The sequence below is a fragment of the Saccharothrix xinjiangensis genome (genome assembly GCF_039527585.1).
In the GTDB taxonomy this organism is placed as follows: Bacteria; Actinomycetota; Actinomycetes; order Mycobacteriales; family Pseudonocardiaceae; genus Actinosynnema; species Actinosynnema xinjiangensis.
On record NZ_BAAAKE010000022.1, the window covers coordinates 1 to 55,489 of the forward strand.

Consider the following 55,489-nt stretch of genomic DNA (forward strand, 5'->3'; position numbering starts at 1 on the left):
GCCACCTGGTCGCCGCCGCCACCGACCACTGGGCGCACGGCGCGCCCCGCCGGTCCAGCGACGCGCCGCGCACCGCCGTCCGCCTCACCGACGACGCCGACCTGCGCGCCCGCGCCGAACTGCTGCGCGGCGGCCTCGACCTCGGCCACGGCCTGCCGGACGTGGCCGCCCGCCGCCTGCTGCACGCGGCCGGCGAGCTGGTCGGCACGCACCGCGCGCTCGCCATCACCGCGCTGGGCTTCGCGGGCGAGGCGGCCAGCATCGCGAGCGACCACCGCCGGTACGCCGAGACCGCCGCGTTCGCCGACCGCCTCCGCCTGCCCGACGAGCCGGACGTCACGCGCGTCACCCTCGACCACCTCACCGGCATGGCCGCCACGTTCGCGGGCCGCCACCAGGAGGCCCTGCCCGCCCTGCGCTCGGTGGTGGAGCTGGCGGAGCGCCTGCCGCACCCGCAGGCCAAGATCTGGGGCGGTCAGGCCGCCTACACCCTCGGCGACGCCACCAAGGCGCACGAGCTGGCCACCAGCGCGGTCACCGCCGCGCACGAGCACGGCCTGACCGGGCTCGTGCCGTGGGCGCTGGTCTACCGGGCGCTGTCGGCGCTGCTGCTCGACCAGCACTCGGTCGCGCTGTCGGCGGCCTACGAGGGCGTGCACGCGGCCACCTCCATGGGCCAGCACAACGCCGTGGTGGACCACCTGACGATCCTCGCGCTGCTCGCCGCCCTGCGCGGCGACACCGAGACCGCCGTGCACCGCATCGACGCCGCCGCCGAGCAGATCGCGCAGCGCGGCCTCGGCCGGTCCGGCGCGTTCGGCGCGTGGGCGTTCGCCTGCGTCGACCTCGCCCTGGACCGCCCGGCCGACGCGCTGGACCGGCTGCGCCTGATGGCGCCCGGCGGTGGCGGCGTGCACGCGGGCATCAAGGTGCTGGCCGCGCCGCACGTGGTGGAGGCGGCGGTCGGCTGCGGCAGGCCCGCCGCCGGGGACCGCGCGCTGCGCCGCTACGAGAAGTGGGTCGGCGCCACGGGCTGCGCCGCCAGGCTCGCGCTGTCGCACCGCTGCCGCGGGATGCTGTCCGACGGCTCCCGCGCCGACGAGCACTTCCGCGAGGCCATCCGGCTGCACCGGGTCAGCGGCACCGCCATGGAGCTGGCCAAGACCGAGCTGTTCTACGGCCACCGGCTGCGGCGCGGGCGCCGCCCCCGGGCCGCCCGGGAGCTGCTGCGCGACGCGGTGAAGATCTTCGAGGGCTACGAGGCCGACCGCTGGACCGCGCGGGCCCGCGCCGAGCTGCGCGCGGCGGGCGACACCGTGGCCGGCGCGCCCGGCGGTCAGGCCGGCGGCCCACCCGGCGCCGACCCCGCCGCCGAGCTGACCGCGCAGCAGGTGCGGATCGCCCGCCTGGTCGCCGAGGGCGCGACCAACCGCGAGGTCGCCGCCCGCCTGTTCCTGAGCCACCGCACCGTCGAGCACCACCTGCGCAACATCTTCGCCAAGCTCGGCGTGCGGTCCCGCGTCGAACTGAGCAGGGTGCTCGACTGAGGGACCGGCCCGACCGGACGACCCGGCGGACAGGCCGCCCGAGCAGGGACAGGCCGAGCAGGACAGCCCCAACAGGAACAGCTCGAACAGGAGCAGGAGGTCGCGTGCGCGAGGACTACCGCCACTGGCAGCGGATCCCGACCCGGTGGCACGACAACGACGTGTACGGGCACGTCAACAACGTCGTGCACTACGCGTTCATGGACACGGTGATCAACACGTGGCTCATCGGCGCGGCCGGGTTGGACATCCACCGCGGGCAGGCGATCGGGCTGTGCGTGGAGTCCCACTGCAACTACCGCGCGTCCATCGCGTTCCCCGAGGCCGTCGACGCGGGCCTGCGCATCGGCCACCTGGGCCGCTCCAGCGTCCGCTACGAGGTCGGCTTCTACCCCGAGGGCCGCGACGACGTGGTGGCCGAGGGCCACTTCGTGCACGTGTTCGTCGACCGGGCGACGCGCAAGCCGGTGGAGATCCCGGTGGACCTGCGCGGCGCGATGGCCGGGCTGGTGGTCGCATGAGGACGCGCGGCGCGGTGCTGACCGAGGTCGGCGGACCGCTGGAGGTGGTCGACCTCGAACTCGACCCGCCCGGCCCCGGCGAGCTGCTGGTGCGGGTGCGCGCCACCGGCCTGTGCCACTCGGACCTGTCGGTCATCGACGGCTCCCGCGTCCGGCCGCTGCCCATGGTGCTCGGCCACGAGGCCGCCGGCGAGGTCGTGGGCACCGGGCCCGGCGCGTCGGAGTTCGCGGTGGGCGACCGGGTCGTGCTGTCCTTCGTGCCCGCGTGCGGCGCGTGCCGGTGGTGCGTGGCGGGCAGGCAGGCGCTGTGCGAGCCCGGCGCCGCGGCCAACCGGGCGGGCACCCTGCTCGGCGGCGAACGGCGGCTGCGGCTGCCCGATGGCACCCGCCCGCACCACCACCTGGGCGTGTCCGGGTTCGCCGAGCACGCCGTGGTGTCGGAGAAGTCCGCCACGCGCGTGCCCGACGACCTGCCCTTCGACGTGGCCGCCCTGTTCGGCTGCGCGGTGCTCACCGGCGCGGGCGCGGCGTTCTACAGCGCGGGCGTCGCGCCGGGCGACCGGGTCGCGGTGTTCGGGCTCGGCGGCGTCGGCCTGGCCGCGCTGCTGGCCGCGCGGGCGGCGGGCGCGACGCAGCTCGTCGCCGTGGACGTGGTGCCGGCCAAGCGGGAACTCGCGCTCGCGCTCGGCGCGACGGACCAGGTGGAGGGCGGCCCGGACGCGGTCGAGGCGGTGCGGTCGCTCACCGGCGGCGGCGCGGACAAGGTCATCGACACGACCGGCGTGGCCGCCGTGCTGGAGCAGGCGTACCTGGCCACCGGAGCGGGCGGCACCACGGTCACGGTCGGCCTGCCGCACCCCGACCGCACGGTGTCGCTGCCCGCGCTGAGCCTCGTCGCCGAGGAGCGCACGCTCAAGGGCAGCTACCTCGGGTCGTGCGTGCCGCGGCGGGACGTGCCGAGGTTCGTGGCGCTGCACCGGGCGGGGCTGCTGCCCGTGCACGAGCTGCTGTCGGGCCGGCTGTCACTGGAAGAGGTGAACGTCGGGTTCACCCGTTTGGCCTCTGGAGAAGCCGTCCGGCAGGTCGTCGTGCCGTGATCACCAAGCCGGTACGGTTGCCCGGATCGGGTGACAGCTGAACAGAGGAGTGGTCGTCGGTGCGCAGGCGGTCGATGCTCGCGGGTGTGGTTTCGGCAGTGGGCGGCACGATGGCCGCGGGCGGCGGGTCGGCGCAGGCGTCGGGCGGGCTCGGCCTGAACGACTACCGGCTGGTCAACCTGGCGCACGTCAACGACCCGGACCGGACCAACGTCTACCCGGGCGACCCCGCCTTCACGCTGACCACGGTCACCACCGTGCCCGAGCACGGCTTCTACCTCCAGTACGTCGAGCAGGGCGAGCACACCGGCACGCACTGGGGCGCGCCCGCGCACTTCAACGACGACCAGCCCCACGCCGACGAGCTGGACGCGGAGGACCTGTTCCTGCCCGCGGTCAAGGTCGACGTGCGCGAGCGGGCGGCGCGCGACGCCGACTACGAGGTGACCGTCGAGGACCTCCGGCGCTGGGAGAAGCGGCACGGCCGCATCCCGCGCGAGGCGGCCGTGGTGCTGTGGACCGGTTGGCAGGACCGCTGGGGCACCCCGGCGTTCTACAACTTCGACGGCGACGGGCAGATGCACCAGCCCGGGTTCTCGCTCGCGGCGGTGGAGTGGCTGGTCGGCACCGGCCGGCTGGGCAGGCGCGGCGCGCTCGGCACGGACACGTTCAGCCCCGAGCGGGCGCTGGACGTGGACTACCGGGTGTCCAAGCTGCTCTACCGGGAGCGCCGGATCAGCCTGGAAATCCTGGCCAACCTCGAACAGCTGCCCGAGCAGGGCGCGCACGTCCTCGTCGGCGGCGTGATCAACCGGCGCGGGTCCGGGTCGCCGGCGAGCGTGTACGCGTTCGTGCCCAAGCGCTGACGGCCGCCCGGTCCCATGCGACGGTGGCGGGTCGGCGGGGCCGCTCGTCGGCCGGCCGGGGCCACACGCGGCGCGACCCGGCGCCGCGCCCCCACCGGTTCACCGGCGCGGGGCCGGCGCGCGGGTCGGGTCGGCCGCGGCGGGGTGCGCACCGCGTCACTCGTGGATGACCAGCCCTCGCCCACCGTCGCGCTTGGCCTCGTACATGGCCTTGTCCGCGCGCTTGAGCACGGACGCCGCGGTGGCCTCCGGGTCCCGGTCCGCGCAGACCACCACCCCCACCGACGCGCTGATCTCCTCGCCGAGGCTGTCCAGCACCCGGAAGGCGACCTGCTCCGGCTCGCCGACCCCCTCGACCAGCACGCCGAACTCGTCGCCGCCCAGCCGGGCCACCACGTCGGTGTCGCGGACGCACCCGCGCAGCCGCTGGGCCACCCGCTCCAGCAGCGCGTCGCCGTGCGCGTGGCCCGACACGTCGTTGACCGCCTTGAAGTCGTCCAGGTCCACGAACAGCAGCCCGAACGGCGAGCCGTCGCGGTGGTGGCGGGCCAGCGCCTCGTCCAGCCTGCTCTCGAACAGCGCCCGGTTGGCCAGGCCGGTCAACGGGTCGTGGTGCGCCTGGTGGACCAGGGTGCGCTCGGACTCCCGCAGCATCAGGACCAGCTTCTCGTTGTCCACGATGGTCACCAGCTGACGCAGGATCACCGCGACGGACACGGTGAACCCGCACCCGATCTCCACCCCGTCCAGCGGCCCCACCTCGCCGATCGCGGTGCGCCGCAGCACCAGCACGACGCAGACCAGCAGCGGCACGTACGGCATGAGCAGGTAGCCCCACTGCCACGACCTCCGGCTGCGCGCCGGGCCGCCGACCGGGTTCGGCGCCGGCGCGAGGGCCGCCAGGGCGATCAGCGCGGGACCGAGCACGAACCCCGCGTTGGCCGACGGCGGCACCTCCGGCGCCTGGACGCTGACCAGGTAGGCGAACGCCAGGTCGGACGCCGACAGGGCCGCCAGCCCCAGGCCGAGCAGCCGCAGTTGCGGTCGCAGCACGACCGTGCGGTCGGCGCTGAGCACCACCACGACGACCAGCAGCACCAGGTCCGTGACCGGGTAGGCGACGGCCACCAGGAACGCCGCCGTGCTCGGGTTGCCCACCGCGACGAGCCCGCCCAGCGCCGTGGTCCAGGTGAGCGCGAACAGCGAGCCGACCACGATCACGCCGTCCAGCAGCAGCACCAGGCGCGCGCTGCCCGAGCGGCGGTCCAGCAGCGCGTCCGGGTTGTCCGACCGCCGGTGGTTGCCGATGACCAGCAGCGCGGCGAACGCGAACGGCACGATGCTCAGGTAGCCCGCGTCGGCGGGCGACGGCGAGGGCACGGCGCGCTCCTCGACCAGCTGGTACCAGGTCCACAGCGCCATGCCGACCGTCCAGCCGAACGCGCCGCAGCCCATCGCGACGCGCCACCGGCGGTCCGGACCGCTCCGCCGGCGCGCCGTCCACCAGCAGCAACCGGTGGCGAGCAGGCCCGCGACGAGCTGGGCGAGGTCGTCGAGCACCACCGCGGCGCGGCCCTCGACGAGGTCGAAACCGGCGGCCGCGGACGCGGCCGTGGCGAGCGCCAGCACCACCGCGGCGGTGATGGCGAACCGCCTCGTCCCGATCACCCCGGTAAGTGTGCCCGATTCCCGCCCCATCGGCCGGGTTGCCCTGCGAGGATCGGCGGGTGGCAGAGCAGGAGGTCCCCGCCGCGGCCGACGTGGTGGCGGAGCAGGACTACGAGCGCTTCGCGCGGCGCCGGATCGCCGAGATGGGCGGGGACGCCGTGGCGTTCAGCCTGTCGTACAACGTGCTGCACCTGGCGTACATGATGATCACCGACTACGAGGCGCTCGTGCACCGCGAGCAGGGCTGGACGATGCCGGGGTTCCGGTTGATGTTCAAGCTGTGGATCCTCGGGCCGACGCAGCCCGCGCGGCTGGCCGAGCTGTCCGGCACCACCAGGTCGGCGATGTCGAACCTGATCAACACGCTGGAGCGGACCGGGCTGGTCGAGCGCGCCAGGGACGGCCAGGACCGGCGCGTGGTGTTCGTGGCGCTGACCGAGGAGGGGCGCGCGGCCGTGGCCCGGGTCTTCCCCGTGCAGAACGCGCGCGAGTCGCGGTGGTTCGACGTGCTGGACGAGGACGAGTGCGCGCACGTGGTCCAGCTGATCCGACGGGTGGTCACGGCGCGCCCGCAGTAGCGCGATATTCCGCGCGGACGTCGCCGGCGCGGTCCGAACGACATGTGGCCGCAATCGACCACCGGCCCCTTCAGCGACGACTGGCAGGCCACGGACACCACCGAACCGGCCGCCATCGTGCACCACCCGTGCGGCGAACAGCGGTTGTTCAACATCAACACCGAGCCGCGGGTGAGCGCGGGCTCCCCGGACCCGGCGACCACGACCGGCTCGGCACGAGCGCGCCCCCGGCGCCCGGACGACGTTGTCCGAGCGCCGGGGGCGCTGTCCCGGGACGTCCCCGGTGGCCGGACCACGCTGTCCGGCCACCGGGGACGGGTCAGGTGAGCGGCCGGTCGGTCGGCTCGATCGGCCGCGGCAGGACGTTCCGCCCCACCAGGTACGCGTCGACGCCCGCGGCGGCCGAGCGGCCCTCCGCGATCGCCCACACGATCAGCGACTGGCCGCGGCCCATGTCGCCCGCCACGAACACGCCGTCCACGGAGGTGGCGAACGACCGGTCGCGGGCGACGTTGCCGCGCGCGTCCAGGTCCACGCCCAGCTCGGTGAGCAGCCCCTCCTTCTCCGGGCCGACGAAACCCATGGCCAGCGTCACCAGTTGGGCCGGGATCTCGCGCTCGCTGCCGGGCACCGGCTCGAAGCGCCCGCCGGACGCCTGCACCTCGACCAGGCGCAGCGCCCGCACCGCGCCGTCGTCGTCGCCCAGGAACTCCGCCGTGGACACCGCGTACAGGCGCTCGCCGCCCTCCTCGTGCGCCGACGTCACCCGGTACAGCATCGGGTAGGTCGGCCACGGGTGGGCCTCCGACCGCAGCTCCGGCGGCCTGGGCATGATCTCCAGCTGCGTCACCGACAGCGCGCCCTGGCGGTGGGCCGTGCCCACGCAGTCCGCGCCCGTGTCACCGCCGCCGATGACGACCACGTGCTTGCCCGCCGCCGAGATGGGCGGCTCCTCCAGCTCGCCGCGCGCCACCCGGTTCGCGCCCGGCAGGTACTCCATCGCCTGGTGCACGCCGCTCAGCGACCGGCCCGGCACCGGCAGGTCGCGCCACGCCGTCGCGCCGCCGGCCAGCACCACCGCGTCGTACGACTCCCGCAGCTCGGCGACCGTGACGTCCACGCCGACGTCCACGCCCGTCCGGAACTCGGTGCCCTCGGCGCGCATCTGCTCCAGCCGCCGGTCCAGGCGCCACTTCTCCATCTTGAACTCGGGGATCCCGTACCGCAGCAGGCCGCCGATCGCGTCGGCCCGCTCCAGCACCACCACGGAGTGCCCGGCCCGGGTCAGCTGCTGCGCCGCGGCCAGCCCGGCGGGGCCGGAGCCGACGACCGCGACCTTCTTCCCGGTCAGCGCGGTGGGGACCTGCGGGGTCACCCAGCCCTCGTCCCACGCCCGGTCGATGATGGAGATCTCCACCCGCTTGATGGTCACCGGATCGCCGTTGATCCCGACCACGCACGCGGCCTCGCACGGGGCGGGGCACAGCGTCCCGGTGAACTCCGGGAAGTTGTTGGTGGCGTGCAGCCGCTCCGACGCCTTGAGCCAGTCCTCCCGCCACACCAGGTTGTTCCACTCGGGGATCAGGTTCCCCAGCGGGCAGCCCTGGTGGCAGAACGGGATGCCGCAGTCCATGCACCGCCCGGCCTGCTTCTCCAGCTTGGGCCGCTCGAACTCCTCGTACACCTCGCGCCAGTCGCGCAGCCGCAGGAACACCGGCCTGCTGCGCGGCACCTCCCGCTCGGTGGTGAGGAAGCCTCGGGGGTCAGCCATGGGACGCCTCCATGATCGCTTCGTTGACGTCCCGGCCTTCCTGCTCGGCGCGGGCGCGGGCGGCCAGCACCCGCTTGTAGTCCTTGGGCATGACCTTGGTGAACCGGTCGACCGCGAGGTCCCAGTCCGCCAGCAGCGCGTGCGCCACCGCCGACTCGGTCTCCGCGTAGTGCTTCTCCACCGCGGACCGCAGGAATTCCCGGTCGGCGGCGTCCAGCGGGTCCAGGTCGACCATCTCGGGGTTCACCCGGCCGACCACCGCGTCGAGCACGTAGGCGACACCGCCCGACATGCCCGCCGCGAAGTTGCGCCCGGTCGACCCGAGCACGACCACCCGGCCGCCGGTCATGTACTCGCAGCCGTGGTCGCCGACGCCCTCGACGACGGCCAGCGCGCCGGAGTTGCGCACGCAGAACCGCTCGCCGACGCGCCCGCGCAGGAAGACCTCGCCGGACGTGGCGCCGTAGCCGATCACGTTGCCCGCGACCACCTGGTGCTCGGCGGCGAACTGCGCGCCCGGCACCGGCCGCACGGTGATCCGGCCGCCGGACAGGCCCTTGCCGAGGTAGTCGTTCGCGTCGCCGACGAGCCGCAGCGTGATGCCGCGCGGCACGAACGCGCCGAACGACTGCCCGGCGGTGCCGGTGAACGTGATGTCGATCGTGTCGTCCGGCAGGCCGCCGCCGCCCCACTTCCGGGTCACCTCGGACCCGAGCATGGTGCCCACGGTGCGGTTGACGTTGCGCACCGGCAGCTCCAGTCGCACCCGGTCGCCCGAGTCGATGGCGCCCTCGGCCAGCTGGATCAGCGTGTTGTCCAGCGCCTTGTCCAGCCCGTGGTCCTGCGCCACGACCCGGTGCCGCGCCGAGCCCTCCGGCAGCTCGGGCACGTGGAAGATCGGCGACAGGTCGAGCCCGGCCGCCTTCCAGTGGTCCACCGCCTTGCGCGTGTCGAGCAGGTCGGCGTGGCCCACGGCCTCCGCCAGCGTGCGGAAACCGAGGCGCGCCAACAGCTCCCGCACCTCCTGCGCGACGAACTCGAAGAAGTTCACCACGTGCTCGGCCTTGCCCGCGAACTTCGCGCGCAGCACCGGGTTCTGCGTGGCCACGCCCACCGGGCAGGTGTCCAGGTGGCACACCCGCATCATGATGCAGCCCGACACCACCAGGGGAGCGGTGGCGAAGCCGAACTCCTCCGCGCCCAGCAGCGCCGCGATCACCACGTCCCGGCCGGTCTTGAGCTGGCCGTCGGTCTGCACCACGATCCGGTCGCGCAGCCGGTTGGCCAGCAGCGTCTGCTGCGTCTCGGCCAGGCCCAGCTCCCACGGGCCGCCCGCGTGCTTGATGGACGACAGGGGGGAGGCCCCGGTGCCGCCGTCGTGGCCGGAGATCAGCACGACGTCCGCGTGCGCCTTGGACACGCCCGCCGCGACCGTGCCGACGCCGACCTCGGAGACGAGCTTCACGTGGATGCGCGCCGCCGGGTTGGCGTTCTTCAGGTCGTGGATGAGCTGCGCCAGGTCCTCGATCGAGTAGATGTCGTGGTGCGGCGGCGGCGAGATCAGGCCCACGCCCGGCGTGGAGTGCCGGGTCTTGGCGATCCACGGGTACACCTTCGCGCCGGGCAGCTGGCCGCCCTCGCCGGGCTTCGCGCCCTGCGCCATCTTGATCTGGATGTCGTCGGCGTTGACCAGGTACTCGCTCGTCACGCCGAACCGGCCGGACGCGACCTGCTTGATCGCGCTGCGCCGCGAGTCGCCGTTGGCGTCGGGCACGAACCGCTCCGGGTCCTCGCCGCCCTCGCCGGTGTTGGACTTCGCGCCCAGCCGGTTCATCGCGACGGCCAGCACCTCGTGCATCTCCTGCGAGATGGACCCGTAGGAGATGGCGCCGGTGGCGAACCGCTTGACGATCGACGAGACCGGCTCGACCTCGTCGATCGGCACCGGCGGGCGCACGCCCTCCCGGAACTCGAACAGCCCGCGCAGCGTCATCAGCCGCTCGGCCTGCTCGTCGACCGCCCGCGTGTACTCCTTGAAGACGTCGTAGCGCCCGGAGCGGGTGGAGTGCTGGAGCTTGAACACCGTCTGCGGGTTGAACAGGTGCGCCTCGCCCTCGCGGCGCCACTGGTAGTCGCCGCCGGTCTCCAGCTCCCGGTGGTGCGGCCGGACGTCGTCGGCCGGGAACGCGGTGCGGTGCCGCCGCGCGACCTCCTCGGCGACGACGTCGAACCCGATGCCGCCCAGCCGCGAGGTGGTGCCGGTGAAGCAGGACTCCACGACCTCGTCGCCCAGACCGATGGCCTCGAAGATCTGCGCGCCCGTGTAGGAGGCGACGGTCGACACGCCCATCTTGGACATGGTCTTGCGCACGCCCTTGCCCAGCGCCTTGATCAGGTTGCGGGCGGCGACCTTCGGCTCGACGTCCGGCAGCTCCTCCACCGACGCCATCGCCAGGTACGGGTTGACCGCCTTGGCGCCGTAGCCGACGAGCAGCGCGATGTGGTGCACCTCGCGCGCGTCGCCCGCCTCCACGATCAGGTCCACCTGGGTGCGGGTCTTCTCCCGGACCAGGTGGTGGTGCACCGCGCCGGTCAGCAGCAGCGACGGGATCGGCGCGTGCTCGGCGTCGACGCCCCGGTCGGACAGCACGACCAGCCGCGCGCCGTCCCGGATGGCCGCCGACACCTCGGCGCGGATCTCGTCCAGCCGCCGCACCAGGGCCTCGCCGCCGCCCGCCACCTCGTACAGGCCGCGCACGGTGAAGGTCCGGAACTCCGGCAGGGTGCCGTCGTCGTCGACGTGCACCAGCTTGGCCAGCTCGTCGTTGTCCAGCACCGGGAACGGCAGCGAGATGCGCCGGCAGGAGCTCTCGTCCGCCGACAGCAGGTTGGGCTCCGCGCCGAGGGTGGCGTGCAGCGAGGTCACCAGCTCCTCGCGGATCGCGTCCAGCGGCGGGTTGGTCACCTGGGCGAACAGCTGGGTGAAGTAGTCGAACAGCTGTCGGGGCCGGTTCGACAGCGGCGCGAACGGGGCGTCGTTGCCCATCGAGCCGATCGGCTCCGCGCCGGTGCGGGCCATCGGGCCCAGCAGCAGCGCCAGCTCCTCCTCGGTGTAGCCGAACGCCTGCTGGCGGCGCACCAGCGACGAGTGCGTCGGCACCTCGCGGGCCCGCACCGGCAGGTCGGCCAGGCGCAGGACGCCCTTCTCGACCCACTCCTGGTACGGGTGCTCGGCGGCGAGCTGCCCCTTGATCTCCTCGTCGTCGATGATCCGCCCCTGGGCGGTGTCGACCAGGAACATCCGGCCCGGCTCCAGCCGGCCCTTGCGCACGATGGTCGCCGGGTCGAGGTCGAGCACGCCCGCCTCGCTGCCGAGCACCACCAGGCCGTCCTCGGTGACCCAGTACCGGGCCGGGCGCAGGCCGTTGCGGTCGAGCACCGCGCCGATCAGCGTGCCGTCGGTGAACGACACCAGCGCCGGGCCGTCCCACGGCTCCATGAGCGTGGAGTGGAACTCGTAGAACGCCCGCCGCGCGGGGTCCATCTCGGTGTGGTTCTCCCACGCCTCGGGGATCATCATCAGCACCGCGTGGGGCAGGCTGCGGCCGCCCAGGTGCAGCAGCTCCAGCACCTCGTCGAAGGTGGCCGAGTCGCTGGCGTCGCGCGTGATGACCGGGAACACCCGGGACAGGTCGCCGGGGATCAGGTCGGTGGCCAGCACCGACTCCCGGGCGTCCATCCAGTTGCGGTTGCCGCGCAGGGTGTTGATCTCGCCGTTGTGCGCCACGTACCGGTACGGGTGGGCCAGCGGCCACGACGGGAACGTGTTGGTGGAGAAGCGCGAGTGCACCAGGCCGATGGAGCTGGTCACCCGCTCGTCGGTGAGGTCCCGGAAGAACCTCTCCACCTGGGGCTCGGTGAGCATGCCCTTGTAGACGACCGTGCGGCCCGACAGGCTCGGGAAGTACGCGTCGGTGGCGTGCTCCACGCGCTTGCGCACCACGAACGCCAGTCGCTCCAGCTCCAGGCCGCCGGTCCCCTCCGGGCCGGCGAGGAAGAGCTGGCTGAACGCCGGCATGGTCGTCCTCGCGGTGGGCCCGACGTGGTCGGCGTCCACGGGCAGCTCGCGCCAGCCGAGGACGGTGGCGCCCTCCTCGGCGGCGATGCGCTCGACCTCGGCCTTGACGCCGTCCTGCCCGTCGTTCGGCAGGAACGCCGTGCCGACGGCGTAGTGGCCCGGCTCGGGCAGCGCGAAGTCGACGACCTCGCGGTAGAAGGCGTCGGGCACCTGGATCAGGATTCCCGCGCCGTCACCGGTTTCGGGTTCCGCGCCGCGGGCACCCCGGTGTTCGAGGTTGCGCAGCGCTACCAGGGCCTGGCGCACGATCGCGTGGTTTCTGCGCCCCGCGAGGTCGGCCACGAACGCGACGCCACAGGCGTCGTGCTCGTACCGCGGGTCGTAGAGGCCGCCTTGCGGCTGGTTGTGGTGGTGGGTCACAACGGGCCCTCCCGTGGCGTCGTCAGTTCGCCTGTTTTCGGGCAAACGGATGCGGCCGAGCGACCGCGCGCGGCTTTACGCGGACAGGTCGGCCTGCGGGTGCTGGCTGTGGAACCACGCCGGGAGATCGTCAGCGTGGGGACCGCACTCCGTTGTGCGGGAGAACTGCACTTCCTGGTGCGTGCGTTCCGTGACCGGATGTGGCCGGGGGAGCACGCTTGGCGGTGCACCGGGGTTGCCGGGGTCTTGTGACGATAGTGTGAATTCGGGGTTATGGCGCTAGTCCGAGAGGGCGTCGTGGCGAAGACCACCCCTACTTGACGCCGTTTCGACCAATCGGGTACACCCGATCGGGCCAGTGTTTCGAAATATTCAGCCGCGGTTGAAGTCAGCCCCTGGCGCCCAGGGCCGCTCTCACGCACGCGCCGGCGGCGCTCAGGAGCAGGATCGCCACGGCGGCCTGCCACCACGCGGCCTCGCTCGCGGCCAGGAGCACGTTGATGCCCGCCACCAGTGCGAACAGGGCGGCGAGGAGCGTCCACACCCGGCGCTCGCCCCTCTCCGAACGGGGCACCAGGACCAGGGTCGGCGGGTGGGTCATCGCGGGCACCTCCAGTCGGGGGCTCGCCACCACGGGCAGCGACGAGGCGATCCGGAGTACCCGCACTTTGCGTAGATCACACCTTCGCGGGACGCCTTCTTTCGCCGGGGGACGAACGTCCTGCGCTCTCCGTGATCGGGTTACCCCACCGTTACGCCGAACAGGACACCCACGTAGTACGTCACGATCATCGTCAGCGACCCGACCACCACGTTCCGGCGCACCGCCCGCCCGACCGGGCTCGCGCCGAGCCGGGCGCCGACCACCCCGGTGAGCACCAACCCGACCACCACCGCCGCCGCGCACGCCCACACCCGCCACGCCGTGGGCGGCAGCACGATCGCCACCAGCGGCACCACCGCGCCCACCGCGAACGCCACCAGCGACGCCAGCGCCGCGTGCCACGGGTTGGTCAGGTTGTCCGGGTCGATCTGGAGCTCGGCCTCGGCGTGGGCGCGCAGGGCGTCCTTCTCGGTCAGCTCGTGCGCGACCCGGGCGGCCAGGTCCTCGGACAGGCCCTTGTCCTGGTAGATGCCCGCCAGCTCGCGCTCCTCCTCCTCGGGCATCTCGCGCAGCTCCCACGCCTCCAGCCGCAACGCGGCCCGCTCGGTGTCCCGCTGCGCGCTGACCGAGGCGTACTCGCCACCCGCCATCGACAGCGAGCCCGCCACCAGGCCGGCCACTCCCGCGGCGAGGATCGCGGTGCGGTCCGCCGTGGCGCCCGCGACGCCCACCACCAGCCCCGCGGTGGACACGATCCCGTCATTCGCCCCGAGCACACCCGCCCGGAGCCAGTTCAGCCTGCCGGCGAGGTCGTCGTGGTGCGGTTCACCCGGGTGCGTCATGAGGGGAATCGAACCACCAGGCACACCACCGAGTGGTGTGGACGACGCGAACGGGTGACGGACTGGACAACCCGCCCCCGCGCCCGCGAGCAACGCCCACGATCAACCCCGCTGTGACGAATGGGGGAAGCGGCAATCACCCGGACTCGACGATCCGCCACTGCGGCCCGTCGACCCAGGTGGCCTCCAACCGCGAGCGGTGCCCGGCCCCGCTGAACTCGACCACGACCGCGTCGGCGGGCTGCTCGACGGTGGCCGAGAACCCCTGGTGCGGGCTGGCCGAGATCGGCTGCAAGTCCCGCGGCGCGAAGCGAACGGCCGCCACCCCACCCCGGAGGCGGAAGCTGCGCAGGTAGACCGGCTGACCACCCTGCTCGGTCCAGGTGCCCTCCTCGGAGGGCAACGGCGGCGGCGCAACGGTGGTCGTGGTGGTCGTGGTCACGGGCACAGCGGTGGTCAACACCGGCGACGACGTGACGGCAACGGCGGTGGTGATGGTGGTCGTGACGACGAGGGTGGTCGTGGTCACGGGCACCGCAGACGACTGCTGGACCGGCCCGGCGACGAAGCGCGGCGGTTCCGGCACACCCGCGTCGAGCACGGAGCGGATGCCCAACCAGGACAACGCCACCGCAGCGGCAGTAGAAGCCGACCACGCCGCGAGGTACCGAAGGCCCCTGGTCACCCCACCATCCTCCCAGCGAGCACATCCCCGCCGCCCCCACCCCAACCCAGCCCCCGCTCAGCCCCCACCACCCCACCCACCCGCCTCCCCGCGCGCCAGCGCAAAGCAGCCCCCGCTCGTGGTTTCCCCGTATGGCCTGGGCGCAGCCCAACCGTGCTCGTCAAGGGGTCCGCACGCCCTTCGCGGACCCCTTGACGAGTGTGGTTGCCTCAGGCAGGCCATACGGGGAAACCACGAGCCCACGCCCTTCCCCCGGCGGCCTGCCCAGCGGCGAGCGCCGCTTTCAAGCCCTTCAAGCCCTTCAAGCCCGTGAACCCCGCCCATGGCAGGGCACCGAAGGAGCGCCGACGCCAACCGGTTCATCATCCCCTGGGGATCACCGCTCACCCCTTCGGGCTACCGTGCCCGCCATGGTCTCCGTGCTCCTGGTCGAGGACGACGCCGTCGTCCGGTCGGCGGTCGCCCGCGCGCTGTCCGGGCTGGGGCACGCCGTGCTGCCCGTCGGCACCGCGCTGGAGGCGTTGCGCGAGATCACGAACTCCACCTTCGACCTCGTGGTGCTGGACCTGGGCCTCCCGGACATGGACGGCGGGGACGTGTTGCGGATGATGCGCGGCGTGTGCGACGTGCCGGTGATCGTGGCCACCGCCCGCGACGACGAGGCCGAGATCGTCCGCCTCCTGAACGCGGGCGCCGACGACTACCTGGTCAAGCCGTTCTCCAGCGAGCACCTCGCCGCCCGGCTGGCCGCGGTGCTGCGCCGGGCCCGCAAGCAGGCCCCCGCGGAAGCGCTGCGGATCGGCCGGCTGACCGTGGACCTCGACCGGCGCGAGGCGCGGCTGGACGGGCGGGAGCTGAACCTGACCCGCAAGGAGTTCGACCTCCTGGCCTACCTCGCCGCCCGGGAGGGCAAGGTGGTGCCGCGCGCCGAGCTGCTGGCCAACCTGTGGAACCTGCCGGGCCGCCACGACGACCAGACGCTCGACGTCCACCTGTCCTGGCTGCGCCGCAAGCTCGGCGAGCGCGCCGCCCAACCCCGCTACCTGCACACCGTGCGCGGCGTGGGGTTCAAGCTCACGGCGGCCGAGTGAGGAGGTCCCTCGCCCTGGTCTCGCTCGCGGTCACCTCGATGGTGGCGCTGGCGTTCCTGATCCCGCTCGCCCTGGTGGTGCGCCAGCTCGCCGAGGACCGGGCGCTCACCGACGCCGAGCGCCGGGCGGGCGCCCTCGCGCCGGTGCTGGTGATCACCGACGACCCGGCCGCGATCGGCCAGGCCCTGGCCTCCGGCGCGGGCGGGGTGGCGGTGCACCTGGCGGGCGGCGAGGTCGTCGGCGTGCCCAGGGCGACCGACGACCAGCTCGACACCGCCCGCGACCAGGTGCGCGCGTCCACCGAGGTCGTCCCGGCGGGCCTCGTCCACCTCCAGCCCGTGCTGCTGGACCAGGGCCGCGTCGCCGTGGTCGAGGCGTTCGTGCCCGAGGCCGCGCTGTCCCGGGGCGTCACGCAGGCGTGGCTGGCGCTCAGCGGCGTGGCGGTGGCCCTGGTGCTGGCCTCGGTGCTGGTCGCCGACCGGCTCGGTGCGCGCGTGGTCCGGGCGGCCACCGCCCTGGCCGACGGCGCCCGCCGCATGGGGCAGGGCGACCTGGAGGCCCGCGTCGCGCCCAGCGGCCCGCCCGAGCTGGTCGACGCGGGCGGCGCGTTCAACCGCATGGCCGACCGGATCGGCCAGCTCGTGGCGGGGGAGCGCGAGCTGCTGGCGGACCTGTCGCACCGCCTGCGCACGCCCCTGACCGCGCTGCGCCTGGACTCCGAGACCCTGGGCGCGGATCCCGGCGCCAACCGCGTCCGCCAGGCCGTGCACGCCCTGGAGCGCGAGGTCAACGAGCTGATCCGGGCGGCCCGGCGCGAGCTGGACGACCCCGGCGGCGGCCGGTGCGACGCCGCGCGGGTGGTGCACGACCGGCTGGTGTTCTGGTCGGCGCTGGCCGACGACCAGCAACGCCTGTGGAACCTGCGCGGCACCGAGCGCAGCGCGGTCGTCCCGCTCAGCCGCAGCGACCTGGCCGCCGCCATGGACGCCGTGCTGGGCAACGTCTTCCGGCACACCCCGGAGGGCACGGGGTTCGTGGTGGCGCTGTTCCACCAGCCCGACCGGGTGGTGGTGGTCGTCGAGGACGCCGGTCCGGGCATCCAGGACCTGGAGGCCGCGCTGAGGCGGGGGAGCAGCGGCGCGGGCTCGACCGGCCTGGGGCTCGACATCGCCCGCCGCGCCGCGGAATCCACCGGCGGCTCGCTCGTGGTGGACCGGGGCCCGCTGGGCGGCACCCGCGTGCAGCTGCGGCTCCTGCTGGTGGCCGGGACCTGAGCCCCCCGCGCCCGCCCACAACCGAGCCCGGCGCCCTCCGCGCCCGCTCGCACCAGGACCCGAGCCCCCTGCGCCCGCCCACACCCGGGGCCCGACCCGCCCACCCTTGATCAAGTCACCTTTCCCGCACCTGATGGAACCTTTAAATCTTTCTTAAAAAATTGCCCGGTTGACATTGTTCGAATGCCGGATAGGCTCATTCAAGGAATTGCGGTCGGCCGCAGCGCTCCCACGCTTGCCCGGCCACCCGATTCCCCCTTCGGTGCGGCGGCCGCAGCGCTGACCCTGCATGAAGCGCCTATCCGGCCGCCGCACCGAAAACACCGCCGAACGCAAACGAGGTTTTCCGAGTGTCGCGCAAGAGCCGTGTGCTGCCCCTCGCCGCCGCCCTGACCGGCCTGGCCTGCCTGGCCCTCACCGGGTGCGAGCACCCCGATGGAACCGCCCTGGTCACCGTGAACGCGACGGCGGAGCTGAAGGCGGCGATCGGCGCCCCTTCGCCAGCGCCCCGGACCACGCCGACCGCCTCCTCGGCACCCCAACCGTCAGCACCTCAAGCCTCGACGCCCCCAACCTCGCCGACCGGGACCACGACCGAGGTCCCACCCCCCACGCCCACCACCGAACCCGCCCCCCGCCCGACCACCCAACCCCAGCCCCAGCCCCAGAACCAGCCGAAGCCCCAACCCCAACCCCAACCCGACACCCCCGCCAAGACCGAGGTGGACATCGCCGAAGCCCGCGTCTTCGAGCTGACCAACGCCGAACGCGCCGCCCAGGGCTGCCCCGCCCTCGCCTCCGACGACAAGCTCGCCACGGCCGCCCGCGCGCACAGCGCCGACATGGCCGCCCGGAACTACTTCGACCACGTCTCCCAGGACGGCCGCTCCTTCGTCGACCGGGTCAAGGCCGCCGGCTACCCCAGCCCCGGCGCGGAGAACATCGCCGCCGGCCAGCGCACCGCCGAGTCCGTGGTCAAGGGGTGGATGGACTCGCCCGGCCACCGCGCCAACATCCTCAACTGCAAGCTCAAGGCGCTGGGCGTCGGCATGGCCCGCGGCGGCTCCTACGGCATCTACTGGACTCAGAACTTCGGCTGGTAGCCACCGGCGGGCAGCTCGGCTGGCAGCTCGTCGAGGATCAGCACGGTGTGGCTCGACGTCACGTCCGGCATCGTCTGCAACCGCGACAGCACCAGGTCGCGCAGGCTGTGCGCGTCCGGCGCGCGCACCAGCAGCACCAGGTCGTAGTCGCCGGACACCAGGGCGCCGTGCCACACCTCGGGGATCTCCAGCACCCGCTGCCGCACCGCCTTCCACGAGTGCTGGCTGATCTTGAGGTAGACGTAGGCGGAGATGCCGAAGCCGTAGCGCTCCGGGTCGACCACCGCCGTGTACCCGGTCACGACGCCGTCCCGGTGCAGCCGCTCCACCCGCGAGTACGCGCTGGCGCGGGAGATGTGGAGCCTCTCGGCGAGCGCCCGCATCGACAGCCGCCCGTCCGCGCGCAGCTCCTCCACGATGCGCCGGTCCAGTTCGTCGAGCGGTGCCGAACGTCCAACCTTCCCCGTCATGCGGCCGACGATAACCCGTTCGCGCGGCCGTTCGTCCAGGAAAACCACCCGCACCTGGATCTTTGGCCGGTGTGACGCGGACCATGCCCCCAACTCGTCGCATGAGACCCATGCGAGGTCACCGGAGACTGGGAGGCGCCCATGGCCCGCACCCGCGCACCCGAGCGGACGTTGCTGCCCAGCGATGAACCCCTGTCGCTGCTGCGCAAGGACGGCACGCCGGTCGAGGACTCGCCCCTGGTGATGCCCGGCGACGACGTGCTGGTGGAGCTGCACCGCCGGATGGTGGTCGGCCGCCGCTTCGACGCGCAGGCCACGGCGCTGACCAAGCAGGGCAGGCTGGCCGTCTACCCGTCCTCCCGCGGGCAGGAGGCGTGCGAGGTCGGCGCGGTGCTGGCGCTGCGCGAGCAGGACTGGCTGTTCCCCACCTACCGCGACTCGGTCGCGCTGGTGACCAGGGGCGTCGACCCGGCGGAGACGCTGACCCTGCTCCAGGGCGGCTGGCACCTGGGCTACGACCCCTACGCGCACCGCGTCGGCCCGCAGTGCACGCCGCTGGCCACCAACAGCCTGCACGCGGTCGGCTTCGCGCACGCGGCCCGGCTCAAGGGCGAGGACACCGCGGCGCTGGTGCTGCTCGGCGACGGCGCCACCTCCGAGGGCGACACGCACGAGGCGCTGAACTTCGCGGGCGTCTGGCGCGCTCCCACCGTCTTCCTGGTGCAGAACAACGGCTACGCCATCAGCGTGCCCATGTCCAAGCAGAACGCCGCGCCGTCGCTGGCCCACAAGGGCATCGGGTACGGCGTGCCCTCGGTGCTGGTGGACGGCAACGACGTGGCCGCCGTGTACGCGGTGGTGCGCGAGGCGCTGCACGCGGGCGGTCCCACGCTGATCGAGGCGATCACCTACCGCATCGAGGCGCACACCAACGCCGACGACGCCAACCGCTACCGGGACGCCGCCGAGGTCGCCTCCTGGCTCGACCGCGACCCGGTGGACCGGATCGAGTCCTACCTGACCGCGCGCGGTCTGCTGGACAACGCGCGCCGCGAGGCCGTGGCGGCGGAGGCCGAGGAGTTCGCGGCACGGGTGCGCGCGCGGCTCAACACCGACGTCGAACCCACGCCCGCCGAGCTGTTCGAGCACGTCTACGCGGCCAAGACCGCGAACCTGCGGGCCCAGGCCGCCGCACTGCGGGAGGAGCTGGCATGAGCACGCCCACCAAGGGTTCGTCCGGCGCGCTCTCCACGACCGGGCCGCTCTCCACAGCAGGCGCGCCTTCCACGACCGGCGCGCCTTCCACCGCCGGCACGCCTTCCACGACCGGCGCGCCTTCTACGACCGGGCCGCTCTCCATGGCCGCCGCGCTGAACAAGGCGCTGGCCGACGCGCTGGAGGCCGACCCGAGCGTGCTGGTGTTCGGCGAGGACGTCGGTCCGCTGGGCGGCGTGTTCCGGGTGACCGACGGGCTGGCCGCGCGGTTCGGCGACGCGCGGGTGTTCGACACGCCGCTGGCGGAGTCCGGCATCGTCGGCACCGCCATCGGCATGGCGATGAACGGCCTGCGGCCCGTGGTGGAGATGCAGTTCGACGCGTTCGCCTACCCGGCGTTCGAGCAGATCACCAGCCACCTGGCCAAGATGCGCAACCGCACGAGGGGCCGCGTCGGCCTGCCCGTCGTGATCCGCGTGCCCTACGGCGGCGGCATCGGCGGCGTGGAGCACCACTGCGACTCCTCCGAGGCCTACTACGCGCACACGCCCGGTCTGCGGGTCGTCACGCCGGGCACCCCGGACGACGCCTACCGGCTGCTGCGCGACGCGATCGACTCGCCGGACCCGGTGATCTTCCTGGAGCCCAAGCGCCGGTACTGGGCGAAGGGCGAGCTGAGCGCCGACCGGGTCGGCTTCGAGCGGGCGCTGGTGCGGCGAACCGGCCGGGACGTGACGCTGATCGCCTACGGCCCGATGGTCGCCACCGCGCTGGAGACCGCCGAGGCGGCGCGGGAGGAGGGCTGGGACGTCGAGGTGGTCGACCTGCGGTCGCTGTCCCCGTTCGACGACGAGACCGTGTGCGCGTCGGTGGTGAAGACGGGCCGGGCCGTGGTGGTGCACGAGGCGTCCGGGTTCGGCGGGTACGGCGCGGAGGTCGTCGCCCGGGTCACCGAGCGGTGCTTCCACCACCTGCACGCGCCCGTGCTGCGGGTGACCGGGTTCGACATCCCCTACCCGCCGCCGAAGCTGGAGCACCACCACCTGCCGTCGGTGGACCGGGTCCTGGACGCGATCGCCCGGTTGCAGTGGGACGACGAGGTCGTGGGGGGCCACCGTGCCTGACTTCCGGCTGCCGGACCTCGGCGAGGGCCTGACCGAGGGCGAGATCGTCAACTGGCTGGTGTCCGTGGGCGACCACGTGTCGATCGACCAGCCGGTCGTCGAGGTGGAGACGGCGAAGGCCCTGGTCGAGGTGCCGTGCCCGTTCGAGGGCGTGGTGAGCGCCCGGCACGGCGAGCCGGGCGAGAAGCTGGCCGTCGGCTCGGTCCTGCTCTCCGTGGGTTCCCCCGCCCCGGAGTCCTCCGAGTACTCCGGCAACGTCCTCATCGGCTACGGCACCACCCACACCCCGCGCCGCCGCCGCCCCCGCCGCACACCCCCACCGCGCGAGTCGAACGTCCAGGACCACCGTGTCGAACGCTCAGGACTCCCGAGTTCCACGTTCGCGACCTCGGCGCCCGCCGTCATCTCGCCGATCGTGCGGCAGTTGGCCCGGGAGCACGGCCTGGCCCTGGACCGGATCGAGGGCAGCGGCCCCGGCGGCGTGATCCGCCGCGCGGACGTCGAGCGCGAACTCACCCGCGCGCCCCGCACCTCCGAACTGCGGACCTCCGAACCGCGAACCGCGGAACCGCGCCCCTCCGGCCCCGGCCGCCGGATCCCGCTGCGCGGCCTGCGCGGCGCGGTCGCCGAGAAGCTGGCCACCTCGCGGCGCGAGATCCCCGAGGCGACCGTGTGGGTCGACGTCGACGCCACCGACTTCCTCGCCGCCCGCGCCGCCATGCCGTCGGTGTCGCTGCTCGCGCTGCTGGCCCGGTTCACGGTGCTGGGCCTGAGGAAGTTCCCCGAGCTGAACTCCCGGGTCGAGGGCGACGAGGTCGTGGTCCTCGACGAGGTCCACCTCGGCTTCGCCGCCCAGACCGACCGCGGCCTGGTCGTGCCCGTGGTCCGCGACGCGCACGCGGCGACCACCGCCGAGCTGGCCGCGACGATCGCCGCCCACACCTCGGCCGCCCGCGAGGGCAAGCTGCCGCCCGCCGCGCTCACCGGGGGCACCTTCACGGTCAACAACTACGGCGTGTTCGGCGTCGACGGCTCGGCCGCGATCATCAACCACCCGGAGGCGGCGATCCTCGGCCTCGGCCGCATCATCGACCGGCCCTGGGCGGTGGACGGGCAGCTGGCCGTCCGCAAGGTCACCCAGCTGACGCTCGCCTTCGACCACCGCGTGTGCGACGGCGGCACGGCGGGCGGGTTCCTGCGGTTCGTCGCCGACTGCGTCGAATCGCCCGTCACCGCCCTGGCCGACCTGTAGGCGGGCCGGGGTGGAGTCCGCCCGAGGAGGGGTCCGACCCGGTGGACACCCGGGAAACCGCGCGACGGCGGGCCGCGGCCGCCGTAGGTTGGCCGGCGTGAGCAAGCCCGACTACCCCGTTCGAACGGGCCGCTTGGCCCTCCGCCCGTTCACCTTCGCCGACCACGCCGCCCTGCACTCGTGGCAGTCCCGCGCCGACGTCAACCGCCACCTGTACCACGAGGCCCGCACGCCCGAGGAGACCGCCGAGAGCCTGGTCAAGAAGGTCTCCCTGACGTGGCCCGAGCGCGAGGGCGACGTCCTCTCGCTCGCGATCGAGAAAGACGGCGAGGTGATCGGCGAGGCGGTGCTCAAATACTTGAGCGAATACCACCGCCAGGGCGAGGTCGGCTACATCCTGCACCCCGACCACCACGGCCGCGGCTACGCCACCGAGGCCGCCGTCGCGGTGCTCGGCCTCGGCTTCGACCACCTGGGGCTGCACCGGATCGTGGCGTCGTGCGACGCGTTCAACGAACCGTCGTGGCGGGTCATGGAGCGGTTGGGGATGCGCCGGGAAGCGCATTTCCGCCACAACGAGATATTCAAGGGAGCGTGGGGCGAGGAGTTCGTCTACGCGATTCTCGCGGAGGAGTGGCACCGAATGGCGGACAGCCGACCGGGGGCGAACGGCGCATGATGTCCCGATGATCGAAAGGCTCATCGTGGACAGCGGCGCCTACGACACCTGGTTGGCCGACCACCAGGACCAGTACGTGATCAACGCCGAGCGCAGCCTCAACCCGGACAACCTCGTCCTGCACCGGGCGACCTGCCGCACCATCAACGGCACGCCGGCGCGCGGCGCCACCTGGGTGGGCAGCTACGTCAAGCTCGTCGGCACCAGGGAGGAGCTGGAGACCGCCCACCCCGCGGCCCGCCCGTGCCGGCTGTGCCTGTGACCGCTCGCCGGGTCTGGTACGTCAGCTACGGGTCCAACATGCGCGCCGACCGCTTCACCCGCTACCTCGTCGGCGGCACGCCGGTGGGCGCGCGGCGCGGCTACCCCGGCTGCCGCGACACCAGCCCGCCGACGGCCACCCGCGCGCTGACCGTCCCCGGCGGCGTCTACTTCGCCACGGAGTCGCGGGTCTGGCTGGGCGGCCGGGCGTTCTACGACCCGGACCTGCCCGGGACGGCCGCCGCCCGCGCCTACCTGATCACGTCCGGGCAGTTCGGCGACGTGGCCGCCCAGGAGATGTACCGCGAGCCCGGCGCGGACCTCGACCTGACCGAGGTGGTCGCGAGCGGGCGGCACGCGGTGGGGGAGGGCCGCTACGAGACCTTGCTCCACCTCGGCGAGCACGACGGGCACCCCGCGCTGACCTTCACCGCGCCGTGGCGCGCCGACGAGGTGGAGCACACCAAGCCCTCGGGCCCCTACCTGGAGGTGATCGGCGGCGGCGTGGCCGAGTCGCACGGCTGGGGCGTCGACCGGATCGCCGCCTACCTGGCGGGCGCCACGCCGTTCTGGACCGCGGCGGAGGTGGCCGACCTGCTGCGGGGCCTCAGGGGCTGAGCCGGTCGAGGACCCCCTCCACGCCCCCCGCCGGCGACGCGCCGGTGTCGAACGCGTGGGTGACCTCGTGCCACGGGCCCAGCCGGTGCCAGACCAGCGCCCGCTCCCGCTGCTCGCCGGTCACGCCGAAGGATTCCGCCACGGCGTCGGCGAACGGGCGGGCCGCGCCGTGCAGCGCCCAGGCCAGGTCGATGGCCGGGTCGCCGAGGTGGGTGTCGCCGAAGTCGATGACCCCGGTCAGGCCGGTGCCGTCGGCCAGCACGTGCTCCGGGCCGATGTCGCCGTGCACCACGGTGTCGGCGGGCAGGCCGCGGGCGGCGTCGAGCAGGGCCAGGGCAGCACCGCGCCGCGACGCGGGCAGCAGCGGCACGACCTCCGCGCCGAACCGGTCCAGCGCGCCGTCGTGGTCGGCCCGCGCCACGCCCAGGTCCGCGGCCCCGGCGGTCGGTGTCGCGTGCAGCGCCCGCAGGAACCCGCCGAGCGCCCGGCCGTGCGCGGGGTCGGCGCCGGCCGTCGGCTCACCGGGCACGAGCGGGTGCCGCACCACCAGCGGGTCGTCGGACACCAGCTCCGGCACCGGGACGGCCAGCGGCAGGCGCGGCGCGAGCCACGGCATCAGCCGGACCTCGCGCCGCAGCTGCGCCTCGACGTCAGGTCGCCGGGGACGGCGCTCCACCCAACGCCCGACCAGCACGGCCACGCTGTCCCACCCACCCGCGAACTCCACGCGGCCAGTCTGCCGGCGCGGTGATCGCCGCCCGGTGGTCGGTCCCGGCCGGGCGGCGGGTCTTGTCCCGGCGCTCAGCCCGATCCGGTGGTCAGTCCCGGTCCGGCACCGCGGCGAGGTCGCCGTCGTCGTCCGCCACGCACGACGCCGACCGCGCGGAGGTCGCCAGGAACTGGCCCATGCACCGGCCGAACTGCCGGTAGCCGCGCGCGTTGGGGTGGAACGACTCCTGCAACGCGTGCTTGGCCCGCTCGGCGTCGCGCAGGCCCTCGAAGTCCACCGTCAGGCGGGTGAACCACTCCTGCTCCGGCCGCGAGCCGCCCACGCACGCCTCGCGCCGGTCACCGGCCCGGGACAGGTCCAGGAACCTGGCCTCGACCTCGACGGCGGTCCGGCGCAGGGCCGCGGACAGCTCGGCCACCGCCTGGTCGCGCACCCACTCCAGGTCGCCGGTGCGCAGCGGGCAGCCCGCGAGGTTCTGGAGGTCGACCGGCAGGCCGGGCGCCACCGGCGCGGCGTAGGACTGGAGCACCAGGGTGTAGGAGCGGGGCGTGTAGCCCTCGTCCTGCAACACCTGCCGGATGTCGCGCAACGCCTCCTCGACCTTCGGCGCCATCCGCTCCACGCGGGCCTTCCACTCCTCGGTCAGGGCGCGCGCGCAGTCCGTGCGGCGCTCGACCCACGCCCGCAGGCACGCGCCCAGCACGTCGGCGAACCGGGGGTCGTCGTTCGCGCCGACGGCCACCACCACGACCGACACCCGGTACTGGCGGGCGATCTCGGCCAGCCGCAGCGCCTGCGAGCCCTCGGTGTTGCGGACCTGGTCGGTGATGCCGACCTGCTCGGCGTTCGCGCCCGAGCAGGCCAGGTTGAACACCCGGTCCACGCCGTCGACGGCGGTGTGGTGGACCGAGGCCTCGGTCGACCGGTGGCACCAGTTGCCGTTCTCGCCGTTGGTGCCCGGCTCGTAGGACCCCGCGCCCTCGCCGGACATGGTGCTGTCGCCCATGGCCACGATGGCCCTGGGGGCGTCGCGCGGCGGGCCGGGCAGGGGAGGGTAGGGGGAGTCGCTGACCACCAGCAGCAGGGCCATCAGCGGGAACACCAGGGTGACGGCCACGAGTCGACGCAACATCGACTCCCATCCTACCGGGGCGGTCCCCGCCCGCCGGGGGCGGTGGACCGGTGTTCCGCCGCCCGGCGCGGAACACCGCCGCCCGACGCGCCTGCCCTGCTCAAGCAGGGTCGAGCCGGGTGGGCGCTCGCCCGCCCGGCTCAAGCCGGGGAAGCCGCTCCTGCCTCAAGTCGGGAAGGCCCCGCCTCAAGTCGGGGAAGCCGCTCCTGCCTCAAGCCGGGAAACCCCCTCGGCTCAATCCGGGTAAGCCACCCGCCCGCCCACGAGCGTGATCGTGCGATCCGCGGCCCGGTGCACCTCGTCGTGGTGCGTGGCGACCAGCACGGCCGCGCCCTCGTCCGCGGCCCGGCGCAGCACCCGCACGGCCGCCGGCGCGCTGTTCCGGTCGAGGTGCGCCGTGGGCTCGTCGGCCAGCAGCACGGCGGGGGAGCAGACCACGGCCCGCGCCAGGGCGGCGCGCTGCTGCTGCCCGAACGACACCTCGCCCGGGTAGCGGTCGGCCGGCTCCGCGATGCCCAGCTCCGCCAGCAGCCCGGTCACCCGGCCGAGGTCGCCCCCGGCGCGGCCGAGCCGGATGGGCAGGGCGACGTTCTCGGCCAGGGTCAGCTCACCCGCCAGGCCCATCGCCTGCGGCAGCAGGGCGCAGGTCTTCCACGACGGCGGCGAGGTCGGCACCTCGCCGCACAGCTCGACCACCCCCGCGTCGGGCCGGTCGAACCCGGCCAGCACGCTCAGCAGCGCGCTCTTGCCCGAACCGGACGGCCCGGACAGCGTCACCAGCTCACCGGCCGCCACCGCCAGGTCGACACCGCGCAGCACCCGCACCGGGCCGCCGGCGTGCACGAACGTCCGCTCGACGCCCACCGCTCGCAACACCGTCACGTCGCCAGCACCCCGTTCCTCAGCTCGAACCCGGTGTGCGCCAACTCGATCAGCCGGGGGTCGTGCGAGGCGACCACCACCGGGACCCCGCGCGCGGCCAGGTCGGTCAACGTCTCCAGCACCAGGTCCGCGGAGGCGGAGTCCAGCTGCGAGGTCGGCTCGTCGGCCAGCACCACCGACGCCCCCCGCGCCAGCGCGCACCCGAACGCCAGCCGCTGCTGCTGACCGCCGGACAGGGACGGGACCTTCCAGGAGGCCGTGCCGGGCAGGCCCAGCCGGGTCAGCAGCCCGTCCACCTCGACGTCCCGGCCCGCCGCCTGCGCCGCGGCCCGCAGGTTGTCGCGCACGTCCAGGTGCCCGACGAGGTTGTCGGCGGGGTTCTGGAACACCAGGGCGACCTCGCGCCGCCGCAACGCCCGCCTCGCCCGGTCGGACAGCCGCGCGGTGCCCGCGCCGCGCAGCTCCACCCCGCCGGAGGTGGGCCGCTCCACCAGGCTCAGCACCCGCAGCAGCGTCGACTTGCCGGACCCGGACGGCCCGGCCAGCACGGTGATGCCGGAGGGTGGCACCTCCAGGGACACGTCCGACACGGCGGTCACCTCGCCCGCGGGCGTGCGGTAGCGCACGCCGACCCCGGTCAGCCGCAACACGTGTTCAGCCACGGATCAACTCCCCGATCTTCGCCGAGCGCACCGAGCGCACCGCGACCCACGCCGCCACCAGCACCACCAGCGCGCTGCCCCCGACCGTGACGACGATCAGCGGCACGGGGTCGGGCACCTCGGGCACGGGGGTGAGCCGCGGCGCGGGGTCCAGCCTGGGCACGGTGAAGCCGCTGCCGGCCGCGCCGGCGGACAGCCCGATCGCGACCGCGGCCGCGGCCAGCGAGCCCAGTTCCAGCAGGTGGCTGCGCAGCAGCGCCGCCGGGCGCAGGCCCATCCGGGTGCTGAACGCGCCGGACACCGCGTTCTGCCGCCGCCGCACCTCCACCGCCATCAGCAGCGCGATCGAGGCCACCAAGGCGAGCACCACGCCGATGGCGGTGACGAACCCGAACGTCCACCGGATGGTGAGGAACGGCAGGCCCTGCACCGCCCTGGCCTTCTCGGTGCCGTGGCGGTAAGGCACCTCCGCCGTCGCCAGCGCCCCGGTCAGCTCGCCCAGCGGCCTGCTCGACCACACGTACCAGGAGCCGACGTCCTCGCGGTCCTCGACCCGGTCGACGGGCACCACCCAGCCGGACTCGCCGAGCTTCGGGAACGACGGCACGCGCGCGTCCGGGTCGAGCGGCGGCAACCCCGGCAGGGTCACCTCGCGGTCGGGCGCGTCGCCGACCCGCAGCGGCTCGGTCAGCAGCGCCGGGTCGAGGTCGAACGGGACCGGGTGCGCGCCGTCGCGGAACGTCCGCGGGTCCACCACCAGCGCGGTCCGCTCCTGGAGCTTGACGAAGCCGACGATCGTGGCCGTGCCGCGCAGCGACTCGGGCAGCTCGGTCAGGTCCGGGCGGACCTGGACGACGCTGTTCGCGCCGGTGAACATGCCGGACTTGTCCTCCAGCGCGGTGCGCTGCGAGTCGGCGATGGCGGTGCCGACCGCGATGGTGCCGACGGCCAGCACGCCGACCAGCAGCACGCCCGTCACCGGCCCGGCCGCGGCGGCGAGCCGGCGGATCGCCAGCTGCGCGGCGGGCTTGGACCACAGCGAGGCGCGGTGCGACGCGGCCAGCGCCCAGCGCGCCAGGCGGGTCGTCAGCAGCGCCGCGGTGAGCACGACGAGCAGCGGGAACGCCAGGGCGGCCGCGTCGATGCGCGGCAGGCCGCCGACCCGTTCGGTGGTGGCCAGGCCGCTGTTCTGCACCCGGTCCCACGCCCGCACCGCGAGCCCCGCGGTGACCAGCTCCCACGGCAGCGCGACCAGCACCCGGCGCACCCGGTGGCCGCGCGCCGCGGCCTGGAACGACCGGTGCGCCCGGAACGCGGCGGTGACCGCGGTGACGGCCAGGCCCAGCGCGACGACCGCCAGCACGGCCAGCGCCGCGCCGGTCCCGGTGCCGGGCGGCAGCACCACCGAGGGCGCGTAGACGGGCAGCAGCAGCCGCGCCACGCCCAGGCCGGCCGTGCCGCCGACCACCAGCGGCAGGCCCAGCTCCAGCACCGCGCGCCCGCCCAGGGCGGCCGGTCCGGCGCCGCGCACCCACAGCAGGCGCAGCTCCTGGTGCCGCCGCTGCGCCCACTGCACGGTGACCGTGGCGACGCCCGCCAGGCCGATGAGCACGCTGATCAGCACCAGGCCCAGGATCGCCGAGCGCACGTTGACCGCGGTCTGCGCGGCGTTCTCCACGGGCAGCACGAGGGGCGAGGTGACGCGGCCGAAGTCCCTGATCGGTTCGATCCGCGCGGTGCCCTCGGTGAGCAGGGCTCGCGCCTCGTCGACGGTGCGCGGTTGGGCGGCGGGGAAGCGGACGGTGAGGTCGGTGGGCCCGCCGACCTCCTCCGGCAGCGCGGCGAACGACTCGAAGCTCGGCATCCACACCACGGTGGTGGCCAGCTCGTCGCGGTCGAGCACGTTGGGCACGACGAAGTGGCGCTCGGAGCACCACCACTCGGGCAGCGGGTCGCGCACGTCCTCGTAGATGGCGGTCACCGGGGGCAGCCGCCCGCCCATGCCGCGCCCGCCCACCTGGACCCCGACGGTGTCGGCGATGCTCTTCGGCACCCACAGGCCGTCCTTGGCGCCGCCCTGGAGGACCTCCAGGTGGTCGGTGGCGCCCTCGCGGTAGCCGAACTTGGCGAGGGTCGGCGCGCCGCCGAAGTCGGTCCGCCGCTCCCTGGTGTAGGAGCCGATCAGGGTGGGGTGGTCCGGGACGAGCCCGTTGACCGCGTCGACCGCGTCGGCGACCTGCCGGTGGTCGACGGCGCTCTCGACCGAGGGGTGCAGGGCCTCCGCGCACAACCGGTCCTGCTGGTAGTCGACGGCCGCGCTGCCGGAGGCCGCCGAGTGCATGACGGCCGCCGCGACCACGAAGCCGAGCAGCAGCGCTGTCACGAGGCTGACCAGCAGCGTCAGCGGGCTCGACAGGGCGGCGCGGGGGGCGGATCTCCACGGTACCTGCACGAGCAGGACGGTAACCGGAGGGTGGTGGGCGCACCGTGGACTTCCCGAAGGCCGGTCACGATCCGGACAACCCCCGGACAACCGTCCGTGTTGTCGGCGTCACCGTTCGTGCACCGGACAACGGTTCGTCCCCGGCCGATTGGGTAAAGGCAAGGTCATGAGACTGAACGCGGTGAAGAAGTCGCTGGCCGTGCTGGCGAGCGGGGCGGCCCTGTTCCTGACGCTGGGCGCCGGGTGCCAGAACAGCGGCGACGGCGACGGCGACGACAACCCCGGTGTCGAGAACACCCAGCAGGACGACGGCGACCAGGACGGCGGCGACCAGGGGGACGACCAGGAGGGCGACGACGGGAACTGACGTCCCCGCGCCGCCCGCCCGGCCGCGGTCACCGACCGCGGCCGGTCTCGTCCTGCAACCGGTCGATGAGCTGGGACGCCTCGACCTTCGTCAAGCCCTCGGGCACCTCCTGGCCGGCTTCCTGCGCCAGCGTGCCCAGGTAGGACTCCTGCGGGCCGGTCATCGGCTCGTCGCCCGTGGTCCAGTCACTGGGGTCCTTCTCCGGCGTGCGGTTCACGTCGATTCTCCCTTCGTTCGAACGCGAGTTCGAGGTACCCGCTGAGCGGACGGCCCAACCGTCACCCCTCCGTTGGAGGGAACTGTTGACATCACCCGGCATGGTCTAGTCCAATTTCGGGACCTGGAGGCCGCCACCGCTGGGAGGGACGACGACGATGTCGCGCAGGGTCTTGTTCGCCAGGGTGGCGGCGGTGGCCGCACTGGTGGTGGGTGCGGCGGCGGTGAGCTTCGTCCCCGCCTACGCCGCCTCGGTCACCGCCACGTTCACCAAGACCGCGAGCTGGGACACCGGTTACACCGCGCAGTTCTCCGTCAAGAACGGGACGAGCGCCGCGGTGACGGGGTGGCGGGTCGAGTTCGACCTGCCGGCCGGCACGTCGGTCGGCGCCTACTGGGACGCGTTGCAGACCGGCTCGGGCGGGCGCTACGCGTTCACCAACCGCGAGTACAACGGCTCCATCGCGCCCGGCGCCACGGTGACGTTCGGGTTCAACGCCTCGGGCACCGCGGTCCCGGCCAACTGCAAGATCAACGGCGCTTCGTGCGCCGGGGCCCCGACCACGACCACGACGACCACCACTACCACCACAACGACCACGAGCACGACGACGACCACGACAGGTCCGACGACCACCACCACTGCGCCGCCGCAGGGCGGCCTGCCCCAGCGCGTCCTGGTCGGCTACCTGCACGCCAGCTTCGCCAACGGCTCCGGCTACATCCGGATGAAGGACGTCTCCGACGACTGGGACATCATCAACCTGTCCTTCGCCGAGCCGACCTCCGCCACCTCCGGCGACCTGCGCTTCGCCCAGTGCCCGGTGGCCGAGTGCCCCAACGTCGAGTCCGAGGCCGAGTTCATCGCGGGCATCCGGGAGAAGCAGGCCAAGGGCAAGAAGGTGCTGATCTCCATCGGCGGCGCGAACGGGCAGGTGCAGCTGGCCACCGCGGCGGCGCGCGACGCGTTCGTCCGCTCGGCCTCGGCCATCATCGACAAGTACGGCCTGGACGGCCTGGACGTCGACTTCGAGGGCCACTCGCTGTCGCTCAACGCGGGTGACGCGGACTTCCGCGCGCCCACCACCCCGGTGATCGTCAACCTGATCCAGGCGCTGAAGACCCTCAAGGCCCGCTACGGCAGCCGGTTCGTGCTCACCATGGCCCCGGAGACGTTCTTCGTCCAGGTGGGCTACCAGCACTACGGCGGCGGCAGCGGCGCGGACCCGCGGGCGGGCGCGTACCTGCCGGTGATCCACGCGCTGCGCGACGACCTGACGCTGCTGCACGTCCAGCACTACAACTCCGGGCCGATCATGGGACTGGACGGCCAGTACCACTTCATGGGCGGCCACGACTTCCACGTCAGCATGGCCGACATGGTGCTGGCCGGGTTCCCGGTGCGCGGTGACGCGACGAAGGTCTTCCCCGGCCTCCGGCAGGACCAGGTCGCCATCGGACTGCCCGCGAGCGTCAACGCGGGCAACGGGTTCACCTCCGTGGCCGAGGTGCACCGCACGCTCGACTGCCTGACCAAGGGCTCGAACTGCGGCACGTACAAGCCCAAGGCGGTCTACCCGGACCTGCGCGGGCTGATGACGTGGTCGATCAACTGGGACCGGCACAACGGGTTCGAGTTCTCCCGGTCGCACCGGGCGCGCCTGCCCCGGTGACCGGTCGGCGCGGCCCCGCCCCGGCGGGCGGGGCCGCGTCACCTCCGGCGGTGCGGCCACACCGCCGCGACCGCCACCGCGCCCGCGACCGGCGGCGCCACCTCGCCGGGAAGACCACCCCGAGCACGGTGGACGCCTCCGGGGCGGGCAGCGGGAACGCCAGGGCGGGCACCGGGACCGGCGGCAGGTCGCGGAGCGCGTCGAGGACCGCGCGCCCGATCCTCCGCAGGTCCACAGTGGACGGCAAGCTAACGCGCCGGGCCCGCCGGCGATCCCCAGGGCGAGGGGGTGGACCGATGACCACCGCTATCCGCATTTCGGCGGGCCCGGCGCGCCTGTTGCCGCCGGTCCTGCCGGTCCTGCTCCTGCTGCTGGCCGTCCTGCTCGCACCGGTCGCGCCCGGGAAGGAGACCGGCGTCCTCTACCGGGTCGACACCCCGGAGTTCGCCATCGTCGACGGCTTCTCCTGCGCGGGGTCGATGTGCTCGGTCGACGTGGCCGGCCGGGTGCTGTCCATCCGGGCGGGGGTGTTCGAACCGTGCCTGGCCACCTACGACGGCCGTCCCGTCGGCTGCCGTCCCGCCACCGAGTACGGACCGGCCGAGCCGTGGGTCCTGCTCGACTCGCTGGGCGTGCCGCCGGACCAGGCGCCGAGCGCGCCGTGGTGGCGGGACGCCATCGACCGGCAGTGGGCGCTCTGGTGGATCGGCGGCGCGCTGGTCCTGGCGCTGGTGATGGGGCTCGTGACCGCGTCGCTGTACCGGGGGCCGCGGCTGCCGCACGGAGACCACCTGCGGCACACGATCCTGACCGGGGTGGTGGCCTGGCTGGCGCCCGCCGCCGCGGTGCTGGTCGCGGAACCGGAGGGCAGGGCGAGCATGGTGGGGTTCGTGCTGCTGGCCCCGCACGTGGTGCTGCTGCCGGCCGCCCTGGTGATGTGGTGGCAGCACCTGGCCTCCGGTCCGCAGAGCGGTCGGCTGCGCGGCCGGCTCGGCCAGGCGGCGGTGGCCTCGCTGGCCACCGCCCTCTACGTCCTCGGCGGGGTCCTGTGCCTCGCGATGGCGGCGGGGCTGCCGGACTAGCCGACCGGTCCGGCGCCTAGCAGCCGATCCGCTCGGCCCCCAGCGCGATGTCGTCGAACCAGAGGTCGTAGCTGCCCTCGTTCGGCTGGTACAGCTGCCAGCCGATCTTGACCGTGTCGAACCGGGGGAACAGGAAGTCGACCTGGTTGCCGCCGTGGTCGCGGGTGGACACGGTCAGGTCCGGTCGGGCCCTGCCGTCGAACCACAGCTCGACCCGGTTGTCGGTGGCGTCCATCCGCCACTCGACGCACTGCCACCGGCCCGCCTCGGAGGGCGCCGACTCGCGCCAGTTGGTCCAGTCGCCGGTCGGCCCGCCGTCCGCGCCGACGCCCCACAGGGTCTTGTCCAGCGTGGGCACGTACTGGCCGCCCAGCGGGCGGACGACCTCCGGGCCGTCGCCGGTGGCCTCGACCAGCGTGTAGTGCGCCCAGTCCGGTGCGGTGGGGAACGCGGCGACCTTCACCCGCACCCGGCCGTAGAAGCTGTTGCCGGGCGCGGCGAAGTCGTCGACCTTGAGGAACGCCCGGCCGTTGCGCTCGGTGCGCACGTGCAGCACCTTCTGGCCGCGGCGGTCGCGCTCGACCTCCAGCGAGCCGTTCCTGGTGTCCACGCCCCACTTCAGGCTGGTGCCCGCGCCGGTGGGCACGTGCTGGAAGTCCTCGCAGAACAGCAGGTCCGCCTTGGCGCACGTGGTGAGCCGGTGGTGGGCCGGGCCGGAGGCGGCGGCGACCGGCAGGGCGATGACCGACAGCAGGGCGGCGAGGACCGCCGAGGACAACCGTTTCCGCACGTCTGGCTCCTTCTGCGCTGAGGGGGCAGGAGAGGAAGTTAGCCGTTCTGGGAACGCTCCCATACCTCCGGGCGGCGGAACCGCGATCGGTGGGTGGACGTGCGGGCAGCGCTCGTCGCGCGCGGGGAGCGGCGGCTCGTGGGTGCGGCCTGCCCGGAGCGCGCTCTACTCGAAGCGCGAGGGGTCGCCCGCCCCGCGCCGGACGACCTCCGGCTCGCCCTGCGAGAAGTCGACGACGGTCGTGGGCTCGGTGCCGCAGTCGCCGGAGTCCAGCACCGCGTCCACCACGTGGTCCAGGCGCTCCTTGATCTCCCAGCCCTGCACCAGCGGCTCGTCCTGGTCCGGCAGCAGCAGCGTGCTGGACAGCAGCGGCTCGCCCAGCTCGGCCAGCAGCGCCTGCGCCACCGGGTGGCTCGGGATGCGCGCGCCCACCGTCTTCTTCTTCGGGTGCAGCAGGCGGCGCGGCACCTCGGTGGTGGCCGGGAGGATGAACGTGTAGCTGCCCGGCGTGGCCGCCTTGATCGCCCGGAACACCGCGTTGTCCACGTGCACGAACTGGCCGAGCTGGGCGAAGTCCCGGCACATCAGGGTGAAGTGGTGCTTGTCGTCGAGGTGGCGGATCTTCCGGATGCGGTCCAGGCCGTCCTTGTTGCCCAACCGGCAGCCCAGCGCGTAGCAGGAGTCGGTGGGGTAGGCGACGAGCCCGTCGTCCTTGATCAGCGCGACCACCTGGTCGACGGCCCTGCGCTGCGGGTTGACCGGGTGCACGTCGAAGTACCTCGCCATGCCGGGAGCCTAGTCCCCCGAACGGTCGAGCGCGGAGAGGCCCGGTGTGGTGGCCCACCCCGGCCGGCCGGCTCTGGAGCGTGACCGGTCCCGCCTGCGCCCGTCAAACCCGACCGCCACCTTCGCGCGAAACAAGTGCCCGCGGAGGTGACCTCACCCTTTCTCACGCAGCGATATCGAGCGCTAGGCCGTTAGTGTCACCAATTGGGCTTTATCGGTGAAGCTCGCCGAGAGGACGCGACATGTTTTCGCAGATGGGCGTAATGCCTTTCTACTCAAAGTTGACCAGCCGCCGTTTCAGGGCTGCTCTTGTCACCTGGACAGGTGTTGTCGTGTTGCTGCTGGCGTCGCTCGCGAGGCCGGCGTCGGCGGCGGAGGACCGATGGCCGTCCCGCATCAAGGTGTTCGTCGCCAACAGCGGTTCGAACACCGTCACCGTCTACGACACCCGGCTCGGCCAGGTGGTGGCGACGGTGCCGGTGGGGAAGGGCCCGGTGGGCGTGGGCGCGGCGCCCGGCGGCGACCTGGTGTACGTCACCAACGAGCAGGCCGCCTCCGTCTCCGTGATCAACGCGCGGACCCACGAGGTGGTCGCGACCGTCCCGGTCGGGCGGAACCCGTTCGGCGTGGCGGTCACCCAGACCCGCGCGTACGTGACCAACTTCGGCTCCAACACGGTCACCGTGATCGACGTCGCCACCAACAAGCCGATCCGGGACGTGCCGGTCGGCCGCTTCCCGCACACGCCGGCCGTGAGCCCGGACGGCAAACTGGTCTACGTCACCAACAACGGCGGTCAGAGCGTGACCGTGATCAGCACCGGCAACGACCAGCCGGTCGACACCATCCCGGTCGGCCGCTTCCCCGCGGGCGTCGCGTTCAGCCCGGACGGCGAGCGGGCGTACGTGGCGAACACCGGCTCGAACACCGTGACCGTCATCAACGTCCGCCGCGGCAGGCCGATCGCCACCACCCCGGTCGGCCGCGCGCCGGTGGGCGTCTCGGTCACCCCGGGCGGCCGGGTGCACGTGGCCAACTCGGCCGAGGACACCGTGTCGATCCTCAACCGGTCCGGTGACCCGGTCGGCCCCGCCGTGCCGGTCGGGAAGCGGCCCGAGGGTTCCGCCGCCAGCCCCGACGACAGCTTCGTCTTCATCACCAACTCCGGGTCGAACTCGATGTCGGTCCTCGACGCGCAGACCGGGGCGGTGGTGGCGACCGTGCCCACGGGCGTGGAGCCGGAAGGCGTCGCCGTCACGTCGTGAGGTGCGCGCGGGAACTCCGGGGACGCACTTAGGGTCGCCTAACGTACGGTGGTGGTGACTGCGCTGATCGAGTGACCTAGGAGTGCGCGAATGGCCCATTACGGTCGGGTGGTGCGAACCGAGCGGATCGCGCCCCACATGATCCGGGTCGTGTTCGGCGGTGACGGGCTCGCGGACTTCGCGCCCGGCCCGTACACCGACAGCTACGTCAAGCTGCTCTTCCCGCAGGAGGGCGTGGCCTACCCGGAGCCGTTCGACCTCGCCGTGGCCCGGGAGACCCTGCCGCGCGACCAGTGGCCCCGCACGCGCACGTACACGGTCCGCGGGTGGGACCCCGGCGCCCGCGAGCTGTGGATCGACTTCGTGGTGCACGGCGACTCGGGCGTCGCCGGACCGTGGGCGGCCGGGGCCCGGCCCGGCGACGTGCTGCACTTCGCCGGCCCCGGCGGCGCCTACGCGCCCGACCCCGACGCCGGGTGGCACCTGATGGCCGGTGACGAGAGCGCCTGGCCCGCCATCGCGGCCGCCGTGGAGGCCCTGCCCTCGGGCGCTCGGGCCACGGTGCTCGTCGAGGTCGACGGGCCCGACGACGAGCAGGCCGTGAGCACCGCGGGCGACGTGGACCTGCGGTGGCTGCACCGGCTCGGCAGGCCTCGCGGTCAGGCGGTCGTCGAGGCGGTGGCCAAGCTGGACTTCCCGGGCGGGACCGCGCACGCGTTCGTCCACGGGGAGGCGACCATGGTCAAGGAGCTGCGCGGTCACCTGCGGCTGGACCGCGGCGTGCCGCGCGACCGGATGTCGATCTCCGGCTACTGGCGGCTGGGCGCGGACGAGGACGGGTGGCAGTCGTCCAAGCGGGAGTGGAACCAGCAGGTCGAGCGGGAGCAGGAGCGGGCGTAGGTCAGCGCAGCGCGTCCGCCAGGCCCAGGGGCGTGGCGGGCGGCAGCGGCCCGTCGGCCTGGAACGCCTGGAGGAAGTAGGCCACCAGCCGGCGGGAGGCGGCCAGGGCGGCCTCGGCCGACCCGGCGACGATGCCGCCGTTGGCCATCAGCAGCAGGACGAGGTCGTCGACCACGAAGTCGGCGCGCAGCCGCCCGGTGGCCTTGGCGCGCCGCGCCAGCTCGGTGAGCGCCTCCTCGGCCCGCGCCTGCTCCCGCGCCACCGGGAGGGCGTCGGGGAACGCGGCCAGGAACGCCGCGCTGAACCCGCGGTCCGCCGCCTGCATCGCGCAGACCCGGCTGACCACGACGCAGAACCCGCGCCACGGGTCGGGGTCGTCCAAGGCGTCGTGCACCACCGAGGTGCACGAGGCGAACTGCTCCGCGAACACTGCGGTGACCAGCGCGTCCTTGGTCGGGAAGCGGCGGTAGAGGGTCGCGACGCCCACGCCGGCGCGCCGCGCGATGGCGGTCATCGGCACGTCCAGCCCCTCGGTCGCGAAGACCTCGCGCGCCACGGCGAGCACGCGGTTCCGGTTGGCCAGCGCGTCCACGCGCAACTGAGTCGGTTCACCGGCCACGGCTCTCACTTTAGCCGAAGTGGAAGACGCCTTCCGGTTCCCGGTGTTAGAAGTGGAAAGTAGGTTCCACTTACTGCGGAGGATGACGATGCGCGCGGCGCTGTTCGACCGTTACGGCCCACCCGAGGTGCTCTACGAGGGCACCGTGCCGGAACCGGACGTCCCCCCGGGTCACGTGCTGGTCCGGGTGCACGGGGCCAGCGTGAACGGGGGCGAGGTGATGTTCCGGTCCGGCGGGCTCGGCGTGCTGGCCGGTCGGCGCTTCCCGAAGCGCGTGGGCATCGACTTCGCGGGCGAGGTCGTCCGCGGTCCCGGCCACGAGCCCGGCGCCCTCGTGTGGGGCGGCTTGCCGCGCCTGTCGTTCGGCAGCGCCGCCGAGTACGTCGCCGTCCACCCGCGACAGCTCGCGCCCGCACCGGCCGGGCTCGACCCGGTGCTCGCCGCCGCGCTGCCGGGGGTCGGCACCACCGCGATCACGGCCCTGCGCGACAAGGCGCGCCTGCGCGCGGGGGAGCGGCTGCTGGTGCGCGGCGCGAGCGGCGGCGTGGGCAGCGTCGCGGTCCAGCTCGGCAAGGCGTACGGCGCGCACGTCACGGCGCTCGCGAGCGCGCGCAACCTCGACTTCGTGCGCGAGCTGGGCGCGGACGAGGCGGTGGACTACGCGGCGGCCCCGGCGACCCTGGGCCGGTTCGACGTCGTCCTGGACACCCACGGCAGCTCGCCGCGCGCCTACCGCCGGCTGCTCGCGCCCGGCGGGCGCATGGTGGGCATCGCCTTCCGCTCCGCGGGCGACATCGCCTACCTGCTGGGGTCGGTGGTGCTCGGGTCGCGGCGGGTGCGGTTCTTCAGCGGCAACCCGCGGCACGAGCTGTTCGCCGACCTGACCGCGCTGGTCGAGCGCGGCGCGCTGCGGCCCGTGGTCGAGGCGGTGCACCCGCTGGCGCGCATCGCCGACGCCCACCGCGCGCTGGAGGCCGGCGGCGGGCGCGGCAAGCAGGTCGTCCGCGTGATCGGCTGAACACGTTGCGCTGTCGGGCGTAACGCCGCTCACACCGGGCCGATGGTCAGGCATACACCCGTTCGGCACCTGGAGTGGGCAGTGATCGAGAACTCGACGGCAGGCCTGGTGATGTTCCCCGGCGAGGTCACCGTGACGGTGACCCAGGAGGAGCACCACCAGGACTCATTAGCGCGGTACGACGTCGTGCCCGGCGCGCACCGCCGCGTCGCGGTCGAACTGGGCTGGTGCACGATCGGCTCGGGCAAGCACCGCGGCCGGCGGGCGGTGGAGATCCTGCTCGACGGTCGGCGGGTCGGCGAGCTGACCCACCTGATGTCCCAGCGCTACGCCGCGCTGGTGAGCCAGGTCGCCGACCGGGGCGGGCGGCCAGGGTGCGAGGCGGTGGTGCAGCGGGGGCCGCGCGGGCTGGAGGTCCTGCTGCGCCTGCCCCGCGACGCGGAGGCCGCGGTCCCGGTGGCGCCGCCGACCGCCGTGTTCGGCGCGGTGCCGCCGCCGCAGCACACCGCCGTGTTCGGCGCGGTGCCGCCACCGCCGGCCGCACCGGTCAAGTCGCGCCGTCCGATGTGGATCGCGGCGGGGGTCGTGGTCCTGCTGTTCGCCTTCATCGGCTCCCTGACCGACGACGAGGAACCGGCGAACACGGCCGCCGACCTGAGCACCGCGGCGACCACCACGACGACCCGGACGACCACCGCGCCGCCGACGACCACCACGACCACCACGACCGTGACGACCACGACCACGACGACCACCACGACTACGACGACGCCGCCCCCGCAGCCGAAGCCGCAGCCCGAGCCGCAACCACAGCCCAAGCCGCAGCCGCAGCCGCAACCTCAGCCCAACCCGCAGCCGCCGGCGCAGCAGCCCGCGCCCAAGCCCACCTGCGACCCCAACTACAGCGGCTGCGTGCCGGTCGCGAGCGACGTCGACTGCGCGGGTGGCAGCGGTGACGGCCCGGCTTACGTGACCGGACCGGTCAACGTCGTCGGCACCGACGTCTACCGCCTCGACCACGACAAGGACGGCGTCGGCTGCGAGTGAGTCAGCCGACGGGCTCCTCGGTCCGGTCCGGCCGAGGAGCCAGCACGTCCGCGAACACCGCCGCCAGCACGCACAGCACCACCGGCACGACGAACGCGGCGTTCAGCGGGATCCAGTGGGCCAGGCCGCCGATCAGCGCCGGACCGGCCAGCAGACCCACGTAGCCGAGGCCGACGACCCGCGCCATCAGCGCCCCGGACGCCCGGGGGTCGAGGTTGCCCGCCGCGCTGAACAGCTGCGGCACGCTGCCCGACAGGCCCAGGCCGAACAGCGCCCAGCCCGCCAGCGCCAGCGGCAGCCACGGCGTGAGCACCACGAGGGTCAGGCCGAACGCGGCCAGCGCCGACCCGTACCGGACGATGGCCACCGGGCCGATCAGCGCGGCGACCCGGTCGGTGGCGAAGCGACCCGCGGTCATCGCGACCGCGAACGAGCCGTAGGCGAACGCGGCGGTGCTCGTGGACGTGCCGAGGACGTCCTCGGAGTGCAGCGCCGCCCAGTCGTTGGCCACGCCCTCGGCGAGCATCATCGCGAAGGCGATGGCGCCCAGCAGCCAGACGAGCTTGCGCGACGGCTTGGCCGACGGGGCGGCCTCGGCGTTGCCCGGCTCCTCGGGTTCGGGCGTCGCGTCGATCACGAACCGGGCGGCCACCAGCGAGGCGACCACGCAGGCCGCGCCGACCACCCCGAGCGTCACCGCGGTCGGCACGCCGGCGGCCAGCGTGCCCGCGCCGACCAGGGCGGCGAGCGCGCCGCCGATCGACCACATCGCGTGGAACGACGCCATGATCGGCCGCGGGTAGGCGCGTTCCACCACCACGGCGTGGGAGTTCATCGCCACGTCGATGGTGCCGTTGCCGAAGCCCAGGCAGAACAGCGCGAGGCCCAGGGTCCACCACGAGTCGGCCAAGCCGGGGCCGACCAGCACGGCGCCCAGCAGCACGCCGGCCGCGGGCAGCAGGCGGCGCTGGCCGAAGCGGTCGGCCAGGGGACCGGCGACCTGCATGCCGAGGAACGCCGCGGCGCCCAGCACGAGCAGCAGGCCGCCCAGCGCGCTGTGGGAGATGCCGGTGGCGCGCTCCACGTTCGGGATGTGCACCACCCACATCCCGACGGCGAACCCGTTGAGGGTGAAGTAGGCCCAGGTCGCGATGCGCGCGGCACGTGGCAGGGGGTGGGTCACGGGTTCTCCTGTGCGGGTTGGGCGACGTGCACCAGCACGCCGAGGGCGGCGAGCGCGGCGCGCTGGTCCTCCGGCGCGGTGGGGTCGGTGACGAGCACGTCGGGCCGGTCGGCCGGGCAGACGTGCGCCATGGCGGTGCGGTCCCACTTGCTGCCGTCGGCCAGCGCGATGGTGCGGGCGGACACCGCGAGGGCCTGCTGCTTGACCTCGGCGTCGGCCAGGTCGTGGGCGGTGAGCCCGCCGGTCGTGCTCAGCGCGCAGGGGCTGAGCACGGCGACGTCGAAGCGCAGCGCCCGCAGCGACGCCAGGGTCAGGGGTCCGACCAGGGCCAGCTCGCCGGGCCGAGGCTCGCCGCCGGGCAGCAGCAGCCGCACCTTGGGCGCGTCCAGCAGCTCGCGGACCGCGTGCAGCGACAGCGGCATGACCGCGACCGACCGCTCGCGCAGCAGCCGGGCCACCTCCAGGGCCGTGGTGCCGCTGTCGAGCAGGACGGTCTCGCCGTCCCGGATCAGCTCGACCGCGGCGGCGGCGATCGCGCGCTTGGCGTCGGCCGACGAGGTGGCGCGCGCGGCGAACGGCGGCTCGACGCCCGCCGGCGTGGCCGGCACCGCGCCGCCGTGCACCCGGCGCAGCACACCGCTCGCGGCGAGCAGGTCGAGGTCGCGGCGGATGGTCATCTCCGACGCCCCGGTCGCCGCCGCCAGCTCCGCCACGGCGACCTGGGCCGAGGTGCTGAGCCGTTCCACGATCACCCGGTGTCGCTCGGCGCTCTTCACCCCACGATCGTGCCAAGGAGATGTTCGTTCGAACAAGCTGATTGTTAGAACGCTCATAATTGCTGGGTGCTGGGTGCTGGGTGCTGGGTGCTGGGTGCTGGGTGCTGGGTGCTGGGTGCTGGGTGCCAGGTGGTGGCAGGTGGCGGGTGGCGGTGGGTGGTGGCTGTGGCGGCCGTGGCCGCGGGCGCGCGGGTGTGTGGCGGGGTGGTCGTGACGGATCTGGCGCGGAGTGGGAACTGCGCGCGTACGTCACAGGTGGTTGTGAAGTTGCCTCGCTTTCGGGGCAACATCAAGTAGTGCTCACGGCCTTTGAAGGGCGTGAACCGCACGAGAAGCAGGCTCCTGCGGAAGGTGCTGCTGCGCACGGCGATCGACCAGGGGCGGCGATCGTCCCGCAGGCGCGAGACCTTGATGGGTGAGCCGCCGTCGACGCCGGTCGCGCCGGTTCGGGTGGAGGACGTGCTCGACGTGCGCACCGCGTTGGTGCGGCTGCCGCCGGGGCAGCGGGCGGTGGTGGTGCTGCGCTCCTGCGAGGACCTGGGCCTGGCCGGGACCGCGCGGCGGCTGGGGTGCGCGGAGGGCACGGTGAAGAGCCAGGCGGCCAAGGGGTTGGCCGCGCTGCGAGGACTGCTGGAGGGCGGGAGCGAGGGCAGGGACGAGGGCAGGGACGAGGGCGGGGCTGAGCGGGCGGCCGCGTGAGGCTGGGGTGGCCAGGGCCAGGGCCAGGGCCAGGGCCGTGGGTCAAGCCTTGTGGGCCAAACCTGTGGCTCAGGGGTGGCCCGAGGTCGCGAGCGGGTGGTTGGTCTGAACGGGGCCTGGCCGGCGGTTGATCGCCTGCCTATCGTTCAGGCTGGTCTGGGAGCGCTCCCAGCCGGTTCACGGGAGAGGGATTCTCGATGAGGAGAGTTCTCGCCGGTGCGCTCGCCACCTCCGTCGTCGCCGCGTTGGTCGCGGTCGCGCAGGTCGGTTCGGGCGCCGCCGCGGCGGATGACCCGGTGGTGGTCGTCAACAGCACGTTCGAGGACGCCACGGCCCAGGGGTGGGCGCCGCGCGGCGGTCCCGCGGTCGAGGTGAGCACGGCCGTCGCCCACGGGGGCGCGCACAGCCTCGCCGCCACCGGCCGCACGCAGAACTGGGAGGGCCCGACGCTCGACCTGCTCGACGAGGTCGACGAGGGCACCAGGTACGAGCTGTCGGTCTGGGTCCGGCTCGCGGCGGGCGAGGCGGCCACGCAGGCGCGGTTGTCCGTCGAGCGCCGCACCGCGGGCACCCCGTCCTACGACCAGGTGGTCGGCGGCACCGCCGTCACCGCGGACGGCTGGGTCAACCTCAAGGGCAGCTACACCCTGGCCGCCGACGTCGACTTCCTCGCCGCCTACGTCGAGCTGACCAGCGCCACCGCGTCGCTGCACATCGACGACTTCACCCTCTCCTACACGCCGCTGCCGCCGATCCAGACCGACATCCCCTCGGTCAAGGACGCGCTGGCCGAGCACTTCGACGCCGTCGGCGCGGCGGTCGAGCCCGCTCAGCTCCTGGGCAACCACGGGCAGCTGCTCGCCAAGCACTTCAACTCCATCACGCCGGGCAACCAGCTCAAGTGGGACGCGACCGAGCCCACCGAGGGGGCGTTCCGGTTCGGCGACGCCGACTCGCTGGTCGCCTACGCCAAGGCCAACGGCATGGCCGTGCGCGGCCACACCCTCGTGTGGCACCAGCAGACGCCCGCGTGGGTGTTCCGGGACGCGGCCGGCGCGGACATGACCGCCACCCCGGAGAACAAGGCGCTGCTGCTGGCCCGCCTGGAGGCGCACATCCGCGGCGTGGTCGGCCACTACGGCGACGACATCGGCGTGTGGGACGTGGTCAACGAGGTCATCGACGAGAACCAGGCCGACGGCCTGCGCCGCAGCCGGTGGTTCGAGATCACGGGGCTGGACTACATCCGCACGGCGTTCCGCGTGGCCCGCGAGGTCGCGCCCGGCGCGGTGCTGGTGATCAACGACTACAACACCAACGTCCCCGCCAAGCGCGACGCGCTGCACGACCTGGTGGCGCAGCTGCGGGCCGAGGGCGTGCCGGTGGACGCGGTCGGGCACCAGATGCACGTCAACGTGCAGTGGCCGTCGGTCGCCGAGACCGAGGCGATGATCACCAAGTTCGCGCCGCTGGGCGTCGACCAGCAGATCACCGAGATGGACATCTCCATCTACACGGACAACAGCCAGTCCTACCCGACCCCGCCCGCCGAGGTGCTGCTGGCGCAGGCGCACCGGTACCGCGACCTGTTCGAGGTCTTCAAGCGGCACTCCGACGAGATCAGCTCGGTGACCCTGTGGGGCCTGGCCGACGACGGCACGTGGCTCGACAGCTTCCCGGTGACCCGCAAGGACCACCCGCTGCTGTTCGACACCCGGCTCCAGGCCAAGGACGCCTACTGGGGCGTGGTCGACCCGAGCCAGATCGGCGGCCCGACCACCACCACGACCACCACGACCACGACGACCACCGACTCGCCGCCGCCCGCGAGCTGCGCCGTGTCCTACGACGTCGCGGGCCAGTGGCAGAACGGGTTCCAGGGCTCGGTCCGCATCACCAACCGCAGCACCGCGCCCATCAACAAGTGGACGCTGACCTGGCACTACGCCAACGGCCAGCGGGTCACCCAGCTCTGGAACGGGGCCTTCCGCCAGTCCGGCGGCCAGGTCACCGTCGACCACCTCGCGTGGAACCACCTGATCCCGGCGGGCGGCTCGACGTCGATCGGCTTCATCGGCACCTGGTCGGGCGTCAACACCAAGCCGACCGCGTTCACCCTCAACGGCCTGGCCTGCCGGCTCGGCTAGCGCGACCGCCTCGGTGGGACCGGGTCCCACCGGTCCCACCGAGGCGATTTGCCTAAATGCTTTAGGCAAGTTCATAATCTCTTCTGGCCACGGAAGGGATGGTTATGGCGCGCGTGGGACTGACTTCGGAACGCCTGACCCGGGCGGGCGCCGAGCTGGCCGACGAGGTCGGCTTCGACCAGGTGACCGTCGCCGAGCTGGCCAGGCGGTTCGACGTCAAGGTCGCGAGCCTGTACTCGCACGTGAAGAGCTCGCAGGACCTCAAGACCCGGATCGCCCTGCTCGCCCTGGAGGAGCTGGCCGACCTGGGCGCCGCCGCGCTGGCCGGCCGGGCGGGCCGGGACGCCCTGATCGCGCTGGGCGACGTCTACCGCGACTACGCCCGCGAGCACCCCGGCCGCTACGCCGCGACCCGCCTCAGGCTCGACCCGGCCACGGCCGCCGCGAGCGCGGGCGGCAAGCACGCGCAGATGACCCGGGCGATCCTGCGCGGCTACGACCTGGCCGAACCGGACCAGACGCACGCGGTCCGGCTGCTGGGCAGCGTCTTCCACGGCTTCGTCAGCCTGGAGCTGGACGGGGGGTTCAGCCACAGCGAGCCCGACTCGCAGGAGACCTGGACGCGCGTCCTGGACGCCCTCGACGCCCTGCTGCGGAACTGGCCCGCACCGTGACCGGGGCCCGCGCCGACCACCCGAACACCCCGACCGAGCAGGCGACGGAGATGCGCACCCACATGATCACCACCCCGGTCACCGCCGACCTCCTGCGCGGCGCCGTCGAGGTCGAGCGCACCGAGCACGGCGTGCTGCCGCACCGGCTGCCCGCCCGGGCCCGCGCCCAGTGCGCGGACGGGCAGCTCGCCATGGCCGAGGCCCAGCCCTCCGGCGTCCGGCTGGTCTTCCGCACCCGGGCCACCGCGGTCGAGCTGGACACCCTGCCCACCAAGCGGGTCTACCCCGGTACCCCGCCCCGCCCGGACGGCGTCTACGACCTGGTCGTCGACGGCCGCCTGGCCGGCCGGGCGAGCGTGCCCGGCGGCAACACCCTCACCGTCGACCTGGCCACCGGCGCCGCCGAGAGGACTCCCGGGCAGCCGGGCACCGCCCGCTTCACCGGGCTGCCGGACGGCCCCAAGGAGGTCGAGATCTGGTTGCCGCACAACGAGGTGGCCGAACTCATCGCGTTGCGCACCGACGCGCCCGTCGAGCCCGCGCCCGACCGGGGCCGCCGGGTGTGGCTGCACCACGGCAGCTCGATCAGCCACGGCTCCAACGCCGCGAGCCCCAGCACGACGTGGCCCGCGCTCGCCGCGTCCCTCGGCGGCGTGGAGCTGGTCAACCTGGGCCTGGGCGGCAGCGCCCTGCTCGACCCGTTCACCGCCCGCACCCTGCGGGACGCGCCCGCCGACCTGATCAGCCTCAAGATCGGCATCAACCTGGTCAACGCCGACCTGATGCGCCTGCGCGCCTTCACCCCGGCCGTGCACGGCTTCCTCGACACCATCCGCGAGGGCCACCCCACCACGCCGCTGCTGGTCATCTCGCCCATCCTGTGCCCGATCCACGAGGACACGCCCGGTCCCGTCGCGCCGGACCTCGCGGAGCTGCGCCGGGGTCGGCTGCTGTTCCGGGCCACGGGCGACCCGGCGGAGCGCGCGAGCGGGAAGCTGACCCTGGGCGTCATCCGGGCGGAGCTGGCCCGGGTCGTGGCGCAGCGGGCCGCCGACGACCCCAACCTGCACCACCTCGACGGCCGCGCCCTCTACGGCGAGGCGGACGCCGCCGAGCTGCCGCTGCCCGACCGGCTCCACCCGGACGCCGCCGGCCACCGGCTCATGGGCGAGCGCTTCGCCGAGCTGGTCTTCGCCGGCGGCGCGTTCGCGGAGCGCGGCGCGGCGTGACCGGCCACCGGGCGTGGCCGCCCACCTGATCCGGTCCGACCCCGGTCACCGGGCGCGCCACCCGAACCTGGTGGTGGTCGCCACCGGTGCACCATGGGTGCCACCACGGATGGACGTGCCGGAGCGCTCCCGGGCAGCCTGGTGGACCGGAGGCGGTGCGCGTTCCTGTTCTGGCGGATCTTCCTGCTCAACGCGGCGGTGCTGGTGGTGGCCACCGGCGTGCTGACGCTCGGCCCCGTCACCGTGTCCACGCCCGTGCTGCTGACCGAGGCGCTGGTGGTGAGCGCGGGCCTGGCCGCGATGCTCGTCATCGACGCCGTGCTGCTGCGCGTCGGCCTCGCCCCGCTGGACCGGCTGACCCACGCCATGTCGACCACCGACCTGCTCAAACCGCACCCGAGGCCCGCGGTGGCCGGTCGCGGCCACATCCCGGAGCTGATCCGGGCGTTCAACCGGATGCTCGACCGGCTGGAGGCCGAGCGCGGCCTGAGCGCCGCGCGGGCGCTGTCCGCGCAGGAGGCCGAGCGCAGCCGCACCGCCCGGGAGCTGCACGACGAGGTCGGCCAGACGCTCACTGCGGTGCTGCTGGACCTCAAGCGGGTCGCCGAGTCGCCCAGGAGTGCCTGACCAACACCGCGCGCCACGCCCGCGCCACGCACGTCGACCTGTCGCTGCGGTGCGCGGGACCGGGGGTCGAGCTGCTGGTTCGCGACAACGGCCGCGGCCTGCGCGGCGCGGAGGAGGGATCGGGCATCACCGGCATGAGGGAACGCGCGCTGCTCATCCTGGACGGCGAACCGGACCTGGAGGTGGTCGCCGAGGCGGGCGACGGCGCGGAGGCCGTCGCCGCTGCCCGGCGCGAGGAACCCGACCTCGCCATCCTCGACATCGCGATGCCCCGGATGACCGGCCTCCAGGCGGCGCGCGAGCTGTCCCGGCTGCAACCGGGGCTGCGCACCCTCATCCTGACCATGTACGACAACGAGCAGTACTTCTTCGAGTCGCTCAAGGTCGGCGCGTCCGGCTACGTGCTGAAGTCCGTGGCCGACCGCGACCTGGTGGAGGCGTGCCGGGCCACCATGCGCGGCGAGCCGTTCCTGTACCCGGGCGCGGTGACCGCGCTGATCCGCGACTACCTCGACCCCTGACCGCGTGGCGGGTCAGCTCCGCGAACGGGTCCTCAGAAGTACCTCAGCCACACGTACGCCCACGCCATCAGGATGCTCAGCACCGTGACCGGCGCGCCGTACTTGGTGAACTGCCGGAACGAGATGCGGTGCCCGGCCCGCGCGGCGATGCCGATGGCCACCACGTTCGCGCCGGCCGCCACCGCGGTGCCGTTGCCGCCGAAGTCCGCGCCCAGCACGCCCGAGCCGAACAGCAGCGCGGTGGCCGCCATGAAGTAGTCGTCGCCGACCGCGTCGAGCAGGGCCACCACCGCCAGCACGGCCAGGCAGCGCACCACCAGCCGGTACGGCCTGCCGCGCGACCGCTTGGCCGCCCAGATGCCGAGGTAGTCGAACACGCCGGTCTGCTTGATCACGCCGACGATCACCACCATGCCGAACAGCAGGAAGATGACGTTCCAGTCGATGCCCTCGTGCCCGGAGAAGAACACCTCGCTGCCCGGCGCGATCCCGAGCAGGGCCATCACGCCGGAGGCGATGAGCACGACCTTGACCTTGTCGGCCTTCTCGGTCGCGATGAAGAAGAAGGCGACGGCGAAGACGCCGATGGCCGGGAACGGGCTCATGTCTGCGACCCGGGGAAGGGCAACCCGGGGAAGGGCGAAGGACGACCTCCGGACACGGTGAACCACCGGTGGCCGCGCGAAGGCGGCCACCGGGGCGGGGGACGGGCGGCGGGCGCCGGCGGCCGCGCGTGGCGACCGCCGGCGAGGGGCGTCAGGCCTCGGGGCGCGACACCGCGAGGCTGGTGAGCAGCCGCTCCAGGGTGATGGCCCCGGCGACCGGCCTCGTCCACCACGACGAGGCCCGGCAACCGGTTCACCGCCATCACCCGCCATGCGCACGACACGGAGTCGTCGACGGTCACCGTCGGCACGTCGGCGGCGATGTCGGACGCTCGCATGGCTCCGTTCCGCGGGGCTCGGTGGTGGACCGGTCGGAGCACGGCGAAGGCGTTCACGGCTCCCCCTCCCACTGCGCTCTGGGCTTTCGGACACCGACAGTGTGGTCGGCGCCCGCGGCCGTCACCATCGGGTGCGACACCCATCCGGGGTGGGGGAGACCGTGCACGTCGTCAGCCGGCGGTCTCCGACCGGCGGTAGACGACGTCGGCGTACTCGGGGTGGCGGGCGATGTAGCTCGCGATGAACGGGCACTGCGGCAGCACCGGCAGCTGCCACTCGCGGGCCTGGTCCAGCACGGCCTTGGCGAGGGCGCTGCCCACGCCCTTGCCCTCGAACGCCGGGTCGACCTCGGTGTGGGTGTACGCGATCAGCCCCGCGGTCCGCAGGTACTCGACCCGTCCGGCCGGCACCCCGTCCACGAGGGCGGCGAAGTGCTTCTCTTCGGGTACGTCGTGCACCTCGATGGCCATGCGTTCCTCCTGGTCGGCGAACCCGGAACGTAGCACCGCTCCTCTTCGCCGAACGACGACCCGCCCGGTCGGAGGCCCCGGGGAACCGCGGGCGCCGGAGAACAGCCGGGGAACCCGCGGGCGCCGGCTCCCTCGCCGCAGGGCGCGACGACGTTTTCACGGGGAGTGACGAGGGTAGCCGACCGGTGACCACAACGGCGCAGTCGAAGGGGAACCGTCATGCGCATGGGCATCGTCCTGGTGGCCGCGCTCTGCACCACCGTGGGCTGCGGCGGGTCGGGCACCGACGCCGCCGGGCCGGAATCGACCGCCACCTCGGAGTCCGCGGTCACCAACCGGCAGGTGGGGGTGCTCGCCGAGGTCTCCGAGGCCGACACCGCCTTCACCTACGACACCACCGCCGCGCCGCCCGGCGCCCAGCTGGAGCTGGAGGTGTTCGAGGGCGACGGCACGACGACCGTGCGCCTGACCGCCTCGCAGCTCCAGCCCGACCGCGGTTACGCCGCGCACGCCCACACCGACCCGTGCGGCAAGACCGGCGCGGACGCCGGACCGCACTACCAGCACGAGCAGGACCCCGGCGCGACGCCGGACCAGCCGTCGACCGACCCGGCCTACGCCAACCCGCAGAACGAGGTCTGGCTCGACCTGGCCACCGACGGCGAGGGCAACGGCACGGCGGAGACCACGGTGCCGTTCGACTTCGGCGACCGCGTGCCCGCCTCGGTCGTGCTGCACGAGATGCCGACCACGGCCACCGAACCGGGCAAGGCCGGCACCGCGGGCGGCCGGGTCGCCTGCTTCACCGCCCCGTTCCGCGGATGAGGTGGCTGCCCCTCCTCGTGCTGGTCCTGGTGGTGTCGGGCTGCGGGTTGCCGCGTGACGTGGACGGCTCCCTGGAGCGCGTCCGGGGCGGTGCGCTGCGCGCCGGCGTCACCGACAACCCGCCGTGGACCGAGGTCGGGGACGGCGAGCCGGCGGGGGCGGAGGTGGAGCTGGTGGAGCGGTTCGCGGCCGGCCTGGGCACCCGCGTCGAGTGGCGGCGGGGCTCGGAGTCGGCGCTGGTGACCGCGCTGGGCAACGGCGAGTTGGACCTCGTGGTCGGTGGTTTCGAGGAGCAGTCGCCCTGGATCGAGCAGGCGTCGCTGACCCACCCGTACGCGGACGGGCACGTGTGGGCGTTGCCGCTGGGGGAGAACGCGTGGCAGGTCGAGGTGGAGCGGTTCCTGCTGGCCCTGCCGGAGGGCGAGGTCGACCGGCTGACGGGCCGCCCGTGAGGGTGCGGGACAGGTTCGAGCTGCCGCCGGACAAGGCGGCGCTGCACCGGCGGGCGGTGCGGCTGGAGTGGTGGACGATCGCGTTCTTCGCGGCGGCCGTCGCGTTGCTGGCGGTCACCCTGGGCCAGTCGCAGGCGATGAAGGCCGCCTGGATCGAGGACATGCTGGGGCTGGTGCCGCCCGCCGCGTTCCTGATCGCCGCCCGGTACCGCGACCGGCCGCCCGACGCGCGGTTCCCCTACGGCTACCACCGGTCGGTGAGCGTGGCGTTCCTGGCGGGCTCGGTGGCGCTGCTGGGCCTGGGCGGCTACGTCGTGCACGACTCGCTGACGCGGCTGCTGGCGGGCGAGCGGGCGCCGATCGGCCTGGTCGAGGTGCTCGGCGTCCAGGTGTGGCTGGGCTGGGTGATGATCGCGGTGCTGCTGGTCACCATGGCGCCCGCGATCCTGCTGGGCCGGATCAAGCTGAAGATCGCCCGGCAGCTGCACGACAAGGTGCTGTACGCGGACGCGGAGATGAACCGCGCCGACTGGCTCACGGCCGGGGCCGCGGTGCTGGGCGTGCTCGGCATCGGGTTCGGCCTGTGGTGGGCCGACGCGGCGGCCGCGCTGGTCATCGGCGGCGACATCGTCCGCGACGGGGTGAAGACCACGCGGAGCGCGGTGGCGAACCTGATGGACAGCCGCCCCCAGGTGGTCGGCGGCCGCGAGCCGCACCCGCTGCCGGGCCGGCTGCTGGCCGCCGTGCTCGACCACGACTGGGTGGCCGACGCGTGGCTGCGCGTCCGCGAGGAGGGCCACGTGTTCGTCGGCGAGCTGCTGGTCGTGCCGACGGGCGAGGACGGCCTCCTGGAGCGCCTGGAGGACCTGGGCAGGTGGGCCCGGGACTTCGACTGGCGCGTGCACGACCTGGTCGTCGTGCCGGTCACCCGCATCGAGCGCGGTCCCGCCGAGGGCTGAGCGCCCGCCCGCGCGGGTCTTTCGGGACTTTTCGGACATCAGTCGGTGTGATCTGCATCACCCTTACCTTCGGTAGTCCGCAACCGGTCCGGGTTCACCTGTTCGCCGCGTTTCAGCGTCCCTTCGTCACCCAGCGCGCAGGCGTGTGGTCCCGCATCCGTGCGGTCATTCGCCGCAACGTGCGACAACGGTTCGACCTGCCGGGCGGATGCGAGCCCCGCTCTGCATCGCGCATCACCCTTCCGGTCGCGTTTGAACACAACGCGGTGGAGACGTCCGTGAAGAGCATAGGTGAGCCATGAAAAGTTCCGAGCGATAGTCGTGTGTGAATGGGTCCGACGAAAGGAGCAATTCACCGGACTCTTTTCGGCTGGTCACCCGAAAGGACGCGTGCGCACCTTTTCCCGGCTCTGCTTACATTTGGTCAGCGCCGATCGGCGCAGCCAGGAACTGCGAAACTAGGAGCCCAAGTTGTTGAAGCGTCTCGTCTCGGGTGCCGCTCTCACCGCTCTCACCGGCGCCCTGCTCTTCGGAGGTTCGGGCGCGGCCCAGGCGACCACCACGCCTGACGTGGAGTGCCTGAACAACCCGATCGGCCTGATCAACCTCGTTGTGTGCGACGTGGACGTCAACCTGGACCTGCTGCCGGACGCCATCATCACCTTCGGCGACATCCTGAGCGGCAACAAGGTGCTCAACGGGGCTGAGCTGACCCTGCTGGAGGCCGAGCTCGAGAACATCCTGAAGGACGTCGACATCGCGAACAACCTGGTCTTCAAGGAGGCCCTGGTCGAGGCCCTCAACAACCTGGACCTGATCGACGACATCGACGTCTCCAAGATCCTGGTCAACATCCTCGGCTGATGACCGGTCTCCGGTAAACGGCCGATCCGGCCGCGTGGGCAAACCCTGCGGGGCATCTGCGATCCAGGTGCCCCGCAGGGTTTCACCCATTTCTCTAAAAGGCTGTATTCATTTTTCTCCGCTACCGGGCGAACACCGGGGCCACGCAGAGCAGGGCGATCACCGCGACGAGCAGCGGGGTGGTCGACCGCGCCGCCCGCCGATCCGCCCCGGGGTGCGCCGGGGGCGGATCGGGGTGCGCCGGGGTCACCCGTCCCGCGCCGTCGACCTCCGAACCGGTCGCGTCGCCCGCGTTCGGGGCGCCGGCCGCGGCGCTGTCGGTCGGAGCGGTGTCAGCGCCTCCCGAGCAGCGCGTGCAGGTCCACCGCGTTCGCCATGGCCTCGGTGCCCGCGTCGTTGGGGTGCAGGTGGTCACCGCTGTCGTAGGCCGGGTCCAGCGTGGCGGGGTCGCCGGGCGTCGCGGTCGCGGCGGCGAAGTCCACCACGCCGTCGAACTCGCCGGAGGTGCGGATCCAGTCGTTCAGGGTCCGCCAGGTCGCCTCGCGCTCCTCGGTCCAGATGAACGAGCCCTTGAACGGCAGCACCGTGCCGCCGTAGACCTCCACGCCCGCGGCCCGCGCCTGCCCGATCACCTCGCGGTGCCCGGCGATCAGGTCCGCCGCCGACGCGCCGTAGCCGATGTCGTTGACCGCGAGCAGCATGATCACCGCCTTGACGCCGGTCTGCGACAGCACGTCCCGCTCCACCCGCGTCACGCCCGCGACGCCGTAGAACGGCTCGCCCTCCCGGTCGGCGAGCAGCCGGTTGCCGCCCAGGCCCGCGTTCACCACCGACAGCGTCCGGCCCTTCACCGCGTCGAGCCGCCGGGCCAGGAAGTCCGGCCAGCGGCGGTTGGCGTTGCCGGTGGTGCTGGCCGTGTCGGTGATCGAGTCGCCGAACGCCACCACCGTGCCCGCCACCCGCCCGGAAGGCGCCACGTCGACCCCGTTGACCACCATCCAGCACGGCGTGTCCGCGAACCCGCCCGACACCGCGCCGGTCCGGTCGCCCTCGGCCAGGTAGTTGCCCTGGGCGGTGAACGGGTGGTTGGTCAGCGGACCGGTCGCCTCCGGCAGGTACGCGCTGACCAGCAGCGTGGACAGGGCTTTCACGTCCAGGCGCACCGGGTCGCTGAAGACCTCCCGCCCCGGCGGCACGACCACCGCCCGCCGGCCCTGGAACGTCACCGCGCGCAGGGTGCCGGGCACGGCCGCGTCGCCGGCGGCCCGCACCGCGACCGAGGTCCGGCCCACCTCCAGCGGCCGGGTGCCGAACGCGTTGGTCAGCCGCACCCGCACGGACCTCCCGCCCGCGCTGGTGAACACGACGTTGCGCACGGTCTGGTCGGCCAGGCCCCCGCCCGCCGGGCACGAGCTCCAGGGGATCTCGCTGCCGACCACGGGGCTCGCCGCCCACGCGGCCACCCAGCCCCGGCCGTGGGCGGTGGCGGCGGGCTGCACCGCCGCGGTGGCCACGAGCGCCGCGATCACGGCCAGCTTCCCCACGTGTCCTGGCATGTTCGGTCTCCTCGCCGGTCGTCAGTGATGGCGGGGCCGACGGTGGCAGCGCGGAAATTAACCGGTCAAGCAGGCCACGACGAGCGGTGGGAGAGTTGCGCTGAGTGGTACGTGCTTAACGTTCAGTATCACGTAGCGGGAGGTGGGCGAGGGCGTTCGGCAGTCCGACGTGCGGCCAGGTGACCAGCAGGTCGAGGACGCCGTCGGCGGGCGCGTCGAAGACGTACCGGGCATCGGTGACCGTGAACCCCGCGCCGCCGGAGGACTCGCCCGAGTCCGCGGACAGCCGGAACGCCTCCCCGCCGCGGACGACCGCCAACCCGGGGCGGGTCCCGTCCCGCGACCGGCCGGTCGGGTCGGGCGGTGGAGGCGGACCGAGCAGGGTGTCCGCGACCTCGCCCCTGACCACGCCCGTCACGTGCGCCGACAGCAGCCCCGGCTCGACCGCGGCGAGCCGGGTGAGCACGACCACCGCGTGCTCACCGCGGTGCAGCACCAGCGGGGCGGCCACCGCGACCCCGGTCTCGACGGCGACGGGCTCCACCCGGCGGGCTTCCCGGTCCGCGAACCCGGCGGTGGTCGGGACGGCGGCGACGGGCGCGTCCCAGATCGAGGCGGCGCCGCGCTCGACGGTGTCCCGGTCGGGCAGCGGCAGGGTGACCACCGTCTCCGGGAACCCGATCTCCGGCCAGGCGAACACCAGCGACACCTCGTCGAAGGCGGGCGGCAGGAGGTAGGTCCGGTGGTGCTCCGGGCCGAACTCGCCGGTGTGGCGGTCGCCGGTCCGGCTCGACCCCCGCACCGGGTGCGCCCAGTGCGCCCGCCCGGCGCCGTCGAGCACGCCGAGGCGCAGCTCCAGGCCCTCGTCGTGCGCGGGCAGCAGCACGCGCGGCGCGGGCGTGACCGCGCGCCCCTCGCGGACCTCGCGCTGCCGCTGGAGCGCGTCGCGCCGGTCCAGCGGCTGCCGCGCCAGCACGTCGACCTCCAGCCCGGAGGGCCGCGACACCACCCGCACCACGCCGATGCCCAGCTCCGGCCGCCGCACCACCAGCCCGCCCCGGTGCGCCGGGACGCCCAAGACCTCCACCAGGTCCCTCATCACCCCTCCACCATCCCGCAGGGCGATCACCGGGCCAAGTAGTTTGGGCCGGGTGAACGGGCGGTCGTGGGCAGGTGTCGTCCGGCTCGTGCTGCTCGCCGCGCTCGTCGCGCTGTTCGCGGTCGGCGTCGCCACCGGCGTCACGCCCGGCGTCGACGAGGTCCGCGGCTGGGTCGACGCCGCCGGGCCCGCCGCGCCGCTGGTGTTCGTGGCGGTCTGCGCGGCCGGGTCGTCGGTGCTGGTGCCCAAACCGGTGCTGAGCGTGCTCGGCGGCGTGGTGTTCGGGCCGTGGCTCGGCGCCGGCGTCGTGGTGGCGGGCGTGACGCTGGGCGCGCTGGTCGCCTTCGCGCTGTCCCGCGGGCTCGGGCGCGACGCGGCCAGGCCCGCCGAGGGGCGCCTCGCCCGCGTGGACCGACTGCTCGAACGGCGCGGTTTCGCCGCGGTGGTGGCGTTGCGGCTGCTGCCGGTGGTGCCGTTCGGCCTGGTCAACTACACCGCGGGGCTCACCGGCGTGCGGGTCGGCTTGTTCGCGGCCGGCACGGCGCTCGGCGTGGTGCCCGCCACGGTCGTCTACACCACCACCGGCGCGTCGCTGACCACCATGACGACCGGGCAGTGGCTGCTGGCCGGCGCGGCGGTGGCGCTGCCCGCGCTGGTCGGGTTCGCGGTGCTCCGGGTCAGGCGAGCGCGATGACCGCCGCCACCACGTCCGGGCCGTCGAGCAGCACCCGGTCGTTGTGGTCGGCGCCCGGCACCTCCACCGCGCGCCCGCCCGCCGCCGTCGCCACCGCGCGGCTCTGGTCGGGCGGGACGACCGAGTCGGCCGAGCCGTGGACGACGGTGACCGGCGCGGTGGTCGCGGCCGCGTGCTCGGCGGTCGGGAACCGGTCCAGCAGCAGCCACCGCACCGGCAGGAACGGGTAGTGCACCCGGCCCACCGCGGCCAGGTCGGTGAACGGCGAGCGCAGCACCAGCCCGACCGGCGGGTGCGCCACGGCCAGCTCGGCGACCACCGCCGAGCCCAGGCTCTCCCCGAAGTACAGCAGCGGCAGCCCGGTCTCGGCGACCAGGAAGTCGCGGGCGGCCCG

At 73.7% G+C, this 55,489-nt stretch carries 58 protein-coding genes (1 of these 58 cut by a window edge); 34 read left to right on the forward strand and 24 right to left on the reverse strand.

Annotation, left to right across the window (positions count from 1 at the left end; translation table 11 throughout):
* The 4 genes from ABD223_RS31515 to ABD223_RS31530 all read left to right on the forward strand — a co-directional run.
* Positions 1-1,547 (forward strand): helix-turn-helix transcriptional regulator (locus ABD223_RS31515; RefSeq protein WP_344040284.1); only part of this gene is annotated, 1,547 nt, incomplete at its 5' end.
* A 104-nt stretch (positions 1,548-1,651) separates the two neighbouring features.
* The gene (locus ABD223_RS31520) at positions 1,652-2,068 is read left to right on the forward strand and encodes an acyl-CoA thioesterase (RefSeq protein WP_344040285.1); all 417 of its coding nucleotides are present in this window, start codon (positions 1,652-1,654) and stop codon (positions 2,066-2,068) included.
* On the forward strand, positions 2,065-3,165 hold the full coding sequence (locus ABD223_RS31525; RefSeq protein ID WP_344040286.1) for an alcohol dehydrogenase catalytic domain-containing protein: 1,101 nt from the start codon (positions 2,065-2,067) through the stop codon (positions 3,163-3,165). The genes ABD223_RS31520 and ABD223_RS31525 overlap by 4 nt, the downstream gene beginning before the upstream one ends.
* 86 nt (positions 3,166-3,251) lie before the next feature.
* Positions 3,252-4,031: a cyclase family protein gene (locus ABD223_RS31530; RefSeq protein ID WP_344040287.1), complete on the forward strand. Its 780-nt coding sequence runs from the start codon at positions 3,252-3,254 to the stop codon at positions 4,029-4,031.
* Between the two features lie 156 nt (positions 4,032-4,187).
* Here ABD223_RS31530 and ABD223_RS31535 read toward each other — a convergent pair whose 3' ends face one another.
* Positions 4,188-5,699: a diguanylate cyclase domain-containing protein gene (locus tag ABD223_RS31535; RefSeq protein WP_344040288.1), complete on the reverse strand. Its 1,512-nt coding sequence runs from the start codon at positions 5,697-5,699 to the stop codon at positions 4,188-4,190.
* 59 nt (positions 5,700-5,758) lie between these two features.
* Between ABD223_RS31535 and ABD223_RS31540 the strand changes: the two genes are divergently transcribed.
* Together ABD223_RS31540 and ABD223_RS31545 are read left to right on the forward strand one after the other, a co-directional pair.
* Complete coding sequence (locus ABD223_RS31540) at positions 5,759-6,277, forward strand: MarR family winged helix-turn-helix transcriptional regulator (protein ID WP_344040289.1); 519 nt, start codon at positions 5,759-5,761, stop codon at positions 6,275-6,277.
* Between the two features lie 42 nt (positions 6,278-6,319).
* On the forward strand, positions 6,320-6,604 hold the full coding sequence (locus tag ABD223_RS31545; protein ID WP_344040290.1) for a DUF4360 domain-containing protein: 285 nt from the start codon (positions 6,320-6,322) through the stop codon (positions 6,602-6,604).
* Here the strand turns inward: ABD223_RS31545 and ABD223_RS31550 are convergent.
* The 5 genes from ABD223_RS31550 to ABD223_RS31570 all read right to left on the reverse strand — a co-directional run bounded on the left by ABD223_RS31550 (position 6,597) and on the right by ABD223_RS31570 (position 14,677).
* Positions 6,597-8,048 carry a glutamate synthase subunit beta gene (locus ABD223_RS31550; RefSeq protein ID WP_344040291.1) on the reverse strand — a complete coding sequence of 484 codons (1,452 nt, stop codon included), beginning with the start codon at positions 8,046-8,048 and terminating at the stop codon, positions 6,597-6,599. The genes ABD223_RS31545 and ABD223_RS31550 overlap by 8 nt on opposite strands.
* Positions 8,041-12,546, reverse strand: a complete 4,506-nt coding sequence (gene gltB, locus ABD223_RS31555; RefSeq protein ID WP_344040292.1) for a glutamate synthase large subunit — start codon at positions 12,544-12,546, stop codon at positions 8,041-8,043. Before gltB ends, ABD223_RS31550 begins: the two co-directional genes overlap by 8 nt.
* 388 nt (positions 12,547-12,934) lie before the next feature.
* Complete coding sequence (locus ABD223_RS31560) at positions 12,935-13,213, reverse strand: hypothetical protein (protein WP_344040293.1); 279 nt, start codon at positions 13,211-13,213, stop codon at positions 12,935-12,937.
* A 74-nt stretch (positions 13,214-13,287) separates the two neighbouring features.
* On the reverse strand, positions 13,288-13,992 hold the full coding sequence (locus ABD223_RS31565) for a VIT1/CCC1 transporter family protein (protein ID WP_344040294.1): 705 nt from the start codon (positions 13,990-13,992) through the stop codon (positions 13,288-13,290).
* A gap of 136 nt (positions 13,993-14,128) precedes the next feature.
* Positions 14,129-14,677, reverse strand: a complete 549-nt coding sequence (locus ABD223_RS31570; RefSeq protein WP_344040295.1) for a hypothetical protein — start codon at positions 14,675-14,677, stop codon at positions 14,129-14,131.
* A 410-nt stretch (positions 14,678-15,087) separates the two neighbouring features.
* On the opposite strand from ABD223_RS31570, the gene ABD223_RS31575 reads away from it, so the two are divergent.
* The 3 genes from ABD223_RS31575 (at position 15,088) to ABD223_RS31585 (ending at position 18,145) form a co-directional block, all read left to right on the forward strand.
* Positions 15,088-15,768: a response regulator transcription factor gene (locus ABD223_RS31575; RefSeq protein WP_344040297.1), complete on the forward strand. Its 681-nt coding sequence runs from the start codon at positions 15,088-15,090 to the stop codon at positions 15,766-15,768.
* Positions 15,765-17,042, forward strand: a complete 1,278-nt coding sequence (locus tag ABD223_RS31580) for an ATP-binding protein (protein ID WP_344040298.1) — start codon at positions 15,765-15,767, stop codon at positions 17,040-17,042. The genes ABD223_RS31575 and ABD223_RS31580 overlap by 4 nt, the downstream gene beginning before the upstream one ends.
* 350 nt (positions 17,043-17,392) lie before the next feature.
* On the forward strand, positions 17,393-18,145 hold the full coding sequence (locus ABD223_RS31585; RefSeq protein ID WP_344040299.1) for a CAP domain-containing protein: 753 nt from the start codon (positions 17,393-17,395) through the stop codon (positions 18,143-18,145).
* On the opposite strand, the gene ABD223_RS31590 is transcribed toward ABD223_RS31585, so the two are convergent.
* Entirely contained in the window at positions 18,127-18,615 is a 489-nt protein-coding gene (locus ABD223_RS31590) for an Lrp/AsnC family transcriptional regulator (RefSeq protein ID WP_344040300.1), read from the reverse strand. The genes ABD223_RS31585 and ABD223_RS31590 overlap by 19 nt on opposite strands.
* Before the next feature lie 141 nt (positions 18,616-18,756).
* On the opposite strand from ABD223_RS31590, the gene ABD223_RS31595 reads away from it, so the two are divergent.
* The 6 genes from ABD223_RS31595 to ABD223_RS31620 all read left to right on the forward strand — a co-directional run bounded on the left by ABD223_RS31595 (position 18,757) and on the right by ABD223_RS31620 (position 23,764).
* Positions 18,757-19,830, forward strand: coding sequence for a thiamine pyrophosphate-dependent enzyme (locus ABD223_RS31595; protein WP_344040301.1), 1,074 nt, complete (start codon positions 18,757-18,759; stop codon positions 19,828-19,830).
* A gap of 143 nt (positions 19,831-19,973) precedes the next feature.
* A complete protein-coding gene (locus tag ABD223_RS31600; protein WP_344040433.1) occupies positions 19,974-20,954 on the forward strand; it encodes an alpha-ketoacid dehydrogenase subunit beta in 981 nt (326 codons plus the stop codon).
* On the forward strand, positions 20,947-22,206 hold the full coding sequence (locus ABD223_RS31605; RefSeq protein ID WP_344040302.1) for a dihydrolipoamide acetyltransferase family protein: 1,260 nt from the start codon (positions 20,947-20,949) through the stop codon (positions 22,204-22,206). Before ABD223_RS31600 ends, ABD223_RS31605 begins: the two co-directional genes overlap by 8 nt.
* 97 nt (positions 22,207-22,303) lie before the next feature.
* Positions 22,304-22,885, forward strand: coding sequence for a GNAT family N-acetyltransferase (locus tag ABD223_RS31610; RefSeq protein WP_344040304.1), 582 nt, complete (start codon positions 22,304-22,306; stop codon positions 22,883-22,885).
* 7 nt (positions 22,886-22,892) lie between these two features.
* A complete protein-coding gene (locus ABD223_RS31615) occupies positions 22,893-23,147 on the forward strand; it encodes a hypothetical protein (protein WP_344040305.1) in 255 nt (84 codons plus the stop codon).
* Entirely contained in the window at positions 23,144-23,764 is a 621-nt protein-coding gene (locus ABD223_RS31620; RefSeq protein WP_344040306.1) for a histone deacetylase, read from the forward strand. Before ABD223_RS31615 ends, ABD223_RS31620 begins: the two co-directional genes overlap by 4 nt.
* Here the strand turns inward: ABD223_RS31620 and ABD223_RS31625 are convergent.
* From ABD223_RS31625 to ABD223_RS31645, 5 genes are all read right to left on the reverse strand, one after another.
* Positions 23,754-24,491, reverse strand: a complete 738-nt coding sequence (locus tag ABD223_RS31625) for a phosphotransferase family protein (protein ID WP_344040307.1) — start codon at positions 24,489-24,491, stop codon at positions 23,754-23,756. The two genes, ABD223_RS31620 and ABD223_RS31625, sit on opposite strands and share 11 nt — an antisense overlap.
* Positions 24,492-24,582: 91 nt before the next feature.
* On the reverse strand, positions 24,583-25,626 hold the full coding sequence (locus tag ABD223_RS31630; RefSeq protein ID WP_344040308.1) for a GDSL-type esterase/lipase family protein: 1,044 nt from the start codon (positions 25,624-25,626) through the stop codon (positions 24,583-24,585).
* A gap of 234 nt (positions 25,627-25,860) precedes the next feature.
* Entirely contained in the window at positions 25,861-26,508 is a 648-nt protein-coding gene (locus ABD223_RS31635; RefSeq protein WP_344040309.1) for an ABC transporter ATP-binding protein, read from the reverse strand.
* Positions 26,505-27,170, reverse strand: coding sequence for an ABC transporter ATP-binding protein (locus tag ABD223_RS31640; RefSeq protein ID WP_344040310.1), 666 nt, complete (start codon positions 27,168-27,170; stop codon positions 26,505-26,507). The genes ABD223_RS31635 and ABD223_RS31640 overlap by 4 nt, the downstream gene beginning before the upstream one ends.
* Positions 27,163-29,622, reverse strand: a complete 2,460-nt coding sequence (locus ABD223_RS31645) for an ABC transporter permease (RefSeq protein WP_344040311.1) — start codon at positions 29,620-29,622, stop codon at positions 27,163-27,165. The genes ABD223_RS31640 and ABD223_RS31645 overlap by 8 nt, the downstream gene beginning before the upstream one ends.
* A gap of 157 nt (positions 29,623-29,779) precedes the next feature.
* On the opposite strand from ABD223_RS31645, the gene ABD223_RS31650 reads away from it, so the two are divergent.
* Positions 29,780-29,980 carry a hypothetical protein gene (locus tag ABD223_RS31650; RefSeq protein ID WP_344040312.1) on the forward strand — a complete coding sequence of 67 codons (201 nt, stop codon included), beginning with the start codon at positions 29,780-29,782 and terminating at the stop codon, positions 29,978-29,980.
* 28 nt (positions 29,981-30,008) lie between these two features.
* On the opposite strand, the gene ABD223_RS31655 is transcribed toward ABD223_RS31650, so the two are convergent.
* Positions 30,009-30,143: a DUF3072 domain-containing protein gene (locus ABD223_RS31655; protein WP_344040434.1), complete on the reverse strand. Its 135-nt coding sequence runs from the start codon at positions 30,141-30,143 to the stop codon at positions 30,009-30,011.
* A 211-nt stretch (positions 30,144-30,354) separates the two neighbouring features.
* Between ABD223_RS31655 and ABD223_RS31660 the strand changes: the two genes are divergently transcribed.
* Together ABD223_RS31660 and ABD223_RS31665 are read left to right on the forward strand one after the other, a co-directional pair.
* Positions 30,355-31,869 carry a chitinase gene (locus ABD223_RS31660; protein ID WP_344040313.1) on the forward strand — a complete coding sequence of 505 codons (1,515 nt, stop codon included), beginning with the start codon at positions 30,355-30,357 and terminating at the stop codon, positions 31,867-31,869.
* Positions 31,870-32,165: 296 nt separating this feature from the next.
* Positions 32,166-32,951, forward strand: a complete 786-nt coding sequence (locus ABD223_RS31665) for a hypothetical protein (RefSeq protein ID WP_344040314.1) — start codon at positions 32,166-32,168, stop codon at positions 32,949-32,951.
* Between the two features lie 16 nt (positions 32,952-32,967).
* Here ABD223_RS31665 and ABD223_RS31670 read toward each other — a convergent pair whose 3' ends face one another.
* Together ABD223_RS31670 and ABD223_RS31675 are read right to left on the reverse strand one after the other, a co-directional pair.
* Entirely contained in the window at positions 32,968-33,741 is a 774-nt protein-coding gene (locus ABD223_RS31670; protein WP_344040315.1) for a hypothetical protein, read from the reverse strand.
* Positions 33,742-33,906: 165 nt separating this feature from the next.
* Positions 33,907-34,527, reverse strand: a complete 621-nt coding sequence (locus ABD223_RS31675) for an L-threonylcarbamoyladenylate synthase (protein WP_344040316.1) — start codon at positions 34,525-34,527, stop codon at positions 33,907-33,909.
* A gap of 332 nt (positions 34,528-34,859) precedes the next feature.
* Here ABD223_RS31675 and ABD223_RS31680 point away from each other — a divergent pair, with 332 nt between their 5' ends.
* Together ABD223_RS31680 and ABD223_RS31685 are read left to right on the forward strand one after the other, a co-directional pair.
* On the forward strand, positions 34,860-35,792 hold the full coding sequence (locus ABD223_RS31680) for a beta-propeller fold lactonase family protein (RefSeq protein ID WP_344040317.1): 933 nt from the start codon (positions 34,860-34,862) through the stop codon (positions 35,790-35,792).
* 111 nt (positions 35,793-35,903) lie between these two features.
* Positions 35,904-36,692 (forward strand): siderophore-interacting protein, encoded by a 789-nt coding sequence (locus ABD223_RS31685; RefSeq protein ID WP_344040318.1) that lies wholly within the window; start codon positions 35,904-35,906, stop codon positions 36,690-36,692.
* Position 36,693: 1 nt separating this feature from the next.
* Here ABD223_RS31685 and ABD223_RS31690 read toward each other — a convergent pair whose 3' ends face one another.
* Positions 36,694-37,311 carry a TetR/AcrR family transcriptional regulator gene (locus tag ABD223_RS31690; protein ID WP_344040319.1) on the reverse strand — a complete coding sequence of 206 codons (618 nt, stop codon included), beginning with the start codon at positions 37,309-37,311 and terminating at the stop codon, positions 36,694-36,696.
* 82 nt (positions 37,312-37,393) lie between these two features.
* On the opposite strand from ABD223_RS31690, the gene ABD223_RS31695 reads away from it, so the two are divergent.
* Together ABD223_RS31695 and ABD223_RS31700 are read left to right on the forward strand one after the other, a co-directional pair.
* Positions 37,394-38,329, forward strand: a complete 936-nt coding sequence (locus ABD223_RS31695) for an NAD(P)-dependent alcohol dehydrogenase (RefSeq protein ID WP_344040321.1) — start codon at positions 37,394-37,396, stop codon at positions 38,327-38,329.
* Positions 38,330-38,410: 81 nt separating this feature from the next.
* Positions 38,411-39,376: a hypothetical protein gene (locus tag ABD223_RS31700; protein ID WP_344040322.1), complete on the forward strand. Its 966-nt coding sequence runs from the start codon at positions 38,411-38,413 to the stop codon at positions 39,374-39,376.
* A 1-nt stretch (position 39,377) separates the two neighbouring features.
* Here the strand turns inward: ABD223_RS31700 and ABD223_RS31705 are convergent, their stop codons facing one another.
* Positions 39,378-40,559 carry an MFS transporter gene (locus ABD223_RS31705; RefSeq protein ID WP_344040324.1) on the reverse strand — a complete coding sequence of 394 codons (1,182 nt, stop codon included), beginning with the start codon at positions 40,557-40,559 and terminating at the stop codon, positions 39,378-39,380.
* Positions 40,556-41,335, reverse strand: a complete 780-nt coding sequence (locus ABD223_RS31710) for a DeoR/GlpR family DNA-binding transcription regulator (RefSeq protein WP_344040326.1) — start codon at positions 41,333-41,335, stop codon at positions 40,556-40,558. Before ABD223_RS31710 ends, ABD223_RS31705 begins: the two co-directional genes overlap by 4 nt.
* A gap of 318 nt (positions 41,336-41,653) precedes the next feature.
* On the opposite strand from ABD223_RS31710, the gene ABD223_RS31715 reads away from it, so the two are divergent.
* The 6 genes from ABD223_RS31715 (at position 41,654) to ABD223_RS31740 (ending at position 47,232) form a co-directional block, all read left to right on the forward strand.
* Positions 41,654-42,034 (forward strand): sigma factor-like helix-turn-helix DNA-binding protein, encoded by a 381-nt coding sequence (locus tag ABD223_RS31715; protein ID WP_344040327.1) that lies wholly within the window; start codon positions 41,654-41,656, stop codon positions 42,032-42,034.
* A gap of 197 nt (positions 42,035-42,231) precedes the next feature.
* On the forward strand, positions 42,232-44,181 hold the full coding sequence (locus ABD223_RS31720; protein ID WP_344040328.1) for an endo-1,4-beta-xylanase: 1,950 nt from the start codon (positions 42,232-42,234) through the stop codon (positions 44,179-44,181).
* Between the two features lie 104 nt (positions 44,182-44,285).
* Positions 44,286-44,855 carry a TetR/AcrR family transcriptional regulator gene (locus ABD223_RS31725; protein ID WP_344040329.1) on the forward strand — a complete coding sequence of 190 codons (570 nt, stop codon included), beginning with the start codon at positions 44,286-44,288 and terminating at the stop codon, positions 44,853-44,855.
* Positions 44,856-44,917: 62 nt separating this feature from the next.
* The gene (locus ABD223_RS31730) at positions 44,918-46,084 is read left to right on the forward strand and encodes a GDSL-type esterase/lipase family protein (protein WP_344040435.1); all 1,167 of its coding nucleotides are present in this window, start codon (positions 44,918-44,920) and stop codon (positions 46,082-46,084) included.
* Between the two features lie 93 nt (positions 46,085-46,177).
* The gene (locus ABD223_RS31735) at positions 46,178-46,711 is read left to right on the forward strand and encodes a histidine kinase (RefSeq protein WP_344040330.1); all 534 of its coding nucleotides are present in this window, start codon (positions 46,178-46,180) and stop codon (positions 46,709-46,711) included.
* 134 nt (positions 46,712-46,845) lie between these two features.
* Positions 46,846-47,232, forward strand: coding sequence for a response regulator (locus ABD223_RS31740; RefSeq protein ID WP_344040331.1), 387 nt, complete (start codon positions 46,846-46,848; stop codon positions 47,230-47,232).
* Between the two features lie 32 nt (positions 47,233-47,264).
* Here ABD223_RS31740 and ABD223_RS31745 read toward each other — a convergent pair whose 3' ends face one another.
* Complete coding sequence (locus ABD223_RS31745; RefSeq protein WP_344040332.1) at positions 47,265-47,837, reverse strand: SLC13 family permease; 573 nt, start codon at positions 47,835-47,837, stop codon at positions 47,265-47,267.
* A gap of 509 nt (positions 47,838-48,346) precedes the next feature.
* A complete protein-coding gene (locus ABD223_RS31750) occupies positions 48,347-48,646 on the reverse strand; it encodes a GNAT family N-acetyltransferase (protein WP_344040333.1) in 300 nt (99 codons plus the stop codon).
* A 225-nt stretch (positions 48,647-48,871) separates the two neighbouring features.
* Between ABD223_RS31750 and ABD223_RS31755 the strand changes: the two genes are divergently transcribed.
* The 5 genes from ABD223_RS31755 to ABD223_RS31775 all read left to right on the forward strand — a co-directional run bounded on the left by ABD223_RS31755 (position 48,872) and on the right by ABD223_RS31775 (position 51,746).
* On the forward strand, positions 48,872-49,471 hold the full coding sequence (locus ABD223_RS31755) for a superoxide dismutase (RefSeq protein WP_344040334.1): 600 nt from the start codon (positions 48,872-48,874) through the stop codon (positions 49,469-49,471).
* Positions 49,468-49,923, forward strand: a complete 456-nt coding sequence (locus ABD223_RS31760) for a transporter substrate-binding domain-containing protein (protein WP_344040335.1) — start codon at positions 49,468-49,470, stop codon at positions 49,921-49,923. The genes ABD223_RS31755 and ABD223_RS31760 overlap by 4 nt, the downstream gene beginning before the upstream one ends.
* Positions 49,920-50,882, forward strand: a complete 963-nt coding sequence (locus ABD223_RS31765; protein WP_344040336.1) for a cation diffusion facilitator family transporter — start codon at positions 49,920-49,922, stop codon at positions 50,880-50,882. Before ABD223_RS31760 ends, ABD223_RS31765 begins: the two co-directional genes overlap by 4 nt.
* Positions 50,883-50,929: 47 nt before the next feature.
* The gene (locus tag ABD223_RS31770) at positions 50,930-51,184 is read left to right on the forward strand and encodes a hypothetical protein (RefSeq protein ID WP_344040337.1); all 255 of its coding nucleotides are present in this window, start codon (positions 50,930-50,932) and stop codon (positions 51,182-51,184) included.
* Positions 51,185-51,353: 169 nt separating this feature from the next.
* Entirely contained in the window at positions 51,354-51,746 is a 393-nt protein-coding gene (locus tag ABD223_RS31775) for a hypothetical protein (protein ID WP_344040338.1), read from the forward strand.
* A 121-nt stretch (positions 51,747-51,867) separates the two neighbouring features.
* On the opposite strand, the gene ABD223_RS31780 is transcribed toward ABD223_RS31775, so the two are convergent.
* The 3 genes from ABD223_RS31780 to ABD223_RS31790 all read right to left on the reverse strand — a co-directional run bounded on the left by ABD223_RS31780 (position 51,868) and on the right by ABD223_RS31790 (position 54,401).
* Positions 51,868-51,996, reverse strand: coding sequence for a hypothetical protein (locus tag ABD223_RS31780; protein ID WP_344040340.1), 129 nt, complete (start codon positions 51,994-51,996; stop codon positions 51,868-51,870).
* Positions 51,997-52,078: 82 nt separating this feature from the next.
* Positions 52,079-53,302 carry an SGNH/GDSL hydrolase family protein gene (locus ABD223_RS31785; RefSeq protein WP_344040341.1) on the reverse strand — a complete coding sequence of 408 codons (1,224 nt, stop codon included), beginning with the start codon at positions 53,300-53,302 and terminating at the stop codon, positions 52,079-52,081.
* 115 nt (positions 53,303-53,417) lie between these two features.
* Positions 53,418-54,401 (reverse strand): hypothetical protein, encoded by a 984-nt coding sequence (locus ABD223_RS31790; RefSeq protein WP_344040342.1) that lies wholly within the window; start codon positions 54,399-54,401, stop codon positions 53,418-53,420.
* A gap of 52 nt (positions 54,402-54,453) precedes the next feature.
* Here ABD223_RS31790 and ABD223_RS31795 point away from each other — a divergent pair, with 52 nt between their 5' ends.
* On the forward strand, positions 54,454-55,095 hold the full coding sequence (locus ABD223_RS31795) for a TVP38/TMEM64 family protein (RefSeq protein ID WP_344040344.1): 642 nt from the start codon (positions 54,454-54,456) through the stop codon (positions 55,093-55,095).
* Here the strand turns inward: ABD223_RS31795 and ABD223_RS31800 are convergent.
* Positions 55,079-55,489, reverse strand: partial view of an alpha/beta hydrolase gene (locus ABD223_RS31800; RefSeq protein ID WP_344040345.1) — the 3' portion only. 381 nt of this gene lie beyond the right edge of the window; 411 of the gene's 792 nt are visible here — the last part of the coding sequence; its start codon lies off the right edge, out of view — the gene reads right to left on this strand; it ends in the stop codon at positions 55,079-55,081. The two genes, ABD223_RS31795 and ABD223_RS31800, sit on opposite strands and share 17 nt — an antisense overlap.

Bases quoted from the DNA above. Each gene is read 5' to 3' on its own strand.
- ABD223_RS31525 (WP_344040286.1), top strand. From the start codon at position 2,065: ATGAGGACGCGCGGCGCGGTGCTGACCGAGGTCGGCGGACCGCTGGAG.
- ABD223_RS31545 (WP_344040290.1), top strand. From the start codon at position 6,320: ATGTGGCCGCAATCGACCACCGGCCCCTTCAGCGACGACTGGCAGGCC.
- ABD223_RS31550 (WP_344040291.1), bottom strand. From the start codon at position 8,048: ATGGCTGACCCCCGAGGCTTCCTCACCACCGAGCGGGAGGTGCCGCGC.
- ABD223_RS31565 (WP_344040294.1), bottom strand. From the start codon at position 13,992: ATGACGCACCCGGGTGAACCGCACCACGACGACCTCGCCGGCAGGCTG.
- ABD223_RS31575 (WP_344040297.1), top strand. From the start codon at position 15,088: ATGGTCTCCGTGCTCCTGGTCGAGGACGACGCCGTCGTCCGGTCGGCG.
- ABD223_RS31590 (WP_344040300.1), bottom strand. From the start codon at position 18,615: ATGACGGGGAAGGTTGGACGTTCGGCACCGCTCGACGAACTGGACCGG.
- ABD223_RS31595 (WP_344040301.1), top strand. From the start codon at position 18,757: ATGGCCCGCACCCGCGCACCCGAGCGGACGTTGCTGCCCAGCGATGAA.
- ABD223_RS31600 (WP_344040433.1), top strand. From the start codon at position 19,974: ATGGCCGCCGCGCTGAACAAGGCGCTGGCCGACGCGCTGGAGGCCGAC.
- ABD223_RS31615 (WP_344040305.1), top strand. From the start codon at position 22,893: ATGATCGAAAGGCTCATCGTGGACAGCGGCGCCTACGACACCTGGTTG.
- ABD223_RS31630 (WP_344040308.1), bottom strand. From the start codon at position 25,626: ATGTTGCGTCGACTCGTGGCCGTCACCCTGGTGTTCCCGCTGATGGCC.
- ABD223_RS31650 (WP_344040312.1), top strand. From the start codon at position 29,780: ATGAGACTGAACGCGGTGAAGAAGTCGCTGGCCGTGCTGGCGAGCGGG.
- ABD223_RS31655 (WP_344040434.1), bottom strand. From the start codon at position 30,143: ATGACCGGCCCGCAGGAGTCCTACCTGGGCACGCTGGCGCAGGAAGCC.
- ABD223_RS31660 (WP_344040313.1), top strand. From the start codon at position 30,355: ATGTCGCGCAGGGTCTTGTTCGCCAGGGTGGCGGCGGTGGCCGCACTG.
- ABD223_RS31665 (WP_344040314.1), top strand. From the start codon at position 32,166: ATGACCACCGCTATCCGCATTTCGGCGGGCCCGGCGCGCCTGTTGCCG.
- ABD223_RS31675 (WP_344040316.1), bottom strand. From the start codon at position 34,527: ATGGCGAGGTACTTCGACGTGCACCCGGTCAACCCGCAGCGCAGGGCC.
- ABD223_RS31695 (WP_344040321.1), top strand. From the start codon at position 37,394: ATGACGATGCGCGCGGCGCTGTTCGACCGTTACGGCCCACCCGAGGTG.
- ABD223_RS31720 (WP_344040328.1), top strand. From the start codon at position 42,232: ATGAGGAGAGTTCTCGCCGGTGCGCTCGCCACCTCCGTCGTCGCCGCG.
- ABD223_RS31725 (WP_344040329.1), top strand. From the start codon at position 44,286: ATGGCGCGCGTGGGACTGACTTCGGAACGCCTGACCCGGGCGGGCGCC.
- ABD223_RS31730 (WP_344040435.1), top strand. From the start codon at position 44,918: ATGATCACCACCCCGGTCACCGCCGACCTCCTGCGCGGCGCCGTCGAG.
- ABD223_RS31735 (WP_344040330.1), top strand. From the start codon at position 46,178: ATGGGTGCCACCACGGATGGACGTGCCGGAGCGCTCCCGGGCAGCCTG.
- ABD223_RS31740 (WP_344040331.1), top strand. From the start codon at position 46,846: ATGAGGGAACGCGCGCTGCTCATCCTGGACGGCGAACCGGACCTGGAG.
- ABD223_RS31745 (WP_344040332.1), bottom strand. From the start codon at position 47,837: ATGAGCCCGTTCCCGGCCATCGGCGTCTTCGCCGTCGCCTTCTTCTTC.
- ABD223_RS31750 (WP_344040333.1), bottom strand. From the start codon at position 48,646: ATGGCCATCGAGGTGCACGACGTACCCGAAGAGAAGCACTTCGCCGCC.
- ABD223_RS31755 (WP_344040334.1), top strand. From the start codon at position 48,872: ATGGGCATCGTCCTGGTGGCCGCGCTCTGCACCACCGTGGGCTGCGGC.
- ABD223_RS31760 (WP_344040335.1), top strand. From the start codon at position 49,468: ATGAGGTGGCTGCCCCTCCTCGTGCTGGTCCTGGTGGTGTCGGGCTGC.
- ABD223_RS31785 (WP_344040341.1), bottom strand. From the start codon at position 53,302: ATGCCAGGACACGTGGGGAAGCTGGCCGTGATCGCGGCGCTCGTGGCC.
- ABD223_RS31790 (WP_344040342.1), bottom strand. From the start codon at position 54,401: ATGAGGGACCTGGTGGAGGTCTTGGGCGTCCCGGCGCACCGGGGCGGG.